56 protein-coding genes, 1 tRNA gene and 1 pseudogene (1 of these 58 cut by a window edge) are annotated in these 55,450 nt (G+C 63.1%); 22 read left to right on the forward strand and 36 right to left on the reverse strand.

The genetic code is table 11. The annotated features are described in order from the left end of the window. Positions 1-61: 61 nt before the first annotated feature. The 17 genes from trbK-alt to C0456_RS07980 all read right to left on the reverse strand — a co-directional run bounded on the left by trbK-alt (position 62) and on the right by C0456_RS07980 (position 13,547). The gene (gene trbK-alt / locus C0456_RS20905; protein ID WP_009802146.1) at positions 62-334 is read right to left on the reverse strand and encodes a putative entry exclusion protein TrbK-alt; all 273 of its coding nucleotides are present in this window, start codon (positions 332-334) and stop codon (positions 62-64) included. A gap of 5 nt (positions 335-339) precedes the next feature. After that, positions 340-1,080, reverse strand: a complete 741-nt coding sequence (gene trbJ, locus C0456_RS07910) for a P-type conjugative transfer protein TrbJ (RefSeq protein WP_009802147.1) — start codon at positions 1,078-1,080, stop codon at positions 340-342. Then, positions 1,073-3,532 (reverse strand): conjugal transfer protein TrbE, encoded by a 2,460-nt coding sequence (trbE, locus tag C0456_RS07915; protein WP_112062326.1) that lies wholly within the window; start codon positions 3,530-3,532, stop codon positions 1,073-1,075. Before trbE ends, trbJ begins: the two co-directional genes overlap by 8 nt. A gap of 3 nt (positions 3,533-3,535) precedes the next feature. Beyond that, on the reverse strand, positions 3,536-3,805 hold the full coding sequence (locus C0456_RS07920) for a VirB3 family type IV secretion system protein (RefSeq protein ID WP_009802149.1): 270 nt from the start codon (positions 3,803-3,805) through the stop codon (positions 3,536-3,538). Next, complete coding sequence (locus C0456_RS07925; RefSeq protein WP_009802150.1) at positions 3,805-4,134, reverse strand: TrbC/VirB2 family protein; 330 nt, start codon at positions 4,132-4,134, stop codon at positions 3,805-3,807. Before C0456_RS07925 ends, C0456_RS07920 begins: the two co-directional genes overlap by 1 nt. Beyond that, positions 4,131-5,114 carry a P-type conjugative transfer ATPase TrbB gene (trbB, locus tag C0456_RS07930; RefSeq protein WP_112062325.1) on the reverse strand — a complete coding sequence of 328 codons (984 nt, stop codon included), beginning with the start codon at positions 5,112-5,114 and terminating at the stop codon, positions 4,131-4,133. Before trbB ends, C0456_RS07925 begins: the two co-directional genes overlap by 4 nt. Before the next feature lie 162 nt (positions 5,115-5,276). Then, positions 5,277-5,690 carry a CopG family transcriptional regulator gene (locus tag C0456_RS07935; protein WP_009802152.1) on the reverse strand — a complete coding sequence of 138 codons (414 nt, stop codon included), beginning with the start codon at positions 5,688-5,690 and terminating at the stop codon, positions 5,277-5,279. Positions 5,691-5,698: 8 nt separating this feature from the next. Beyond that, a complete protein-coding gene (locus C0456_RS07940; protein ID WP_127566788.1) occupies positions 5,699-7,708 on the reverse strand; it encodes a conjugal transfer protein TraG in 2,010 nt (669 codons plus the stop codon). 23 nt (positions 7,709-7,731) lie between these two features. After that, positions 7,732-9,489 carry a DUF3363 domain-containing protein gene (locus C0456_RS07945; RefSeq protein WP_009802154.1) on the reverse strand — a complete coding sequence of 586 codons (1,758 nt, stop codon included), beginning with the start codon at positions 9,487-9,489 and terminating at the stop codon, positions 7,732-7,734. A gap of 247 nt (positions 9,490-9,736) precedes the next feature. Beyond that, complete coding sequence (locus C0456_RS07950) at positions 9,737-10,420, reverse strand: lytic transglycosylase domain-containing protein (RefSeq protein WP_112062388.1); 684 nt, start codon at positions 10,418-10,420, stop codon at positions 9,737-9,739. A gap of 22 nt (positions 10,421-10,442) precedes the next feature. Beyond that, a complete protein-coding gene (locus C0456_RS07955) occupies positions 10,443-10,790 on the reverse strand; it encodes a DUF736 domain-containing protein (protein WP_084399898.1) in 348 nt (115 codons plus the stop codon). Positions 10,791-10,803: 13 nt separating this feature from the next. Then, entirely contained in the window at positions 10,804-11,382 is a 579-nt protein-coding gene (locus tag C0456_RS07960) for a S26 family signal peptidase (protein ID WP_009802157.1), read from the reverse strand. Beyond that, positions 11,379-11,885: a DUF2840 domain-containing protein gene (locus C0456_RS07965; RefSeq protein ID WP_009802158.1), complete on the reverse strand. Its 507-nt coding sequence runs from the start codon at positions 11,883-11,885 to the stop codon at positions 11,379-11,381. Before C0456_RS07965 ends, C0456_RS07960 begins: the two co-directional genes overlap by 4 nt. Continuing rightward, a complete protein-coding gene (locus C0456_RS07970; RefSeq protein WP_009802159.1) occupies positions 11,882-12,166 on the reverse strand; it encodes a helix-turn-helix domain-containing protein in 285 nt (94 codons plus the stop codon). The genes C0456_RS07965 and C0456_RS07970 overlap by 4 nt, the downstream gene beginning before the upstream one ends. Positions 12,167-12,427: 261 nt before the next feature. Further along, positions 12,428-12,877, reverse strand: coding sequence for a DUF2285 domain-containing protein (locus tag C0456_RS07975; protein WP_158085768.1), 450 nt, complete (start codon positions 12,875-12,877; stop codon positions 12,428-12,430). Continuing rightward, positions 12,801-13,142, reverse strand: a complete 342-nt coding sequence (locus C0456_RS20910) for a DUF6499 domain-containing protein (RefSeq protein ID WP_366080137.1) — start codon at positions 13,140-13,142, stop codon at positions 12,801-12,803. Before C0456_RS20910 ends, C0456_RS07975 begins: the two co-directional genes overlap by 77 nt. Positions 13,143-13,271: 129 nt before the next feature. Then, positions 13,272-13,547, reverse strand: coding sequence for a DUF2285 domain-containing protein (locus C0456_RS07980; protein WP_009802160.1), 276 nt, complete (start codon positions 13,545-13,547; stop codon positions 13,272-13,274). Between the two features lie 170 nt (positions 13,548-13,717). On the opposite strand from C0456_RS07980, the gene C0456_RS07985 reads away from it, so the two are divergent. Beyond that, positions 13,718-13,945, forward strand: coding sequence for a helix-turn-helix transcriptional regulator (locus C0456_RS07985; protein WP_009802161.1), 228 nt, complete (start codon positions 13,718-13,720; stop codon positions 13,943-13,945). 42 nt (positions 13,946-13,987) lie between these two features. Here C0456_RS07985 and C0456_RS07990 read toward each other — a convergent pair whose 3' ends face one another. The 6 genes from C0456_RS07990 to C0456_RS08015 all read right to left on the reverse strand — a co-directional run bounded on the left by C0456_RS07990 (position 13,988) and on the right by C0456_RS08015 (position 21,215). After that, complete coding sequence (locus tag C0456_RS07990; RefSeq protein WP_009802162.1) at positions 13,988-14,320, reverse strand: DUF736 domain-containing protein; 333 nt, start codon at positions 14,318-14,320, stop codon at positions 13,988-13,990. 557 nt (positions 14,321-14,877) lie between these two features. Further along, the gene (locus tag C0456_RS07995) at positions 14,878-15,321 is read right to left on the reverse strand and encodes a hypothetical protein (RefSeq protein WP_009802164.1); all 444 of its coding nucleotides are present in this window, start codon (positions 15,319-15,321) and stop codon (positions 14,878-14,880) included. A gap of 121 nt (positions 15,322-15,442) precedes the next feature. Then, on the reverse strand, positions 15,443-16,381 hold the full coding sequence (locus tag C0456_RS08000) for a DUF2493 domain-containing protein (RefSeq protein WP_009802165.1): 939 nt from the start codon (positions 16,379-16,381) through the stop codon (positions 15,443-15,445). A 316-nt stretch (positions 16,382-16,697) separates the two neighbouring features. Continuing rightward, positions 16,698-17,738, reverse strand: coding sequence for a toprim domain-containing protein (locus tag C0456_RS08005; protein ID WP_040613343.1), 1,041 nt, complete (start codon positions 17,736-17,738; stop codon positions 16,698-16,700). Positions 17,739-17,834: 96 nt separating this feature from the next. Continuing rightward, a complete protein-coding gene (locus C0456_RS08010) occupies positions 17,835-19,892 on the reverse strand; it encodes a ParB/RepB/Spo0J family partition protein (RefSeq protein ID WP_112062389.1) in 2,058 nt (685 codons plus the stop codon). A gap of 126 nt (positions 19,893-20,018) precedes the next feature. After that, positions 20,019-21,215, reverse strand: coding sequence for a hypothetical protein (locus C0456_RS08015; protein WP_009802168.1), 1,197 nt, complete (start codon positions 21,213-21,215; stop codon positions 20,019-20,021). Positions 21,216-21,435: 220 nt separating this feature from the next. Between C0456_RS08015 and C0456_RS08020 the strand changes: the two genes are divergently transcribed. The 4 genes and pseudogenes from C0456_RS08020 to C0456_RS20915 form a co-directional block, all read left to right on the forward strand. Further along, positions 21,436-21,714, forward strand: a complete 279-nt coding sequence (locus tag C0456_RS08020) for a hypothetical protein (protein ID WP_206740500.1) — start codon at positions 21,436-21,438, stop codon at positions 21,712-21,714. Next, complete coding sequence (locus C0456_RS08025; protein WP_009802169.1) at positions 21,711-22,070, forward strand: DUF6516 family protein; 360 nt, start codon at positions 21,711-21,713, stop codon at positions 22,068-22,070. Before C0456_RS08020 ends, C0456_RS08025 begins: the two co-directional genes overlap by 4 nt. Continuing rightward, the gene (locus C0456_RS08030) at positions 22,067-22,459 is read left to right on the forward strand and encodes a helix-turn-helix domain-containing protein (protein WP_009802170.1); all 393 of its coding nucleotides are present in this window, start codon (positions 22,067-22,069) and stop codon (positions 22,457-22,459) included. The genes C0456_RS08025 and C0456_RS08030 overlap by 4 nt, the downstream gene beginning before the upstream one ends. Continuing rightward, a pseudogene (locus tag C0456_RS20915) lies at positions 22,456-24,102 on the forward strand (recombinase family protein); the annotation flags it as partial. The gene C0456_RS08030 and the pseudogene C0456_RS20915, both read left to right, overlap by 4 nt. On the opposite strand, the gene C0456_RS08040 reads toward C0456_RS20915, so the two are convergent. After that, a tRNA-Ser gene (locus C0456_RS08040) sits at positions 24,073-24,162 on the reverse strand. The pseudogene C0456_RS20915 and the gene C0456_RS08040 sit on opposite strands and share 30 nt — an antisense overlap. 210 nt (positions 24,163-24,372) lie before the next feature. On the opposite strand from C0456_RS08040, the gene C0456_RS08045 reads away from it, so the two are divergent. From C0456_RS08045 to C0456_RS08070, 6 genes are all read left to right on the forward strand, one after another. Continuing rightward, positions 24,373-25,623, forward strand: a complete 1,251-nt coding sequence (locus C0456_RS08045; RefSeq protein ID WP_291050348.1) for an SPOR domain-containing protein — start codon at positions 24,373-24,375, stop codon at positions 25,621-25,623. A gap of 117 nt (positions 25,624-25,740) precedes the next feature. Further along, positions 25,741-26,895 (forward strand): D-alanyl-D-alanine carboxypeptidase family protein, encoded by a 1,155-nt coding sequence (locus C0456_RS08050; RefSeq protein WP_291050350.1) that lies wholly within the window; start codon positions 25,741-25,743, stop codon positions 26,893-26,895. After that, positions 26,888-27,547 carry a dTMP kinase gene (gene tmk, locus C0456_RS08055; RefSeq protein WP_291050352.1) on the forward strand — a complete coding sequence of 220 codons (660 nt, stop codon included), beginning with the start codon at positions 26,888-26,890 and terminating at the stop codon, positions 27,545-27,547. Before C0456_RS08050 ends, tmk begins: the two co-directional genes overlap by 8 nt. Further along, entirely contained in the window at positions 27,544-28,479 is a 936-nt protein-coding gene (locus C0456_RS08060) for a hypothetical protein (RefSeq protein ID WP_291050354.1), read from the forward strand. The genes tmk and C0456_RS08060 overlap by 4 nt, the downstream gene beginning before the upstream one ends. An 11-nt stretch (positions 28,480-28,490) precedes the next feature. Then, positions 28,491-29,267 (forward strand): TatD family hydrolase, encoded by a 777-nt coding sequence (locus tag C0456_RS08065; protein WP_291050355.1) that lies wholly within the window; start codon positions 28,491-28,493, stop codon positions 29,265-29,267. After that, the gene (locus C0456_RS08070; RefSeq protein ID WP_291050357.1) at positions 29,264-30,067 is read left to right on the forward strand and encodes an MBL fold metallo-hydrolase; all 804 of its coding nucleotides are present in this window, start codon (positions 29,264-29,266) and stop codon (positions 30,065-30,067) included. Before C0456_RS08065 ends, C0456_RS08070 begins: the two co-directional genes overlap by 4 nt. 311 nt (positions 30,068-30,378) lie before the next feature. On the opposite strand, the gene C0456_RS08075 is transcribed toward C0456_RS08070, so the two are convergent. The 4 genes from C0456_RS08075 to C0456_RS08090 all read right to left on the reverse strand — a co-directional run bounded on the left by C0456_RS08075 (position 30,379) and on the right by C0456_RS08090 (position 35,052). After that, positions 30,379-31,473: a flavin reductase family protein gene (locus tag C0456_RS08075; protein ID WP_291050359.1), complete on the reverse strand. Its 1,095-nt coding sequence runs from the start codon at positions 31,471-31,473 to the stop codon at positions 30,379-30,381. Positions 31,474-31,626: 153 nt separating this feature from the next. Further along, the gene (gene rpiB, locus C0456_RS08080) at positions 31,627-32,076 is read right to left on the reverse strand and encodes a ribose 5-phosphate isomerase B (RefSeq protein ID WP_291050361.1); all 450 of its coding nucleotides are present in this window, start codon (positions 32,074-32,076) and stop codon (positions 31,627-31,629) included. An 11-nt stretch (positions 32,077-32,087) separates the two neighbouring features. Next, positions 32,088-33,668, reverse strand: coding sequence for a glutamine-hydrolyzing GMP synthase (gene guaA / locus C0456_RS08085; protein ID WP_291050363.1), 1,581 nt, complete (start codon positions 33,666-33,668; stop codon positions 32,088-32,090). 76 nt (positions 33,669-33,744) lie between these two features. Next, on the reverse strand, positions 33,745-35,052 hold the full coding sequence (locus tag C0456_RS08090) for an RsmB/NOP family class I SAM-dependent RNA methyltransferase (protein ID WP_291050365.1): 1,308 nt from the start codon (positions 35,050-35,052) through the stop codon (positions 33,745-33,747). Between the two features lie 74 nt (positions 35,053-35,126). Between C0456_RS08090 and C0456_RS08095 the strand changes: the two genes are divergently transcribed. Further along, positions 35,127-35,744, forward strand: coding sequence for an N-acetyltransferase (locus tag C0456_RS08095; RefSeq protein ID WP_291050367.1), 618 nt, complete (start codon positions 35,127-35,129; stop codon positions 35,742-35,744). On the opposite strand, the gene guaB is transcribed toward C0456_RS08095, so the two are convergent. Together guaB and C0456_RS08105 are read right to left on the reverse strand one after the other, a co-directional pair. Continuing rightward, positions 35,745-37,202 (reverse strand): IMP dehydrogenase, encoded by a 1,458-nt coding sequence (guaB, locus tag C0456_RS08100; protein WP_291050369.1) that lies wholly within the window; start codon positions 37,200-37,202, stop codon positions 35,745-35,747. It abuts the gene before it with no gap. A gap of 73 nt (positions 37,203-37,275) precedes the next feature. Beyond that, entirely contained in the window at positions 37,276-37,686 is a 411-nt protein-coding gene (locus C0456_RS08105) for a GFA family protein (protein ID WP_291050370.1), read from the reverse strand. Positions 37,687-37,824: 138 nt separating this feature from the next. Here C0456_RS08105 and C0456_RS08110 point away from each other — a divergent pair, with 138 nt between their 5' ends. Beyond that, the gene (locus tag C0456_RS08110; RefSeq protein ID WP_291050371.1) at positions 37,825-39,165 is read left to right on the forward strand and encodes a serine hydrolase; all 1,341 of its coding nucleotides are present in this window, start codon (positions 37,825-37,827) and stop codon (positions 39,163-39,165) included. Positions 39,166-39,179: 14 nt separating this feature from the next. On the opposite strand, the gene C0456_RS08115 is transcribed toward C0456_RS08110, so the two are convergent. Then, positions 39,180-39,884 carry an RlmE family RNA methyltransferase gene (locus C0456_RS08115; RefSeq protein ID WP_291050373.1) on the reverse strand — a complete coding sequence of 235 codons (705 nt, stop codon included), beginning with the start codon at positions 39,882-39,884 and terminating at the stop codon, positions 39,180-39,182. Beyond that, entirely contained in the window at positions 39,877-40,983 is a 1,107-nt protein-coding gene (locus C0456_RS08120; RefSeq protein ID WP_291050375.1) for a Ppx/GppA phosphatase family protein, read from the reverse strand. Before C0456_RS08120 ends, C0456_RS08115 begins: the two co-directional genes overlap by 8 nt. A 51-nt stretch (positions 40,984-41,034) precedes the next feature. Here C0456_RS08120 and hspQ point away from each other — a divergent pair, with 51 nt between their 5' ends. Beyond that, a complete protein-coding gene (gene hspQ, locus C0456_RS08125; protein ID WP_291050377.1) occupies positions 41,035-41,487 on the forward strand; it encodes a heat shock protein HspQ in 453 nt (150 codons plus the stop codon). A 14-nt stretch (positions 41,488-41,501) separates the two neighbouring features. Here hspQ and rfaE2 read toward each other — a convergent pair whose 3' ends face one another. Beyond that, positions 41,502-42,962, reverse strand: coding sequence for a D-glycero-beta-D-manno-heptose 1-phosphate adenylyltransferase (gene rfaE2, locus C0456_RS08130; protein ID WP_291050379.1), 1,461 nt, complete (start codon positions 42,960-42,962; stop codon positions 41,502-41,504). A gap of 155 nt (positions 42,963-43,117) precedes the next feature. Between rfaE2 and C0456_RS08135 the strand changes: the two genes are divergently transcribed. Genes C0456_RS08135 through C0456_RS08150 form a run of 4 tightly spaced genes read left to right on the forward strand, consistent with a single transcriptional unit; the run spans position 43,118 to position 47,920 of the window. Beyond that, the gene (locus C0456_RS08135) at positions 43,118-44,575 is read left to right on the forward strand and encodes a deoxyribodipyrimidine photo-lyase (RefSeq protein WP_291050381.1); all 1,458 of its coding nucleotides are present in this window, start codon (positions 43,118-43,120) and stop codon (positions 44,573-44,575) included. Continuing rightward, entirely contained in the window at positions 44,572-45,888 is a 1,317-nt protein-coding gene (locus C0456_RS08140; RefSeq protein ID WP_291050383.1) for an NAD(P)/FAD-dependent oxidoreductase, read from the forward strand. The genes C0456_RS08135 and C0456_RS08140 overlap by 4 nt, the downstream gene beginning before the upstream one ends. After that, positions 45,885-46,694 carry a DUF1365 domain-containing protein gene (locus tag C0456_RS08145; RefSeq protein WP_291050385.1) on the forward strand — a complete coding sequence of 270 codons (810 nt, stop codon included), beginning with the start codon at positions 45,885-45,887 and terminating at the stop codon, positions 46,692-46,694. Before C0456_RS08140 ends, C0456_RS08145 begins: the two co-directional genes overlap by 4 nt. Further along, the gene (locus tag C0456_RS08150; protein ID WP_291050387.1) at positions 46,691-47,920 is read left to right on the forward strand and encodes a cyclopropane-fatty-acyl-phospholipid synthase family protein; all 1,230 of its coding nucleotides are present in this window, start codon (positions 46,691-46,693) and stop codon (positions 47,918-47,920) included. The genes C0456_RS08145 and C0456_RS08150 overlap by 4 nt, the downstream gene beginning before the upstream one ends. Before the next feature lie 21 nt (positions 47,921-47,941). Here the strand turns inward: C0456_RS08150 and C0456_RS08155 are convergent, their stop codons facing one another. From C0456_RS08155 to tpiA, 3 genes are all read right to left on the reverse strand, one after another. Continuing rightward, entirely contained in the window at positions 47,942-49,576 is a 1,635-nt protein-coding gene (locus C0456_RS08155) for a CTP synthase (RefSeq protein ID WP_291050389.1), read from the reverse strand. A 63-nt stretch (positions 49,577-49,639) separates the two neighbouring features. Next, the gene (gene secG, locus C0456_RS08160; RefSeq protein ID WP_291050391.1) at positions 49,640-50,095 is read right to left on the reverse strand and encodes a preprotein translocase subunit SecG; all 456 of its coding nucleotides are present in this window, start codon (positions 50,093-50,095) and stop codon (positions 49,640-49,642) included. Between the two features lie 81 nt (positions 50,096-50,176). Further along, a complete protein-coding gene (gene tpiA / locus C0456_RS08165; RefSeq protein WP_291050393.1) occupies positions 50,177-50,926 on the reverse strand; it encodes a triose-phosphate isomerase in 750 nt (249 codons plus the stop codon). Between the two features lie 88 nt (positions 50,927-51,014). Between tpiA and C0456_RS08170 the strand changes: the two genes are divergently transcribed. The 4 genes in view from C0456_RS08170 to trpD are tightly spaced (each overlapping or abutting the next) and all read left to right on the forward strand, a layout consistent with a single transcriptional unit that may run on beyond the window. Then, a complete protein-coding gene (locus C0456_RS08170) occupies positions 51,015-52,928 on the forward strand; it encodes a peptidylprolyl isomerase (RefSeq protein ID WP_291050395.1) in 1,914 nt (637 codons plus the stop codon). Continuing rightward, complete coding sequence (trpE, locus tag C0456_RS08175) at positions 52,925-54,349, forward strand: anthranilate synthase component I (RefSeq protein ID WP_291050397.1); 1,425 nt, start codon at positions 52,925-52,927, stop codon at positions 54,347-54,349. Before C0456_RS08170 ends, trpE begins: the two co-directional genes overlap by 4 nt. Further along, positions 54,346-54,918, forward strand: coding sequence for an aminodeoxychorismate/anthranilate synthase component II (locus C0456_RS08180; protein WP_291050399.1), 573 nt, complete (start codon positions 54,346-54,348; stop codon positions 54,916-54,918). Before trpE ends, C0456_RS08180 begins: the two co-directional genes overlap by 4 nt. Then, positions 54,915-55,450: the 5' portion of an anthranilate phosphoribosyltransferase gene (trpD, locus tag C0456_RS08185; protein ID WP_291050401.1), read on the forward strand. It continues 490 nt past the right edge of the window; 536 of the gene's 1,026 nt are visible here — the first part of the coding sequence; its start codon is at positions 54,915-54,917; its stop codon lies off the right edge, out of view. The genes C0456_RS08180 and trpD overlap by 4 nt, the downstream gene beginning before the upstream one ends.

Here is a 55,450-nt window from a genome sequence, read left to right on the forward strand (position 1 = left end):
TGTCGATGTAGGAGGTGAAGACCTGCAGGAACCGGTCAATGACGCCAACACCGCCCATATCCTACTCCTTCTCGGGATCGTCGCCGGGAAGCCCGAGAAATCGGCGGCGTTGCTCTGCCCAGGCGGCGCGACACATCGTGTCGATTTCCAGCTCTTCCGGCGTCACCGTTCGGCAGCGAGAAAGTTCCGCCTGCAAAGGATTGTTGGTCACGGGAGGAACCGATGGCGTTTCCGGAGTGACCGTATTCGCCAGCTCAACCGCGGCGAAGAGCGCAGCGAGCCCGCCCAAGGCGATGGCGACGGGCCTGATGATTTGGTCGGGAGAATTGCGCACGGGTATTACCGGAACATGCTGACGGCGGTTGGCGTGTAGCCGGTCCCGTAGTCGAGGAAGCGATTGAGGTTCTCGCGCCCCTGCGCTTTAGCGGACGCGCGCCGAGCCGCGTCCAGCGCGTCCGCGCGGTTCTGCGCGGTGATGGCGGCGGTTAGGTCCGTCATCTGCTGGCTTTGCAGGGCGAGAAGTTGATTGCCGGCCTGCGCCGCCTGCAAGGTGCCGACCGCACCCTGGCTTTGCGAGACGAGAGTGCTCAATTCCGTGCGCGTCGCTTCAATATTGCCGACGACGCCGGCCTGGACCTTCAACGCGTCTTCATAGCCTGCAACCGAGGTCCGCCAGCGCGCCTCGGCATTGGCGTTCATGGCGGCGAAATCGCCGGTTGCTGCGGCGTCTCCATATTGTTCTGAGAAGACGCGTTCGATTTCGGAGACGACGTATCCAACGCGCTGCGCTTCGCCCAGCAGATCTTCCGTCTGCTGCATGATCGACCGCAGACGCGCCAGCGATGAGTGCGGCAGGTTTGCGAGGTTGCGTCCCTGGTTGATCAACATCTGCGCCTCGTTCTGAAGCTGCGTGATCTGATTGTTGATCATTTCGAGGGTGCGTGCGGCGGTGAGAATATTTTGCGCGAGGTTGGTCGGATCGATGACGACGTCGCCGACGCCGAATAGCGCATAGGCCGGTTGCATCGGCGCCAAAGCGATGGCTCCGGTCAGCATGAGGGCGGCGAGTTTCTTACGCATGAGTAGTCTCCGTGGTTTGAGGGGATGGGATCGGATCAGGTGTTTGGCCGAGCAGTTCGACGGCCCAATCGAGACCGCGACGGGCGAGCCAGGCTGCGGCGAAGCCGTCTCGTCCGTGTTCGGAGAGGATGTCGGTGATGGCGGCGTGATCGGTCTTCGACGATGCGGCCGTGAAGGCGAGCGCGACCTCGCCGAGACCGAGCGAGAAGAGCCGATTGCCGCGGCGCGACTGGCAGTAATAGTCCCGCTTCGGCATGGCCCGCGCGACGATCTCGATCTGGCGTTCATTGAGGCCGAAGCGGCGGTAGATGTCGGCGATCTGCGGCTCGAAGGCACGCTCGTTCGGCAGGAAGATGCGCGTTGGACAGCTCTCGATGATGGCGGGCGCAATCGCGGAATTGTCGATGTCGGCGAGCGATTGCGTGGCGAAGAGGACGGAGGCGTTCTTCTTCCTTAGAGTCTTAAGCCATTCGCGGAGCTGGCCGCCAAATGTCCCGTCATCGAGCGCGAGCCAGCCTTCATCGACGATGATGAGGCTCGGACGTCCATCGAGGCGATCCTCGATCCGGTGGAACAGATAGGCGAGCACGGCCGGCGTCGCGGCCGATCCGATCAGCCCTTCGGTCTCGAAGGCCTGGAAATCGGCTGTTCCGAGTTCTTCTGTTTCGGCGTCGAGCAAACGCCCGAAGGGGCCGCCAAGACAGAATGGCGTGAGCGCCTGTTTGAGTTCGGTCGACTGCAACAGGACGGATAGCCCCGTGAGCGTTCGTTCTGCGACAGGCGCCGAGGCGAGCGAGGTCAGCGCCGACCAGAGATGATCCCGCGCGACCGGATCGATGGTGACGCCTTCTCGCGCGATCAGGCCGGACAGCCAGTCCTGCGCCCAGGCGCGTTCGCCGATATCGTCGATGTTGCGCAGCGGCTGAAGCTGGACGGCGGCTTCGTCATCCGAAAGCGCGCCGGCGAGATCCTGCCAGTCGCCACCACAGGCGACGGTCGCACAGCGGATCGAGCCGCCGAAGTCGAAGGCGAAGATCTGCGCGCCCGCATAGCGACGAAATTGCAGCGCCATCAACGCCAGCAACACGGATTTGCCCGACCCGGTCGGACCGACGACCAGCGTGTGCCCGACATCGCCGACATGGGGTGAAAAGCGGAACGGAGTCGAGCCTTCCGTCTCCGCGTAAAAGAGTGGAGGTCCGTCCAGATGATCATTGCGCGCCGGTCCTGCCCAGACTGCCGATATCGGGATCATGTGGACGAGATTGAGCGTGGAGACCGGCGGTTGACGGACATTGGCGTAGAGATGGCCGGGCAACGAGCCGAGCCACGCCTCGATGGCGTTCAAAGTCTCGGGCATGCAGGTGAAGTCACGACCCTGAATGACTTTTTCCGCCGCCTTTAGCTTGGCGTCCGCGACGGCTTCGTCCTCATCCCAGACGGTCAGCGTAGCGGTGATGTAGGCGGCGCCCGCTATGTCGGCGCCGAGCTCTTGCAAGGCTTCATCGGCGTCGGCGGCCTTGTTCGCCGCGTCGCTATCGAGCAGCGTCGACGCCTCATTGGTCATCACCTCTTTCAGGATCGCGGCGATGGATTTGCGCTTGGCGAACCATTGCCGGCGGATGCGCGTCAGCAGTTTGGTCGCGTCGGTCTTGTCGAGGCAGATAGCGCGCGTGACCCAGCGATATTCGAAGGGTTGGCTATTGAGCTCATCCAGCAGTCCCGGCCATGTGGCCGTGGGGAATCCGATGATGGAGAGGCTGCGCAGATGCGCCCCGCCCAAACTCGGCGCCAACCCGCCGACAAGCGCGCTATCGGCCAGGAGCGCATCGAGATGCATCGGCGTTTCGGGCAAGCGCAGGCGTTGACGACGCGTCGACACGGTCGAATGCAGAAAGGTCAGTGTCTCTTCGTCTGAGAGCCAGGCGGCCTCCGGCATGAAGCCGTCGAGGAGATCGAGCAGGCGATCCGTTCGCGCCATAAAACTCTCGACATGCTCTCGCGGGTTGAGGCTGCTGTCGGGCGCGTCCTCATAGAGCCATCGTCCCGCGCGGCTCGTATCGTCGAGCGGCGGCATCCAGACGAAAGTCAGGAAGTAGCTGCTTTCGAAATGTCTGGACGCATCTTCAAACTGGGCGCGTCGTTCCGCGTCCACGAGGGCGGAAACGGCATCGGGAAAATGTGAGAGCGGATAGTCGCGCGCCGGCGCCCGCTGCGCTTCGACGAACACCGCCCAGCCCGATCCGAGCCGGCGAAGGGCGTTGTTGAGCCGGCTGGACACGGCGACGAGTTCTGACGGTGTCGCGGAGTCGAGGTCAGGCCCCCGAAACCGTGCGGTGCGTTGCAGACTGCCATCCTTGTTGAGGATGACGCCCTCCGCGACGAGCGCCGCCCACGGAAGAAAATCTGCCAATAGCGAGGCGGTCGAGCGATATTCGGCGAGGCGCATCATCGCTCAGACTCCGAACCAGGTTGGGAAACGAAGATGCCGGCGCGCAACATCGACGATCTGGGCATCACGTTTTGCGGCCCAGACCGCGAGGAGATGGCCGACAAGCCAGAGTGCGATCCCGACCACCCAGAGCCTAAGGCCAAGTCCGACGGCTGCTGCGAGCGTGCCGTTGGCGATGGCGACCGTGCGGGGCGCGCCGCCGAGCAGGATCGGTTCGACCAGGGCGCGGTGGACGGGCGCGTAAAAGCCCGGAATGTCGGCCAGCTCGCGCATCAGATCAGCGCTCCGCCGCCGAACGAGAAGAATGACAGGAAGAAGCTCGACGCCGCGAAGGCGATGGAGAGGCCGAAGACGATCTGCACGAGGCGGCGAAAACCGCCGGAGGTGTCGCCGAAGGCGAGCGTCAGTCCTGTGACGATGATGATGATCACCGCGACGATCTTGGCGACCGGCCCTTCAATGGATTCCAGGATTGACTGGAGCGGCGCCTCCCAGGGCATGCCCGAGCCCGCCGCATGGGCGGGCGCGACGAGCAAAAGGCTGAACGCGAGCGCCGTCGCGTAAAGCGGCCAGCGCGGATAGAGAATTGTGGTTTTGGTCATGGATGGTCTCCTGTCCTGGGGTGAAGAAGCGGTTGGATCTGGTAGTCCCCGGTCGCATCGAGGCCCTCGACGCGGGCGAGTTCGGAAAGTCGGCGCGCCGATCCGCGCCCCGAGAGGACGGCGATCAGGTCGATTGTCTCGGCGATCATCGCGCGGGGCACGGTGATGACGGCTTCCTGGATGAGCTGTTCGAGGCGGCGCAGCGCGCCGAGCGCTGAACCGGCATGGATGGTGCCGATGCCGCCGGGATGGCCGGTGCCCCAGGCTTTGAGGAGATCGAGCGCCTCAGCCCCGCGCACCTCGCCGATGGGGATGCGGTCAGGCCGCAGGCGCAGCGAGGAGCGAACGAGATCGGAAAGCGACGCGACGCCATCCTTGGTCCGCAGAGCGACAAGGTTCGGCGTCAGGCATTGGAGCTCGCGTGTGTCCTCGATCAGAACGACGCGGTCGGAGGATTTGGCGACTTCCGCCAGCAATGCATTGGTGAGCGTGGTCTTGCCGGTCGAGGTGCCGCCAGCGACAAGGATGTTGGCGCGGGATGTGATGGCGTCGCACAATGCCGCCGCCGCATCGTCTGGCATGATCTCGGCGCGGACATAGTCTTCGAGTGTGAAGACCGCGACGGCCGGCTTGCGGATCGCGAAGACCGGGGCGGCGACCACAGGCGGCAGAAGCCCCTCGAACCGCTCCCTTGTTCCCGGCAGCTCCGCGGACACACGCGGAGCGCCAGCATGAACCTCTGCGCCGACATGGTGCGCAACCAGACGGACGATGCGTTCGCCGTCAGCGACGGAAAGCTCTTCGCCGGTGTCGGCGAGGCCTTCGCTCAGGCGGTCGACCCAGAGGCGGCCATCCGGATTGAGCATCACCTCGACAACCGCAGGGTCTTCGAGCCATGCGGCGACGTCGGCCCCCAGAGCGGTTCTGAGCATGCGCGCGCCACGGGCGAGCGCTTCGGATTTGAATGTATGGACGGTCATTGGCGGCCCCGCATTGGATTACGGGGTCGATCAAGAAGACCTTTAAAGGCTGATCGGCAACAGCCTTGAAGGCGTAGTAGTACTACGGCGCGCAACGGCAGGAGAAAGCGAAAAACGGTCGAAACAGTTCACTTCAAAATACCTGGGAAACAGGCTGTAGATTTACTCTTTCGGTGTGAAATCTTGCGACACTTCTTTGGCGAAGGTGTTACCCTTTGCGAGCCGCCGACCGAGCGTTTCTACAAAGCCTTCATACCGCTCGCGGCCTTTCGCCTGCGCGGCATCGCGCATCGTATCTGGCAATGGCGGAGTCGTCGTGAGCCAGAACCGGATGAACAAGGCTATCGCATCGTTGCCGATCGTCACGTCGCGTTCGAGCCGTTCGACGGCGCGGGTCAGCCGGTCGAGACGTCGCGTAATCGCAGCCTCGCGCTGATCCGCAGCGTCGGGGGAAAGGTAGGAGGCAAGCGCCGCTTCCACGATCTGGGATTTCGAAACTTTGCGCCGCGCCGCCAGCGTGTCGAGCTCCGCTGATAAAGCTGGATCGAAATACACATTGAGCCGATCTTTCTTCATGGCGGGCCTCAAAGTTCGATGCCGTCATCGGGATCAAGCGAGGCCTGCCGGGCGATGCTGCGGAATCGGCCCTGCATCTGGCGAGCCCGCTGAGCGTCATCATCCGTTTCATCATCGAGACCCGCGAACTCTTCTCGCGCAGATGGTGCCGGCTCCGGCGCGATGTCTTCATGCTCGGGCAGTTCCGGCTCACGGCGAATGCCGCCGTCTGCATCTTCGCCCGCATCGCTGGAGGCCCTCTTCCTTGGCTTTGGCGCGGCGACGGGTGCGCGGTCACTCCAATCATCTGCCTGCAACTCTTTCGATACGGTCGGTTCGGCCATCAGTTTGGGCGGTGACAGGATGCGTGTCTTGAGCTGTGGGTCGGTATAGTAGCGCGCCTTTTTGCCCCGGACCGGCGGCGCGCCGGAGACGAGCACGATTTCATCATCCGGCGGTAATTGCATGATCTCGCCGGGAGTCAGCAAAGGCCGCGCGGTCTCCTGCCGGGAGACCATGAGATGGCCAAGCCAGGGCGACAATCTGTGCCCGGCATAGTTCTTCATTGCCCGCATCTCGGTCGCCGTGCCGAGGGCATCGGACACGCGCTTGGCAGTACGTTCGTCATTGGTCGCGAAGCTCACCCGGACATGGCAGTTGTCGAGGATGGCGTTGTTCTGGCCATAGGCTTTCTCGATCTGATTGAGGGACTGCGCGATGAGGAAGGCCTTCAATCCATAGCCCGCCATGAACGCGAGCTGGCTTTCGAAGAAGTCGAGCCGCCCGAGCGCCGGAAATTCGTCGAGCATCAGCAACAGGCGATGGCGCTTGCGATTGGCGTTCAACTCTTCTGTCAGCCTACGTCCGATCTGGTTCAGCACAAGCCGGACGAGCGGCTTTGTGCGGCTGATGTCGGAGGGCGGCACGACGAGATAGAGCGTGGTCGGCCGCGCGCCAGAGACCAGATCCTTGATCCGCCAGTCGCAGCGGCTCGTGACCCTGGCGACGACGGGATCGCGATAGAGGCCCAGAAAACTCATCGCCGTAGACAGAACACCGGAGCGTTCGTTTTCCGACTTGTTGAGGAGTTCGCGCGCCACCTGCGCCACGACCGGATGCGGCCGGTCGCCAAGATGCGGTGTGCGCATCATCGCCGCGAGCGTCGCCTCGATCGGCCGGCCCGGATCAGAGAGGAAGGCGGCGACGCCGGCGAGCGTCTTGTCCGCCTCGGCGTAGAGGACATGGAGGATCGCGCCGACGAGCAGCGAATGGCTAGTCTTCTCCCAATGGTTCCGGCGTTCGAGCAGACCTTCCGGATCGACGAGGATGTCGGCGACGTTCTGGACGTCGCGTACTTCGCTGTCGCCGCGCCGGACTTCGAGCAGTGGATTGTAGGCCGCGCTCTTCGCGTCGGTCGGATCGAACAGGATGGTGCGGGTGAACCGCGCCCGCCACCCGGCGGTGAGCAGCCAATTCTCTCCCTTGATGTCATGGACGATGGCCGAGCCCGGCCAGGTCAGGAGACTCGGGACGACGAGGCCGACGCCCTTGCCCGAGCGGGTTGGCGCGAAGCAGAGCACATGCTCCGGGCCGTCATGCCGGAGGTAGTGGTTCTCGAAGCGGCCAAGCACGACGCCGTCCGCGGCAAGCAACCCGGACGATTCAACGTCCTTCCGCTCCGCCCATCGGGCTGAGCCGTAGGTGGTTACGTCGCGCGCCTCGCGAGCCCGGAGGACGGAGAGGAAAATCGCGACACCGATCGCGGCGATCCCGCCGCTGCCGGCAATGATCGCGCCTTCGACGAACACACGCGGCGCATAGGCGTCGTAGAAATACCACCAGACGAAGAAGCTCCAGGGCGGATAGATCGGCCATCCGAGAATGTCCGTCGTCGGCGCGCCGAGCTGAGGCTGAAAGCCGAGCCGCCATGCGGTCCACTGTGTTGCGGTCCAGATGAAACCGACCACAACGAGCGAGACGATGATGATCTGGCCCCAGAGGATTTTGGTGGCCTGTGTTGGCTGTGTCTTGATCGGCATGTCTTTTCCTTCCGGGGTGATGCTCAGATGCCAAGCCCGCGCTTGCGGCCGAGGCTCCAGTCGATCCCACCACCCGGCGTCATCGTTCCCGTCACGGTCTGGCCGAGATGGCGTTCGAGCTGGGGTTTCCACGGGACGAGTTCGAAGCCGAGGCCGCTATCGACCATGGCGAAACGGCCTGAGGCGAGATCGAGACGCCGGCGATAGGTTCCCGAGATGCGATCGCCTTCTGCAGAATTTCTGCGAAGCAAGCCTGTCTCGGTTTCGACACGCGCCGCCGCAGCGTCGAGCTCTCGTTCGCGCAGCGTCTTCAGGAGGTCGCGGGCGAAGGTGACGCGCCGACCATTTCTGGTCGCGAGCCCCTCGGCGACGAGATGATCGGCGCGCCGGTCGAGCGCTTCGCGAACTTCGGCGCCGAAGCCGCCCATGCTGAGCGGCGCCTGGGTCTTGGCGAGTTGCAGCCGATCGAGCCAGGTCGCACCACTCGCGCCGATTTGGGTTTCGAGGTTGAGGTCGGAGCGGCCGACAAGGGCCATGCGCTGACGGCCGCCATTGTCCGAGCGCCAGACCCGCGTCTCGACAATCCCGCCTTCGGGCGTGTCGCCCGTGGCGTCGAGATCGTTGAAGCGCAGATGATGGACGCTGCCGTCCACGGCGTCGATCACGGCATAGGCCTCGCCGCGCAACTCGTCATGCAGCCCGCGCTCGACCAACCGTCCAAGTACTGGGGCAGTCGGTGTGTCCTCAATCGCGAAGTCCGTTTGTGCGCGCCCTGGTCCGCCGGACATGGCGCGGTGCATGGTCTTGATGATGTCGCCACGCTCGGCGAGATCGCGCAGCGTTTCCTGTGCGCCCGGTTTCAGAGACCAAACCGCCGGGGCGAGCCTGTCGGCGAGGCCGAGCCCTTCCAGCGTCTGGGCGCGACCAATAAGGAGTTTGCGCAGCTCCGGATCGCGCGGTTCCGGGGAGCCGGGACGCAGATCAGCAACCCCGGCACCGTCATCGGCGAGCCCCTGGAGCGCGCGGTCAAGACCCGTCCAGCGTTCGGCTTTCACCTCCGCCTGAAGTTCGGATGCGATCTCCTGCTCGGCGCGCGGCCCGAGCTCCAGTTCGACCAGTTGCTCGGCGCGGCTGCGGAACCCTCGGCTGATATAGTCGCGGGCGATGACGAGGTCCTTGCCGTTATCGGCTCGGCCCCGCACGAGAACATGGATGTGCGGATTGTCGGTGTTCCAATGATCGACGCCGATCCAGTCAAGCTTCGTGCCGAGATCGCGCTCGGCCTGGCTCATCAGGTCGCGTGTGTAGGCGCGCAGGTCTTCGAGGCGGTCGGCGTCTTCAGGCGAGACGATGAAGCGGAAATGATGCCGGTCCTCTTCGCATCGCTCTGCGAAAGCGCGATCATCGACGCTGTCTGCTTCGGCGTTGAACATGCCCGCATCACGCCCGTCACGGGTCACGCCTTCACGCTTCAGATAGGCGATGTGTTTGGCGAGCGGGGCGGAACGGAAACGTGCGCCACGATGACGGACGACGCGCGCTTTGATGACGACGCGCCGCTGGGTGCGTGACAGTCCGCGCGCTGCGCCGGCGAAACGGCCCCGGCCGAATTGCGATCCGCGCCCGCGTCCTTTCGAACCGTTCAGCTTGTATCCGGTGTGTCCGGCCTTGCGGGCGGCGCCCATTACCTGGCCGACAAAGCTTTGCGCCTTCCGGGCGCTTGTCCCCTTGTTGCGGATGCGGCCGGGCCGGATGCGCATGTCATTATCGCGGTCGCTCATGACAAAGCGCCCGCTTGAAAGCGCGCGGCACGGTGAAACCCGCATAAAAACAGTGGGTTGAGCCGTGGGGCGGCACTGTGCCCATGACCGCAGCGGGCGAAATACCCAACAACAACAACGACATAGCGCGTATCCGTGCCGCGCCTTTTATCTCGCCCTCCCGTTGTTGTTGCGCCTTCCGTCCCCGTCCTCCCTCCCGGAAACACGCCATCGCGCGACGGACCGCGCGAGAGTGCGATCAGCGGGATCATCGCCGATCCCCGTTTCCAGTTGGCGGGAACAGACCGTCCGATGCGCCGGATGTGTGTGAAGGAAAAGTGCCTGCGCCACTGCTCAGATGCGTTTCATCAGCAGGCGTTTGTCGGTCGGTACGAGCGGAAAAGAGCGGCGCCGCGCGCCAGTCCACGGTCAGAATTGCGCTCGGTTCTCGCCGTTCTGCTGCAACCGACGCGCCGAGGAGCGGCGCCAACGCCGCAACATAATCGCGGGTTTCTCGGGGCAACGGTCGGCCTGTAGCTAGATGCTCGGCATAGCGTGTCGGTCCCGCATTGTAGGCGGCGAGGAAGCCCGGCGATCCGAAGCGGTCATGCAGTTCACGGAGATAAGCGGCGCCCGCCAGAATGTTGTCGCGAGGATCGAACGGGTCGCGCCCCAGACCGTAACGCGCGCGCAGCTCATCCCAGGTATCGGGCATGATCTGCATCAGCCCCATCGCGCCTTTTTCGCTGACGGCGCGCACGTCGCCGGCGCTTTCCCTGCGCATGACAGCGAGGATCCAACGCGCCGGGAAGCCGAAGCGCTGCGCAGCTTCGGCGATATAGGCAGCATAGGAATTGCCGCCTTGTTCCGTCCTGGAGGACGCGGTCTCTGCTGATACGGCGTGAGAGACAACCACGCCGGAGAGCAGACCGCAGAGGAGGAACTTCGCCATAATAGCGCAGCGCCGAGACGGTCTAGCCGCGCTCATCGCGTTTCTCGGGGCGCTTTGCGGGGCGGTTCCAATAGAGCGCCCAATGTCCGTCCTCGGCGTCGGTCTTGAAGAGATTGGCGCGGATCGGAAATGCGAAGGTCGGGTCGTCGATCTGCAAAGAGATGTATTCACCAGCCTTCTCGCCGGTGCGTTTCCAGCCGGCGCCGATCTCCGGTCCGTCGTGATCGCCGTGATGGATGCGATAGTCGGGCGCGTTTTCGCTGTCCGACGATGTTGCCGGGACGAGGGTGAGTTCTCGGTAGAGAATGAGCGTGTGAAGGCGTCCGGTGAAGCCGGTTTCTGTGCGGGTGAATTGACCGATCTGAGCCATGGGGCAGTTCCTTTCATTTGCGGTCGGAAGAATTTTCGAGAGCGTCGGCGTCGTGATCGGCGCGCCAGACATAGTGGCCGTCGCCGTCTTCATCGGTGAGGATCGGAACGGCGCGCCCGATCACGGCGTCTGCCGGGAGTGCGCCGAAATAGCGACCGTCGAGACTGTCGGGATGGCTTGGATTCAGGAGGAAGAGTTCCGTCTTGGCGACGAAGTGGCAGCCCTGCCAAACGGGCAGGTCGCGTCCGAAGCGGTCGCTCGGCTGGGCCTGCGCCAGGGGGATGTCGTCGACAGCGACAGCGGCGCCATCGCGGCAGACACGTTGTCCGGGAAGCGCAGCGACGTGCTTGAGGAGCGGTACGCCCTCGGGCAGATAGCCGCGCTCGGCGAGATAGGTCGCAAGCGATTCCGGCGGATCGACGACGACCAGATCGCCTACGGCAAGATCGTCGTCCGACGCAACGGCGTATAGCCCGATGGGCGCGCTTGCGGACGCGTTCCAGATCAGCTTGGGGCTCACATGAACGAAGGCCAGTCCGCCGATCGCGAGCACCGAGAAATAGGTCGTCATGACGTATCCGAACCGGGTCATGACACGCTCCCCGCCGACGCGGCTCGCAATGTCAGTGGATCGGGTGGACAGGCTTGGCGCAGGAGCCAGGCGCGATGTTGAGCGGCTGTGTAGCCTCGCGGCTCCAGGCCTGCTGACAGCCTGTTGTGAACGTGGCGCCAATAGTCCGGCGCGGCGTCGGCCGGGTCGATGCCGAGCGCTTCGATCGCATCGGCGAACTGAAGAACCCGTTCGACCTTGAGCCAGCCGGACTGGCGCAGCAGGCTATCGCCGCCGGGTGTCACCTGCGGCACGGTCGCATAGGACTCACCCGGTCGGGGCGCACGCAGGATGTCGATCCGGCTTTCCGTAGTCCCGAAGTCGTTCGCCTGCCAGCGGACGAAGGCGAAGACGGCGCCGGGATCGAAAGCGACGGTGCTGCCACTGCGGCTCTGGATCGTTGTCCGCACGATCCGGCCGAAGCGAATCCAGTGCTCGATCTGCTTCTCGATCCAGACGAGTTCGACAGTGGCCCCGCCGCTCATGAGCGGGCCTTCCGTGCATAGGCGGGCGAGATCGCTGCATGCCGCTTGGCGGGCAACACCTCGTCGCCCGTGTCGTCCGAGGTCGAGTTCTTCTCTCCCCGGCTGACCCAGGCTTGCAGATCCTCGATCGCGTAGACGACGCGCCCGCCGATCTTCGAGTAGCGTGGCCCCGTGCCATAGGTCCGGTGTTTTTCGAGCGTCCGCCCCGAAAGGCCGAGAAAATGGGCCGCTTCCGGCGTTCTCAAATAGCGTGGGGGAAGTCCGGCATTGGGATCGGGCATGGGTCGCGTCTCCGGTTAGGCCATCCCGCTTCGGGAAGCGCGGGACTGTCGGAGACGAGAAAAGCGTAAGATGCGCGCCGGGAGGGATGACGATCAGCGCGCGGCGAAAACGTCACTCCCCTTTGGGGGGCATGAGAACGGAGTGTGAAGAGGTATCGTTTGGTGTTAGAAATCTTAAGGTGTAGGACACGGTAATAAGATCGCCCAGTAGGCGCGCATTATGGACGTGAGAAGCATATTTACTGATCAATTTTCCTGCCCCTACCGAGATTGCCCTTTCAGCAAATTCCTGTACCCATGATCGATCATCATTCGTCCGTAGGCAGCAAGGCGGGCGATTTGAGCCTTTAGCGAACTGGTCTTCCATGGCTCAGCGGACACGCGGGCGGCTCCAAAAAAGACTGTGGCGACGGCGCGATAACTGGCCCCGCGCTGGCGGCCGTCGATTGTTCGCAGGGCTCGTTTCAGGCGTTCGCGTCGCTGTCGCGTGATAGGCGGATGCAGGTCGCGCTCCACAAGTTGGTGATATAGGCGATCAGCGGCGGCTAGCCGAACTGCCCAGTCGTCATCTAGCGGAAGTAGCAGGCCAACGGGGCGATCACTGAGCAAATTACCAACGAGATTAACGCCGTTTTTAAGCCGAACCCAAGAAATCCCGTCGTCGTCGATCTTCTGATATGCGATGCGCGCGGCTGGATTGGCAGAGGTCAAGCCCACGTCCGGAAGAGCATCGATCAGTTGAACGACGGCGGGTGCTGCGGTTGGAAGCCAGAAAATCGGAGCGCTGAGTGCGTTGAGCTGTGGGTTTACAGCGAAATCGTAACCCCCAGTCTGCTGGAGCGCCGCCGCCCTCCCGCATTAGCTCGTAGTCATCACGATAGCGCGAGTTCCGACGAAGGCATTCCCAAGCGAGCCCGGAGACACCGAGATCATCGAAGTGATCATACTGCTTGTCGTCGCGCCAATCTGACGGCATTGCGAAATCCTCCCAATCGCAAACTGGCGCATGGAATTGCGTCAGTCAGTCGGGATATTACGCTTTATACCAGCGGTTGCGCTGTGTGGCCACTGGCGTCGTCTTTTACGCATGGTGCCCGCACGCCGATCAACCTGCGGGAAGACCATTCTTGAGAAGATCTCGGTAGCCTTGTTCGGTCATCCAACGAGCGCGGGATAGATGACTGTCGTGGACCTGGCGCGCACGTTCCGGCTCCTTGTTGGCGTCGATACCGAGCAAGAGCGACGCCACATCTTCAAGCGTTGCACCGGCCTCACTTGCATCGAGCAGGCGCATATAGAGCTTCAGGTGATTGCGATCATAGACCGTCACAGCCGCATCGTTCGGTGGCGCGTCGGCGATCCTGTGCTGTCTCGAGGGCATGCGAAATCCTTGCAAGTTGGCCCATATTATTAATGAACTGGAAACCATAACCTAGCAAGCGCAGGCGGCGCAAACGTCGCCGGGTTGGTTGCAGCTTCGTGGCGGCCGCGTCGTTCGCCGCGTATTATAGTGCGTCGCATTAAAATACGCGATCCGCATTTTACTGGCGGATGGATATTCGGGAAGTATTTGGCGCGAACCTTCAGTATTTTAGGGAAAAAGCCGGCCTCAGCCAGGCCGCTCTGGCGGATAGGATGGGCGTTGACCGCGCTCATATAAGCGCGATGGAACGCGGGCAGCAGAACGTCACTATCATCACCCTCTGGCACGTGGCCGAGGCACTTGACGTCAAACCGGCCGAACTCTTGGACGATCAGCGGAAAAGCCGAGAGGCATGATGGCAGCCCCGCCTGGGAAGACCGGGCGGGGCTGTCGGGGCGTCAATCGCCGCTCTGGCGGCGTGACCGCGACCAGATAAGGCTGTAGCTCTCTTCGCCTTCGATGACGGTGTCGTCGAAGAGGTTGGCGTAGATCGGAGCGGTGAAACTCGGATCGTCGAGCTTGAGGCTCAGATAGTCGCGGCCCTCATTCGAGCGCTTGGACCAGGCGGCGCCGATCTCGACTCGGCCGACGAAGACGCGGTGGCTGGGTGCGTTGTCGTTCGCGCGATCCTCTTCCGGGATGATCCTTACATTCTTCGCTTGAACGCTGAGGGTGACGATTTCGCCGACGTACTCGTTGGCGGACTTCTTGAAGGTTCCGATGGTGGCCATGTCAGTTCTCCTTTTGGCTTTCGAGCCCGCGCCCGTCGCGGCCTCGATGGAGATCGACAAGGCCGGGACGACCGCCGACGCAGTCCGGAGGACCCGGAGCGTATGCGGAGGACAGCGGAGACGGAGTTTCTTGTTTCGCGAGGAATGGGCGTAGCCCAGGGGAAGAAAGTTCGGCTCCGCCGTTGCGGCCAAGGCGGTCGAGGCGTCAGCCGATACCGGCCAGATCAGTCCATGAGAGGCCGTGTCGGGCGTGGGTGATGAGGCTCAGGAGAAGTTCGTCACCGGCCAGCGCGACAGTCGAAAAACGCCGGCAACGAGCGTAGGCGATGAGCGATCGACATCGTTTCAGAGAAAAAGTTAAAACCACGCCGGATAGATTTGAACGAGACCGCTCCATTCTGACCTTGCGCGCCAAGGGCCGGATTGGGCATGTTCCTTCAACGCACGAAAGTGGCTGCGGAACGTGTCAAGCACGATCCCGGTTTCCACTTATCTGAACCTTAACCGTGGAGTGAATCCCCATTGACGTGAGCGATTTAGCCGTCTGTGGCTGCGTATCAAGCATGATGCGAATTGACACCGCCGGACTGCGTCTCTGGTCCTGCAAGGGATGCGATGCGCACCCATGCTGTCGCGCCGACGATGATTGCACCGATGCTTGCGAAGATGAGGGTCCACGTCTCGCCCGCGCCGCCGGTCTCAGAGAGACCCTTGACCGCGTGAAAACCGGCCAACCCGGCCGGCAAGGCATAGAGCGCGCCGATCGCCAGGCGGATGGTCGGTGACCGTATCGTGGCGAACGCGACTTGCCCGAGGATAAGAGCGACTGCGCCGGCGAATAGTGCGACAGCGATGGCGCCGATCGGCCCCGCGCCGTTTTCAAACGCATAGTAGCCGACAGTAACGGCGACGAAGAACGGAAGCGCATAGACGGCCAGGCTGAATAACAGCCAGCAGAGAAAGCCGAGGCCGACAACGCTCAGCAATGCGGACAGAAACATGGGCGGTCTCCTTCATGGATGGAGCGCCTCCACCAACCGCCACGGCGCTTTTCGAAGTATAGCGCAAAGCAGCGCACGCCGAAACCTTCCGGCGCGCGCATCAGGTGATGCATCTCAGGCATCACGCTGCCTGCGCTTTGTTGTTCTTCGGCCTGAAATCGAAGAGCGGGACGCCGAGCTTTTTGGCCTTGTCTGCCAGATTGTCCGTAATTCCCGACCCCGGAAAGAGGATGAGGCCGATGGGCATCGCCTCAAGAAGCGCGTCGTTGCGCTTGAACGGCGCCGCCTTGCCGTGGCGCTTCCAGTCCGGCTTGAAGACGATTTGCTGGCATTTGCGGTTATCGGCCCAGCACGCGGCGATCTTCTCGGCGCCTTTGGGCGATCCGCCATGCAGGAGCACCATGTCGGCGTGCTTGGCCTTCACACGGTCCAGCGCATCCCAGATCGCCCGATGGTCGGTGACGTCCAGTCCGCCGGAGAACGCAACCCGTGGTCCGCTTGGCAGGAGGGGTTCGATCTCCGCGCGCCGCTTCGCCGAGAGATAGTCGCGGCTGTCGATCATGGCCGCCGTCAGCGTCCGGTGACTGATCCGTGATCCCGAGTGCGGTCGCCAGGTCTGACCGATATGGGTCTCGAAGTGGTCGGCGGCGATATCGCGCATGAGCTCGTAAGCGTTGCGCCGCTCGATCAGCGTGGTTCCTTGCGCCGTCAGGGCTTCAAGTTCGACCGAGCGAATTTCCGACCCGTCCTGTTCGCGCTGCGAGCGTTTCTGGGCCTGCTCATTGTCGTCCAGGTCGCGGTCGACGCGGGCCGCTGTGCGATGAAACAGGTTGGTCACGGACCAGAGCAGGTCTTCGAGATCCGGTTCGAGACGCGTGTCTTCCAGCGTGGCGGCGAGCGCGTCGAAGATGTCGGCTATCGCACCCTGGAGGGCGTCGGCTTCGGGCAAGGGTCTCGGGTCGGGTTCGTCGGCGAAAGGCCGATAGCCATAAAGCTGCAATTCTTCGAGTACGGCCGCGGTTGCGGAGCTGGCCATTGGTTCGGTGGTCTCGGCGGTCATGGGATCGTCTCCTGTTCGGCATGAGCCGCGCCTCTCGCGGCCTTCCCGAGCGACGGGAAAGCGGGGGCTGTCCGGGACTGCACCGCCACGGCGGCCGAAGCCAGAGGCGGAGGACGGCGAAGGCGGCGCTCTTTTGTTTCGCGATGCAAAGCCGGGCCATTACGCCCGGCGGCGGAAAAGAGTGTCGCCGTAGCCGTTGCCGGCCCGGCCAGTCTCCGCTCCGTCTCGCTCCTCTCGGAAGGCCGAAGGCGAGGCTCTCCAATTAGGAGGTGATCTGACGATAGCGACCAGACTAATGACGGGCCTGCTCAGCCGCTCAGTGTTCGTCGGAAAGCAGCCGTGAGAAATCGGCCGTGGCCAGTTGCTGACCCAGATGCGTCCTTAGGTCGTCCCGTCCGAGCTTGCGGAGGTCTTCGTTGAAGTCGCCGCCAAGAGAAATAAGCCGGATCGTTTCGATACCGACGGCTCCTGCGCGTTTGATCAGATTGGCGGTGGCCATGTCGCCTGCTTCGTCGGCGTCGGCAGCGATGTAGAGACGCTGAAGCCCGGTCGGCAGGATCAGCGCGGCGAGATGATTGGCCGATAACGCGGATATGACGGGCATGTTGGGCAACGCCATGCGCACGGAGAGCGTGCTTTCCAGCCCTTCGCCAGCAGCGAGGATGTCGCTCGCAGTTCCGATCCGCACGCCATGGCCGAGCAGGTTCCCCATCGCCTTGCGTGATGGATCGAGGGGCGCCTTGCGAGCCGTCGCCGGATCGAGCCATGTGCGGTGAACGCCGGTGAGATTGCCGTTCACGTCCGTGACCTTGGCGAGCAATGCAGGCCAGGTCTCCGGTGGGGTGTCCTTGGGCTGACCTTCTCGCCAATAGTAGCAGCACGGATGAAATCGCAGCGCTGGCGCGTCGCCAAGCCCGGAAAGACCGCGTCGACGAAGATAGCGCTCGGCGAGCGTTCCACCGACCGGTCTTCCCATGGCGAAGAGGCGCCGTGCAGCCTCCGGCGATCCGGTGGGCGCGGATTGACGCTCACGTTGTGGCGGTTCGGGGCGTGGCAAGCTCAGGAATCGTCGCGCCTCATCGAGCGTCTCGCCGAAGGATTGCAAATGATGCGCAGCGGCAATGAGGTCTAGCAGGTCGCCATGTTCGCCTGTGGCGGCGTCTGCCCATTTGCCGGCAGCGCCCGGACCGTGGGCTGGTCCCGTCAGGCGAACATAAAGACTGCGTCCGGGCGTGTTCTCGATGTCGCCGACGATCCAGTAGCGGCCCTGCTTGCGACCGTTGGAGAGGTAATGGCGGCAGACGGCCTCCGCCTCGCGGCCGAGCCGTCGTGCGATTTCGGATGCTGCGCTGTTCATTTGCGCCTCCATGGTGAGAGCAAAAAAGAAGGAGCCCGCCACATTGGGCGGGCTCCAGGGGCGGCTGCGGGAGCCGTTGGGGGGCTTGGCTCCCGGTCACTCGGCCGCAGTGGCGAAGGCGTTGCCGGTGACAGGTTCATCATCGGTGATGACGGCGTAATCGCCCATGGCCGGTTCGCCGCCGTTATCCGCCGATTGCGCTTCGCTGTCGGGAAGAGCCGGCATGCGCAGCACTTCGGGCAACCAACCGGTTCCTTCGAGAAGCTCTTCGGCAGCCGCGACCATGTCCGGTTTCTTGAGGCCGGCGATGCGGTCGGATGCATTCTCGCCCTTCGCTTCGCGCACGGCCTCCAGAATGCGGGCCTTGGTGACGCGAGCGAGATAGCTCTCGCCCGTCGGCGCCCAGCCCGTCGCCGCCATGTCGAGCCCGAGCGTCGCCGCCAGCACATCGGCATGGGCGAGCGCCCGCGGACGGCGGTTGTACGGTTCCTGGACGGCGTTGACGGTCATGGCGACGCAATGCGCGAACAGCGCCTCGCGGCTATCGTTGTCGAACCCGACCAGCGCCTCCCACAGATCCTCAGGCGCTTTCGGCAGCGCCCCTAGCCAGCTCGTCGTGCGATCGTCGATGCTGAGCGCGTAAGCCGTGTCGCCAAGGCCCGGCGCCTGGGCGCCGAAACCGGCGCTGTGCGGGGTGATCTCGACGCAGCTATCCAGCGGATAGTGGTAGAAGAGCCGCAGCGCCATCGCGTGCAAGGCGGCGAGGAACGCCGTCTGCGGATCGTTGGCAAGCGCGTCGCGCAGAGCGAGCGTGCGATGCGCCGTCAATTCCATGACGAGGCGGTCGGAGAGAGGCTTCAGGCCATCGTCTTCCTCTTCCGCCTCGTCGCTGGCATCAGGGGGCGTAGCGTCGTCGACGTCCTCCTCGTCAGACGCGTCGATCCCATCGACCTCGTCCTGTCCGTCGGATTCGACGGAAGGTTCATCCTCGGGGCGGACATAGCCGCGCTCGACACGCAGGCGGCCGTCATGGCCGATGCTGACGAAGACGCCGGCCACGGCGATTTCATCCGGCTCGAAGCGGACGGGACGCTCCTGCAAGGCTTCCATCGCCGTTTCGATCTCGCCGAGCCGGGTGTCGATATCTTCCGGGAACTCCTCGGCGTCGGCGTAATCGTCCTCAAGCTGATCGTATTCGGCTTTCAGTGCGTGGAAGTTCGCGATCTCGTCCTCGCTCATCGGCTCGGTCTCGCCGATGATCCGGCGCAGACCGTAGGTATGGCCGTAGGGAAAGTCCGTGCCGATCTCGATCCATTTCCAGCCCTCGGCGCGGATCGCTTCCGCATGGGTTTCGAGCTTTTCATCGACGAGTTTCGCAAGCAGGCCAGCGTCATGGAGCCATCCGCCGTCGTCGGATTGGAAGAGATCGCGAAGGATGGCGCCGCCGGCCACCTCATAGGCGTCGAGCCCGACGAACTGCGCCCGCCGGTCGGAGGCGCGCACGGCGCCTTCGGTCAGCATGCGGCGGATTTCATAGGGCTGTTTCGCATAAGTCCGTTTGATCGACTCCCAGACCTGTTCCTGGCGCTCATGGTCGGGATTGACCGTGAAGGCCATGAGTTGGTCGAGGGTCAGTTCCTCCTCGGCATAGGCGTGGAGAAGCGATGGCGCGATAGCGGCGAGCTTGAGCCGCTGCTTGACGACGTTCGCCGAGACGAAGAAGGCCGCCGCGATCTCTTCCTCGCTCTTGCCTTTCTCGCGCATCGCCTGGAAGGCGCGGAACTGGTCGAGCGGATGAAGCGGCGCACGCTGAACATTCTCGGCGAGACTGTCTTCTTCGGCGAGGCCGTCCGTGCGCACGATGCAGGGCACGGGCGCCGTGCGGTTCAGACGCTTCTGCTTGACCAGCAGTTCGAGCGCCCGGTAGCGGCGTCCGCCGGCCGGGATCTCGAACATGCCGGTTTCAGCGCCGTCCTCATCCAGCACCGGCCGGACGGTGATCGAGGACAGAAGCGTGCGCCGGGCGATGTCTTCGGCGAGCTCGTCGATCGAGACGCCGGCCTTGACGCGGCGGACATTGGACTGGCTGAGCACCAGCTTGTTGAAGGGGATGTCGCGCGAGGCGCTGAGGGTGATTTTCTGAGACTTGGTCATGTCAGTTCTCCGTGGGCGGGCTGGCCGAAAGCCTCTCTCTCGACCTCCAAACCCGTCACGGAGAACCCGGCCCGCCTCTTCCTCTTGAGGAAGCGACGGACCGGAAAGGCGGAGCGCCGGCCGCAGCTACGCCGCGCGCTCGAGGAGCTTCTTCGCCTTGCCCTCCATTTCGAGCCGGGTGTCCTGCTGCGGCTTCGACCGGGCGACGGCGGTGATGCCCTGCACGAAATCGAATACGGACTCCGGCGGCCGACCTTCTTCGGCGAGGACTGTCTCGACGATTCTGGCCGTCTCCGCCTTGGAGAAGCCCCGTTTGCGGAGGAAGTCGGTGCGGTCATCGTCGCTGTGGGCGACGATGCGCTCGCGCGCTGCTCGAATGCCTTCGACGAAGGGTCGCGGCGAGGAGTCAGCGAAGCGGGTCAGCGCCGGCGCCGCCTCGTGCGCGAAGCGATTGGCGGCGTATTTGGAATGTCGGATGCTAATTTCCTGGAAGTCCTCAACGCCCCAGAGATTGCGGTTCTGGCAGACGGCGCGCAGATAGAAACTGGCGATGCCGAGCGTCTTCGCGCCGACTTCAGAATTCCAGCAATAGAAGCCCCGGAAATAGAGATCGGGAGATCCGTCGGACAGCTTGCCCGCCTCGATCGGGTTCATGTCGTCGACCAGGAAGAGGAAGACGTCTCGGTCGGAGGCGTAGAGCGTGGTCGTGTCCTTGGTGATGTCGACCATCGGATTGTAGACGCCGCTCGACCAGTCGAGCGTGCCGGGCACTTTCCAGCGCGTATCGCCAGTTCCGTTCCCCGCGATCTTCTGCACGGCCGCCACGAGTTCGTGGTCGTAGATGCGGCCATAATCCGGGCCGGTGACGGCGCGCAGTTCCGTGCGCCCGTCTTCGGTTTCCAGCGTCTTGATCTGCTCGGCTCGGTGCGAGGTGAGCCCGTATTGCAGGTTGATGCCCGCAAGCGGCGCCGGGAGCTGGCGCAGATAGGCCGCCGGCGCGCTGACTAGGCTGGCGAGCTGGCCGAAGCTCCAATGGGTCGGCGCGACCGGCGCCTCGGCGTCGGGCAGGATGAGCGCCAGGTTTTCCGGATCGTCGCGATGGGCTTCAACGCGGATCGCCGCGCTCTCGACTGTCCGCGTGCGGCTGCGCTCGGCGCGGCCCTTCACCGACGCGTAGAGCTCCGACAGGGACAGATAGCGCTCGTCATTCGGCCGGGAAAACCATTCCGAGGAGACGCGGCCGATCCGCTCTCCGCGCGAGATATCGACTTTGTAGCCGCCGCTCGCGTCGCGCCGGCCGTCCAGGGTTTCAAGGTTGGTCATGGGTCAATCTCCGCGACAGGTCGGCCGAGAGCCTCTCTCTCGACCTCCAAACCCGTCACGGCGAAAGCCGCCGAACTCTTACTCTTTATCGGGGAACATGTTCGTCTTGATTGGCCAGGCATTTGGCGCAGCACCGCCGAACACCTGTCTTCGCCGCCATTGACGCTTCACCCGGATGCGGAGCATTTCTCCGCGTACTACGGGGCGGCACAGTCGCTTCATGTCCAATTCCGTACCCAAACGCCGGCAGCGTTCGCGCGCGGCAAAAATTGATCTTTACGACTACGCGCAGATTCCGGAACCGAAGCCGCGTGGACGTCCCGAACCAGAGTTGACCGACTGGCGCGTCACCGATGAGTGGCTGAAGCGCGTGCCGGTCACTTCGTCCGAAGTGGATGTGTTTGAGGCCTGGTTCGGTGATCTGTTCGACGATTTGTTCGGCCCCTTGGGTTCGGTTGGCTCCTTGACAAAGTTATCATCTAAAGATAACCTAATATGACAGAGGAGACATACGATCCGAGCCTTGACGCCTTGCTCGATCTCGATGGCCAGGTGCTCGTCATCGACCCTGCGGGCAGGCATTGGGTGAAGTTCGTCGTTACGCGCGTGCCCGTTAGCCCGGAGAAGCCCCATGGGCTCGACTATTCGCTGACGCTGCACGGACCTGACGGCGAGCGGCTTGTCGGCTTCGACAATGCTCATCCTGTCGGCCGCCGCAAACGCGGAGAACCGCAGGATCACCGCCACCGGCTCCGGACCGTGCGTCCCTATGACTATCAGGATGCCGCGAGCCTGATCGTCGATTTCTGGGAGACGGTGGATGCAGTGTTAAAGGAGCGAGGCGTACTGCAATGACGACGTTGAAGATCGGCATCGCCGATTATGAGGAGATGAAGGCCCGCACCATGCGGATCGCCCGCGGCGAGCAAAAGCCGGGGCCGGACGATCCGAAGGTATGGTTCACATCGACCGAGTCCTTTGCCCAGGTGCTGTCAGCCGGTAATCGCGAACTGTTGCGGACCATCGCCGAACGCGCACCGGCTTCGCTTGACGAGTTGGCGGAGATGACTGGGCGCGCCAAATCGAACTTGTCGCGAACGCTGAAGAAGATGGCCGAATACGGTTTGGTCGAGATGGAACCGGAAGGGCGCCGGCGGCGTCCGCGAGTCCTCTACGACCGTGTTTCGCTTGATCTGACGTTGACCGGCGAGGAATGGCGAAAGGCAGCGGGAGGCGCATCATGAACGCACCGCAAAACGCCGTGAAGCTCCGCGCCGCGCTTTACCTGCGCGTCTCGACGACGCGGCAGGCCGAGCATGACGTCTCGATCCCTGACCAGAAACGCCAGGGCGAAGCGTGGTGCGAGGCGCGCGGCTACGAACTCGTCGAGACCTATGTGGAGCCAGGAGCGTCAGCAACGAACGACAAGCGCCCCGAATTCCAGCGCATGATCGAGGCGGGTACGTCCAAGCCCTCAGCCTTCGACATCGTGGTCGTCCACTCATTCAGCCGTTTCTTCCGCGACCATTTCGAGCTGGAGTTCTACGTCCGGAAGCTCGCCAAGAACGGCGTCAAGCTCGTCTCCATCACCCAGGAGATGGGCGACGATCCCATGCACGTCATGATGCGCCAGATCATGGCGCTGTTCGATGAATATCAGTCCAAGGAGAACGCCAAGCACGTCCTGCGCGCGCTCAAGGAAAACGCCCGCCAGGGCTTCTGGAACGGCTCGCGCCCGCCCGTCGGCTATCGCGTGGTCGCGGCCGAACAGCGCGGCGCCAAGACCAAGAAGAAACTGGAGATCGATCCGCTGCACGCCGACACGATCCGGCTGATCTATCGCCTCGCCCTGGAAGGGGACGGAACGCGCGGGGCCATGGGCGTCAAAGCGATCGCCACGCATCTCAATGGCAGGGGCATCTTCACGCGAGACGGCGGCCGCTGGGGCATCGGACAGGTTCATCGCATCCTGACCCGGCGGACCTATATCGGCGAGCATCAATGGGGCAAGCATCGCAAGAACAAGGAGCCGACCAAGCCGGAAGACCTGGTGACGGTTCCGGTTCCGCCGATCATAGACCGCAAGACCTTCGACGCCGTGCAGAAGCTGATGCAGGCGCGCAATCCCAAGGTCGCGCCGCCACGCGTAGTGACAGGACCAACCTTGCTGACGGGGATCTGCTTTTGCGGCAAGTGCGGCGGCGCCATGACCATCCGCACTGGCAAGAGCGGGCGTTACCGCTACTACGCCTGCTCGATCAAGGCGCGTCAGGGCGAGACTGGCTGCAAGGGCCGGACAATCCCGATGGATAAGCTCGATACGCTGGTTGCTCAGCATCTGGAGGAGCGTCTGCTGACGTCTGATCGGCTGGAAGAGGTTCTCGTCGATGTGCTCGACCGACGGCAAGAGCGCGCTGAGCGCCGCCGTGAGCACATCGCCGAACTGAACCGGCGGGCAACGGAATCGGAGCTGCGGCTGAAACGCCTTTACGACGCCATCGAGATCGGCGTCGCCGACCTCGACGATCCGGCGCTGAAAGAGCGCATCGCCGGTCTGAAAGTCCTTCGTGATCAGGCGAAAACCGACGCGGAACGCGCCGAAGCCATGCTCGACAGCGCCACTCATCAGGCCGTCACGCCGGAAATGATCGAGAGATTCGCCGCAGCGGCCCGCGAGAAAATGCGGTTGGAGGGCGGCGGCTATCGGCGCGATCATCTGCGCGCGTTAGCTCAGCGCGTCGAGGTCGACGAGCGCGAAGTGCGCATCATGGGATCGAAGAACGAGCTTCTGAGAACCCTAGCCGCCGCAAATAGCGCAGAATCGGCGGCGAACGGCGTGCCCAGTTTTATACCGAAATGGCGGAGGAGGAGGGATTCGAACCCCCGGAGCCCGCGAAGGCTCAACGGTTTTCAAGACCGCCGCATTAAACCACTCTGCCACTCCTCCGGGCCGGTGCTGTTTCCCCGAAGCCTGCCGGGAAGGCAAGAGGGGAAGGGTGCCAAAACTGTTACTGCGCGCTTAATCCGGCGTGTTGGATTACCTGCCGGCGTTGACGGGGATTCCACCAACCCATGGTAAATACCATCCTGAAAGCGGCAGAAGCCGCCCGGACCACCGAATGTGATCCGGTACTCAGAATGAGGAGATTTGCGGCCCATGCCGTTCCAGCGTTCGACTTTTGTGAGCCGTTCCAAGGTTGCCCTTTCCGTTCTTGCCTTTGCCTGCGCTTTTGGCGCGACGGCAGAAGCAGGGCCGCGTGTCGCGCCTATCGTCTACAAGAACGATGCGATGAACGCGCCGGCGCCCGCCACCTATCGCGTTGCGCAGGCGCCGGCCGCTCCCGCGCCGCTGGCCCGCCCGCAAGCCAGCTCTGCCCCGATCGACAAGGCGACTGCCCGCATTGAGTTCCGCTATCCGGACTCCCAGCCTGCAGCACAGGTGCGTACCGCTTCGACCACCGTTGCGCCCCTGGCCGGGCCAACGCGTGAGAGCGCACTGACCGAGGCGCCGCAGATGCTTGTGCCGACCCGTCCGGTCGTTGAAAGCGCATCGCTTCAGGCGATGCCTGAGCCGGCCGGGCAGGGGATGGCTTACACCCAGCCTGCACCTGTCATTGCGCCACCCACTGCCCCTGCCGCCGCCAATGGCGAGTTCGTCGAAACCGGCCTAGCGATTGTGTATGGCGAAGAATTCGCGGGCCTGCCCACGGCCAATGGCGAACTTTTCAGCCAGGCTGAAATGACGGCGGCCCACCCCAGCCTGCCGCTGCCGAGCCTTGTGCATGTGACCAATCTGGATACCGGCCGCGAAGTTGTGGTGCGTGTGAATGATCGTGGGCCGTTTGAGGACGGCGCCAACCTGCAGCTGTCGCGCAAGGCCGCCGAAGCGCTCGGCATGAACGCAGCCGGGAAGGGCAATGTGCGTCTGCGTTATCTCAGCCCCGCGCCTGTGCTGGCGGCCCAGGCCGTTTCGCAGACTTTGGGCGCGCCTGCTCCCGTTCTGCCGCCGGTGAAGACGCCAGCTGCCCAGCCCGCCGCAACGAAAATGGCATCGGCCGCTCCGGTTGCTGCAGAAGACGAATTGCTCGGCGGCGGCCCGGCGGGACAAACCCCGCGCCTGATGTCGATGACGGTGGCCCCGCAACCGGTGGCCTACACGGCCCCTGCAGCGGCAACGGGCGGCGTGTTCGTGCAGCTCGCCTCCTTCTCGGACATCGGCAATGCTGAAACGATGCTGCGTCAGGTCGAATCGCGGCTTCCGGTCGAGATTGTGCCCGCCCGTGTCAACGGCGCCGACTTTTTCCGGGTCCGCGTTGGTCCCTTCCAGGATCAGGCCGCCGCCGAACAGGTGCGCGCACGCCTCTATGCCGAGGGCACTGCGGACGGCCGGATCGTCACCGGATACTGAGGAACCGTCAGCCACCCCATTGACGCTGACCACAAACCGGCCCTTTTTCCTGCCTATGCAGTGCAGAAGGCCGCTGAATATCCTGCGGCCGCCAGAACGGCACAGGAGAAAGATATCGTGGTTCCCTTTCGCAAGGTGTTTGCGGCTTTACTGACCCTCGGGGCGCTCAGCAGCGCCAGTGTTTCGGCTCAGATGATCGACACGCCGGCGAGCCATGCGGTGATCATGGATCACGCAACCGGCAAGATCCTCTATTCCAAGAACGGCGACGAGCCGATGACGCCCGCGTCGATGACCAAGATGATGACGGCGTATGTCGTCTTCAAACTGATCGAACGGGGCGAGCTGTCGCTGACGGACAAGTTCACGGTGAGCGAGGATGCCTGGCGCCGGGGCGGCTTCCCTTCCGGCACGTCCACGATGGGCCTGGTGCCCAAGGATACCCCCACCGTCGAGGAGTTGCTGCATGGCGTAATCACCATGTCGGGCAATGATGCCTGCATCGTGCTGGCCGAGGGCATTTCCGGGTCTGAAGAGGCCTTCTCCCGCCGGATGACCGAGATCGCGCATGAGCTGGGGCTCAAATCGGTGAACTTCGTCAATGCGACGGGCCTTGAAGGCGAAGGCCATGTGGTTTCGGCCGAAGACCTTGCCCGCCTGGCGAAGATGACGATTGATGAATATCCCCAGTATTACGAGTGGTATTCGCTGCCCTCCTACACCTGGCGCCAGTACACGCAGGCCAACCGCAATCCGCTGCTTGAAGTTGCCGGGGCTGACGGCCTGAAAACCGGGCATCTTGCCTCTTCCGGCTATGGCCTGACGGCCTCGGCGGTGCGCGATGGCGTGCGCCGCACGATTGTCGTCAACGGCCTGCCCACGATGGCGGCGCGGGCGCGGGAAAGCGAACGCCTGATGCGGGTTGCCTTCCAGAGCTTCGAACTGAAAACGATCGGGCCGGAAACACTGGCGCTGCCGGATGTTGACATCTGGCTGGGCGATAGCCGCACGGTGCCCGTCTCGCTGGCCGAGCCGATCGAAGTGGCCGGCCACAAGGCCGCCTTCTCCAAGGCCAAGGTGGAGATCGTGCTCGACGGCCCGGTCAAGGCGCCGGTGAAGAAGGGCGATCAGATCGGTAAACTGGTAATCACCATGGAGGGCTCCGAGCCCACCGAAGCCCCCATCATCGCTGAGGCGGATGTGAAGAAGCTCGGCTTCGTCGGCATGGCGCTCGAAGGCGTGCGCACGTTCATTTCCAGCGGCGATGAGTGAGCGGCCAGCCGGACATTTCATCACGCTGGAGGGCGGTGAAGGCACCGGAAAGTCAACGCTGGCCAAGGCGCTAGCCCGGAAGCTGGAGGCGGCCGGTATCCAGGCGGTGCTGACCCGTGAACCGGGCGGCACACCGCTGGCGGAAGCCGCGCGCCATCTCCTGCTGCATCCGCCGGAAGGGGAGGCGTGGTCGCCCCTGTCTGAAGCACTGCTGGTCAATGCGGCGCGCCGGGATCATCTGGAAAAGCTGATCCGGCCGGCGCTGGCACGTGGAGACTGGGTGATCTGTGACCGGTTCGCCGATTCCACGCGCGTCTATCAGTCTATCGATGGCGGCGTGGCGCTAAACACCCTGCTCTCGATTGAACGCGAAGTTCTGGGCGATACGATACCCTCGATGACGCTGGTTCTGGATGTATCACTGGACGTTGCGCGTGAGCGGCGGGCTGTGCGCGCCGGGGCGCTCGACGCGTTCGAGCGCAGGCCGGACGCGTTCCATGAGGCGGTTCAGGCGGCCTTCCTGGCAATTGCAAAGGCAGAGCCCGGGCGATGCCGGCTAATTGATGCCGGGCAGACAGCTGAGGAAGTCGCAGAAGCGTCGTGGGCGCATATCCGTTCGCTGATGGATGACCAAGGCAAGGTGTTGCCGTGAGCGCTGCGCTTCCTCTCTTTGGCCATGAAGCGGCGGAGGCGTCCTTTCTCTCCGCCTATCGCAGCGGGCGGCTGCATCATGCCTGGCTTATCGAGGGCCCGTCCGGAATTGGCAAGGCGCGCCTGGCCGAGCGCATCGGCGCTTATCTCCTGGGCGCGCGCGGGCCCGCCTCGGCGCCCTTTGACGCGCCGGCCGATGACGGCGTGATGCGCGCCATTCTTGCTGGCAGCCATCCGGACATGAGCGTCCAGCGGCGCGAACTCAATGACAAGGGCAAGCTGGCGCAGGACATCACGGTGGATCAGATCCGCCAGATGACCCACCATTTCGAGATGAAGCCGGCCATGGGCGGATGGCGCGTCGGCATCGTGGACGCGATTGACGAGGCCAACCGGAACTCCGCCAATGCGCTGCTCAAGACGCTGGAGGAGCCACCGCCGCAGAGCATCCTGCTGCTGGTCAATCACCGGTCCAGACCGATCCTCCCGACGATCCGCTCAAGGTGCCGCGTGTTGCAGCTGTCCATCTTGTCTGAAGAGGACTGCGCGCGGGCGCTGGACGCCGCCGGGGCGCCGGCAGCCGCCCATGGGCTTGCGCGTGGCCGGCCGGGGCTCGGCCTGCGGCTGTCTTCGCCTGCTGCCATCAATGCCGCCAGCGCCGCGCGGGCCTTGATCAAGGGCATGCCGAAGCCATCTGACAAGCTCGTGTCAGCTGCGCTCAGCGCCGCCAGTGACGGGCCGGAAGCGGAGCTGGCTTTCCGCGATGAGGTGCTCGAATGGGTCGCACAGCGCGCCGAGAACGAGCCGCGCGCTGCCAAGGCCTGGCTCGGTCTTGCGCGGCTTTCGGGCGACGCTGAAACCCTGAACATGGACGCGGCGCAGGTCGCCTCCAAGATCATCGCGGCGATGCACGAAGCGGCCGCGGCCAAGTGAATGATGGATTGATGTTTGATACCCATGTGAACCTTCACGGCGAAGCCTTTGCCGAGGATATTGAAGACGTTCTGGCGCGCGCGCGGGGCGCTGGCGTGCGGCGTTTCCTGGCGATCTGCGACCGGTTTGATAATTTTCCGTCCGTTCACGCCATTGCCAGCGCAAATGCCGATATGTGGTGCTCGGTCGGCACGCATCCGCATCATGCGAAGGATTTTACGCATGTGACCGCGCAGATGCTGATCGACGCGGCGCAAGACCCGAAGGTGGTGGCGATCGGCGAGACTGGCCTTGATTTCCATTATGGGTACAGCCCTGAGAAAGAGCAGGTGGCGAGCCTTCTGGAACACATTTCGGCGGCGCGCGAGACGGGGCTGCCGCTGATCCTTCATACGCGGGAAGCGGACGATCTGATGGCGGATATTCTTGAGGCGGAAATGGCCAAGGGCGCTATCCGGCCGCTGCTGCATTGCTATACGGGCGGCGAAGGCTTGGCGCAGCGGGCGCTGAAGCTGGGCGCTTATTTTTCCGTCTCCGGAATACTCTCTTTCAAGAGCGCGAAGGATGTGCGCGCCGTGATGGGGGATGTACCGATCGAACGGATCATTTTGGAAACGGATTGTCCTTATCTGGCGCCCGTTCCGATGCGCGGGCGGCGCAACGAGCCTTCCTATCTGATCCACGTGGCCGAGGCGCTGGCGGCGCTCAAGGGAATGCCTGTGGATGAAGTGAAAGCGATCACAGAGGCGAACGCCCTGGCACTGTTCGACAAGGTGGGCGCGGCGTGAGCGGTTCCCGGATCATCCTGCTCGGTACCGGGTCCTCCGGCGGCGTTCCACGCGTCGGCGGTGACTGGGGCGCGTGCGATCCGGCAGAGCCCAGGAACCGGCGCCGGCGCTGCGGCGCGCTGGTACAGAAAGAAGGCGCAGGCGGCGCGCTTACCAATATCCTGATCGACACGTCACCAGACCTGCGCGAGCAGCTTCTGGACGCCAGCGTGACGCATCTGGACGGCGTGATCTACACGCACGATCATGCCGATCAGTCCCACGGCATTGACGATGTGCGCGCCCTGGCCATCCGCCAGCGCAGCGCCATTCCGGTCTATTTTGATCCGTATGCGCGCGGCAGTCTGATGACGCGCTTTGAGTACTGCTTTGTCGGCGGGAAGGGTTATCCGGCCATCCTGTCGCCGCACACCATTGTGAATGACGGGCACGCATTCTCGGTCAGCGGGCCGGGCGGGGCTGTGGAATTCTTGCCTGTGGCCATGGTGCATGGCGCCATCCCGTGCATGGGTTACCGGATTGGCGGTGTCGCTTATTGCAACGATGTTAACGCGTTGCCGGCATCCACAATGAGACGTCTTGGCGGCCTGGATGTGCTGATCATCGATGCATTGCGGTATGCGCCGCATCCGTCCCACGCGCATCTCGACCAGGCGCTGGAGTGGATCGAGGCGCTGAAGCCGGCGAGGGCGGTGCTCACCAATCTGCATGTCGACATGGATTACCGGACCTTGCTGGAAACGCTGCCGCCGAATGTCGAGCCAGGCTTTGACGGCATGGAAATCAAGATCAGCGGCTGAGGCGGCCGAGCGGGCCGTGACGTGAGCTGCCCGCCCGCATCCGATTGCGCCATGTGCAGAATCAATTGTGAATTCAGGTGCTTACGCGTCGCCAAGCCCAAATAACAAAATTGCCCATAATATAGATTATGCGACTCGTGGCATAAGGCGCGCGGCTGCGGCGTGGCATCTGGAGCTTCTGGTTTGGGATTGGGCCAGCTTGCGGCGCGGCGACTCTATCGGCGCCGGAGCGGCCGGCACCTACCCCCTTCCCCTCTTTGGGAGACCTGCCTTACGGGCTGATCAGGGTTCGTTAAGACTTTCCGGGCCTGTCAGGTGAAATGCAGGCGGCGGTATTTGCCACGGAAATATAGCAGCGGGTCGCGGCGCGGTTCAAACCGGGCGCGCTCCACCTGGCCGATGAGGATGATGTGATCGCCGCCTTCATGGACAGCATGGCGCGCGCATTCAAATGTGGCCAGAGACCCCGTCAGAACCGGCGTGCCGTTAAGCCCCGGCTCCCAGGGCGTGGCGCCGAACCGGTCCTCGTCCCGGCGGGAAAAGCGGATCGAGGCGGGCTGCTGCCCGATGTGAAGCACGTTTACCGCAAAGCGCTCCGATGCCTGGAAGACTTCCGAGCTCGCCGAGGATTTGGCTATGCACGCCAGCAGGAGCGGCGGATCGAGTGAGACAGAAGTGAAGGAATTGGCGGTTAGGCCGACGGGCTGGCCGGCGCTGTCCCGCGCTGTCAGAATGGTAACGCCGGTGGCGAAACAGCCGAGGGCATCGCGCAGCGTGCGTGCGTCCGAGCCGAGCCGGTATTCGGGCGTTGAGCGCGGCAGGCGGCGCTCGAGAAAATCGATCAGCACGGCGCTGAAGGCATCGAGGCATTCGGCGGCAGACAAAGGCACGCCTGCCCCGATTTCCACAGCCTCGGCATGCGCGATACCCTTGGCAATATGCGCGATCCCGTCGGGTGATCCGCCTCGGGCGGTGGTGATAATCAGGGCCGGAAGGCTTTCCAGAATGACGGCGATCTCAGTAGCCGGATGAATATCCGGCGTGATGAGAACGAGGCCCGTTGCGAGCAAGGCGCCATCCTGGCTGACGGCGCTGATGGCGGCGGCGGCATGATCGCCCGCGGCGAGCAGCACGGGCCGCATCGGAAGCTGACTGAGAACAGCGCGCAGGGTTTCGGTTGTGTACGTGTCCGTGTCACGCCGCTTGGGAGACGGCGGGGCTTCCAGGTGGGCGATGCGGACGACCTGCCTGCCCGCCTTTACGAGGGCGACGGACAGATCCCTCCAGAAACCGGGGCTCTGCTGCGGATGTTCGAGCAGGACAATTGCCGGATCGTCCGGGTGTCCCATGAACTCGCCCTGAAGGGCCAGCCCTCCGATCCCCCTGAATTCCGTTGTCCTGCTCAAATCTTACTGCCTTTGAAGCCATTCCGCAGCCCGTCGTCCCGGCCCGGTTGCGGAAGATATACAGCGGCGCCCCGTTCTGGCCAGTCCGGGCGCGGAATTGGCCATAGCCCCACTTGGCGCAAGTTTCGTGCCATCTGGTCCTTCTGGCCGCCGCTAGGCTTCCAACGCCCCGATCATATCCACGCGCGTGGCATGGCGGCCGCCTTCAAACTGGGCAGAAAGAAACGCATCGACGATATCCAGCGCGAGGCCTTCGCCAATCACCCGAACGCCGAGGGACAGCATGTTTGCATCATTGTGCTGGCGGATCATGCGGGCCGAGAATGTATCGCTGCACACGCCGCAGCGGATACCTTTCACCTTGTTGGCGGCCATCATGATGCCCTGACCCGTGCCGCAGAGAATGATGCCGAAGCGGCAATCCCCAGAGGCGACAAGCCGGGCGGCCGCTTCGCCATGCTTGGGGTAATGCGTGCTTTCCGGCGTCACCGGGCCGATATCGACCGGCTCCCATCCTTGCGCGGCTACATGCGCGGCGATCATCTGGCGAAGGTTGATGGCGGCGTGGTCGCTGGAGAGAACAATACGTTTGTTGTCTGACATAATTTCTGCCCCTATTCCCATTCGATTGTGCCGGGCGGTTTGGAGGTGACATCATACACAACCCGGTTCACGCCCTTCACCTCGTTGATGATCCGTGTCGCGACCTTTCCAAGGAAGGCATGATCGAATGGATAATAGTCCGCCGTCATACCATCCGTGGACGTGACCGCGCGGAGGGCGAGGACGGCTTCATAGGTGCGCTCGTCCCCCATGACGCCGACTGTGTTGACGGGAAGCAGGACGCTGAACGCCTGCCAGATTTCATCATAGAGGCCAGCCTTGCGGATTTCCTCAATGTAGATGGCATCGGCCTTGCGCAGCGTATCGGCTTTCTCGCGCGTGATGGCGCCGGGAATGCGGATGGCCAGGCCTGGGCCGGGGAAAGGATGGCGGCCGACGAAAGCTTCCGGCAGGCCAAGCTCCCGGCCCAGGGCGCGCACTTCATCCTTGAAGAGTTCGCGCAGCGGTTCGACCAGCTTCATCTTCATCCGTGCCGGGAGGCCGCCGACATTATGGTGGCTCTTGATGGTGACGGAGGGGCCGCCGATGGCAGAGACGCTTTCGATCACATCCGGGTACAGAGTGCCTTGCGCAAGGAAATCGGCGCCGCCGATCTTACTGGCTTCGGCATCGAACACATCAATGAACAGGCCGCCGATGATCTTGCGCTTTTTCTCCGGGTCCGTAACGCCGTCGAGCTGGCCGAGGAAGAGGTCCGATGCGTCTACGTGCATGAGCGGAATATTGTAATGTTCGCGGAAGAGGCTGACGACCTGTTCGCTTTCGCCGGCCCGCATCAATCCGTGGTCGACGTAAACGCAGGTCAGCTGGTCGCCAATGGCTTCATGGATAAGAACGGCGGCCACCGAGGAATCGACGCCGCCGGACAGGCCGCAGATCACCCTGCCCTTACCGACCTGGGCGCGGATTTTCTCGATGGCTTCGGCCCGGTAGGCCGCCATCGTCCAGTCGCCCTTGAGACCCGCGACGCCGTGCGTGAAGTTGCGCAAAAGGCGCGCGCCATGGGTGGTGTGGACGACTTCAGGATGGAACTGCGTGCCGTAGAATTTCCGTTCCGGGTCGGCGATCACGGCGTAAGGCGCGCCGGGGGATCTTGCGATAACGCCAAAGCCGGGGGCCATGTCTGCCACATGGTCACCATGGCTCATCCAGACCTGCTCGGAGTTGCCGCCCTCGAACAGGCCCTCCAGGATCGGGTCCGCCTGAACCGGCTCAATGAAGGCGCGGCCGAATTCGCGGCTGGTGCCGCTTTCCACACGCCCGCCCAGCTGGTGCATCATCACCTGCTGGCCATAGCAGATACCCAAGATGGGCAGGCCGCTATCGAATATCGCCTGATCGGCGAGCGGCGCATCTTGCCAGGTCACGCTGGCCGGGCCGCCCGAGAGGATGATCGCCTGCGGGTGATAGGCTTTCAGGAAAGCGCCATCGACCTTGTTGAAGGGGTGGATTTCGCAATAGACGCCGCTTTCACGCAGGCGCCGGGCGATCAGCTGGGTCACCTGGCTGCCGAAATCGACAATCAGGACGCGTTCATGGGAGTTGAGGGCGGAATCGGCTTGCTGTGTCATGGCCCCTATTAGCGGGGGTTTCGCTGACGCGAAAGGCTGTGAAGCGCGCAACCGGCCAATTTGGGCAGCCGAAGGATCACGCTTCCCGGCGCAATATGGAGAAGAAGAACCCATCGGTGCCTGCCCGGCGGGGCGTGAGGCGGACGCTGCCGGTGGGGCCGCGGAATTTGCGGACGATGGCGGCGCCGTGATCGGTCAGAAGACCCGAAGCAATTGCGGCCTCGGCAGCGTCTTCCTCACGGAAGCGCGTATCTGCGGCAAGGAATTCGGCAACGCGGTCCTCGTCTTCCTCGATCAGGAAGGAGCAGGTTGCATAGAGCAGGCGCCCGCCGGGTTTCACATAGTTGGCCGCTTCGGCAAGGATCTGGCGCTGGTCGTCCATTCGCTTGGCGAGCTGGGCAGGTTTTACGCGCCATTTGGAATCCGGCTTGCGGCGCCAGGTTCCGGTGCCAGTACAGGGCGCGTCGACGAACACAAGGTCCATCTGGCCGGCCAGCGGCTCAAGGCTTGTGCCTTCGCTGGGGTGGACGAGTTGAACATTGTGCGCCCCGGAGCGCTTGAGGCGCGGAACGAGCGCGGAGAGGCGTTTTCCGTCGATATCATAGGCATAGATCTGGCCGGTGCCCTGCATCTGGGCCGCCAGGGCGAGCGTCTTGCCCCCGCCCCCGGCGCAATAATCAAGCACCTGCTCGCCCGGCTTTGCATTTGCGGCGGCTGCAGCGATCTGGCTACCGGCATCCTGCACCTCCACCCAACCCTTCGAGAAGGCCGGAATGCCTTCGATGGAGTCTTCCCGTTCCGTCGGATCGCGGGCGGGAATGTTGTAGGCGTTGGTAAGGAGCCTTGAAGGCACCGCGCGGACGGATTTGAGCGGCAATGCGGCTTTCTCGGCATCCGATTTCAGCGTGTTGACGCGCAGGTCCACATCCGCCCGCACGGCCATGGCTTGCGCCTCGATCACGGCATCGGGCCCGAACACACGCTCCATATGCGGCGTCATCCATTCGGGAAAGTCGCCTTGAACATGGATCGGCGCGGTTGGATCGGGCGCCATGATGAGGGCATCGCGCTCTGCATTCGTCAGGGGCGTGGGGCCGTGATCGTCATAGCAGGCCTGTTCGATATCGCGGGCGGGCCAATCCCAGGCAAAGCGAAGCGTGCCGAACACCAGCGCGCGCGGATCGTCATGACCCATATGATGGGCCGTGGAATTGCGGCGGCGGAGCGCGTCCAGAACCAGGCCCGACACCCAGGCGCGGTCCTTGGAGCCGGCATAGCGAGCCCGTTTGCCCCAGTCGCGCACGGCAATCTTCACCGGTTGATGGCGTTGCAGCACGTCCGTCAGGACTGAAATCGCTGCGCTGATGCGTCCGCCATTGCGCATGTGTCGGCTCTCCGGTTGCGAAAGCGAGGGTGTTAGCGTCCTATAGGGCTGCTGAAAACAACAAAGGGCTGAACATGCTTGAGATTCACCTGCCGGAAGGTATGCAGGCTGCAGGCGCTGCGGATTGGCGGCGGCTGGGCGAGATCACCGGCGAGGCGTTTGCCGAAGACCCGGTGAACCTGTGGGTATTTGGCAGGACGGAAGCGCTGACCCCGGTTTTCTCGCAACTGGCGCGGCATCTCTATATCCCCAACGGAATCTGCCATCTGGCCGGGGATCGCGGGGCAACGATGTGGTGCCTGTCGGACCAGCGCCGGGAGCTTGGCGCGCTGGCCACGCTCGGCCTTGTCTGGACGTTGATGCAAAAGGGCTCAAAGGGCGCCGCCAAGCGCGCGCTGACGGCGGGCGAAACCATGGCGCGGGAACATCCCAAGGACCGCCACCTTTACCTCTTCACCATCGGCACGCGAAAGGCCGAGCGCGGCAAGGGGCTGGGCAAGCAGCTGATCAACCCTGCCCTGGCAGCCGCTGACAAGGCGGGCCTGCCCTGCTATCTGGAAAACTCCAATCCGGCGAATACGGGCTTCTATATGAGCCATGGCTTCGAGCGGATGAAGCTGTTCGAACCCGGTCCCGGCGCCCCGCCGCTCGAAGCGATGTGGCGGGAGCCGAGACCTCAGGATGGGATCTGATCAGCCGCGCGACAGCGAATAGTTCGGCGCTTCGCGCGTCATCATCACGTCGTGGACGTGGCTTTCGTTGAGGCCAGCGCCGGTGATCTGGACGAACTCGGCCTTCTGGTGGAGTTCGGCAATATCCTTGGCGCCGACATAGCCCATCGCTGCGCGCAGGCCGCCGACCATCTGGTGGATGATGGCGCCGACCGGTCCCTTGAAGGGCACCTGTCCTTCGATGCCTTCCGGCACGAGTTTTTCGGCGGCGGCGTCCTTCTGGAAGTAACGGTCGGCTGAGCCGCGGGCCATGGCGCCGAGGCTGCCCATGCCGCGATAGGCTTTGTAGCTGCGGCCCTGATAGAGGAAGACCTCGCCAGGCGCTTCTTCAGTTCCGGCAAACATGGAGCCCATCATGGCGGTCGAGGCGCCGGCAGCAAGCGCCTTGGCGAAGTCGCCGGAGAACTTGATGCCGCCATCGGCGATGATCGGAATGCCGGACGCCAGCGCAGCGGTGGCGCACTGTTCGATCGCGGTGAGCTGCGGCACGCCGACGCCCGCGACGATGCGCGTGGTGCAGATAGAGCCAGGACCGATGCCGACCTTCACGGCGTCTGCGCCCGCATCGATGAGGGCCCTGGTGGCCTCAGCCGTAGCGACGTTACCGGCGATGATCTGGACGGAGTTGGAGATCTTCTTGGCGCGGGTGACCGCTTCTGCCACGGAAATCGAATGGCCGTGGGCGGTATCGATGACCACCGCGTCTGCGCCCGCCTCGATCAGGGCGAGGGTTCGCTCGAAGCCTGCATCGCCCACGGTGGAAGCGGCCGCAACGCGCAGGCGCCCTGCCCCGTCCTTGGCGGCGTTGGGGTGAACGGCGGCCTTGTCCATGTCCTTGACGGTCAGCAGGCCAAGGCAGCGGCCCTCATGATCGACGATCACCAAACGCTCGATCCGGTGCTTGTGCAGCAGGCGGCGCGCATCACTGGGCGCCATGTCCATCTGGGCCGTGACCACTTCGCGGGTCATCAGGCTTGCGACCTTTTCGTTCGGGTCATCGGCGAAGCGGGTGTCCCGGTTGGTGACGATGCCCACTACCTTGCCGTTCCTCTCCACGACGGGGATGCCGGAGAAGCCCGTGCGTTTCTTGAGTTCCTGAAGCTCTCCGAGCGTGGCCTCGGGGCTGATGGTGACGGGGTTCATCACCACGCCGCTCTCATACTTCTTAACCATCGCCACTTCACCGGCCTGCTGCTCGATCGTCAGGTTGCGGTGAATGACGCCGATGCCGCCAGCCTGGGCCATCGCAATGGCGAGGCGCGCTTCGGTAACCGTATCCATGGCCGCCGAGAGTAGCGGGATATTGAGGGGGATGGACTTGGTCAGCAGGGTCGAAACATCGACATCTGCGGGTAACACCTCACTCGCGCCGGGCTGGAGCAGCACGTCGTCAAAGGTGATTGCTTGTCGGATTTTCATGTGGGGAGCTCCCTTTTTGGCCTCCTAAGGGAGTCGTGAAGGCTTGTGAAGTCCCCTCATGCTGCGTTTTCGATCACATTCCCGGAAAGCGCGGAAAAGCCCGCACACCTTCGGGTATATGATGAAAGGCCTGCGCATCGGCGGTCTGCAGGATGACCTGCGGCCCTTCGAAAGCCGCCGGATTGTCGAGCGCGCCCACCTTGAGGATCAGCGCGCCCGGTAGCGCCGGCGACCGTGTCAGCAAGGGCGTTCCGCAATCCGGGCAGAACTCGCGGGTGGCGGCGCCGGGAAAATCCGGACGGGTGTATCCCTTGGGCGCCCCCTGGGTGAAGCGGAAGCCCGCTGCGGGCATGGCGATGAAATCATTCCCCTCCCCGCCGGTGAAGTATTGGCATTCGCGGCAATGACACCGCGCGCGCATGAGCGGCTCGCCCTCCGCCTCATACCGGACGTTTCCGCAATAACAGCCGCCTGACAGGTGCATTTCCTATTCCCCGTATCGATGTTGATCACCGGCAGCTAAACATGAGCGGCCCCGTGAATTCAATCGTCCGACCTTGAAGCGAAGGTGAAATCGACCTACGACCGCCAGCGGTACAGCACAAAGCGGGATTTGAGACAGATGCAGAGACCACTCTCCTGGGCGAAACATGCTGTTTTCAGCGCCCTGTTCCTCGCTGCAGCCTGTGGACAGCCCGCCCAAAAGGGAGCGGGCGCTCCGGAAGTTGTCGCCGCTGAGACCGAAACCCAGGCCTCCGACCCGGCCAAGAGTTTCATGCCCTCCATCCTGGCGATGCTGGACCAGGAAATGGCCGCTGTTGTCCGCGACAAGAAAGTCGCCAGCCTGTCCTATGTCCTGATAAAAGATGGTCAGCGTGTGGCCAGCGGCTTTCACGGCACGCGCACATTGGACGGCGCAGATGCGGTGGACGACCGGACGATTTATCGCATCTACTCTATGACGAAGCCCGTGACGGCGGTTGGCCTTCTGATGCTGTATGAAGAGGGCAAGTTCGAACTCGACGACCCGATCTCCGAATTCCTGCCAGAAATGAGCAAGCTCGTAGTGTTTGACGGACAGTCTGCTGGGGCCGTCCGTACACGGCCGGCAAACCGGGTCCCGACCATACGTGAACTGCTGCTGCACACCGCTGGCTTTGGCTATGGCGATGGCCGGCAGGATTATGTTTCGCAGCAGTTCCTGGCCCGCCAAATCGACAACGCCGCCTCCTCCGACGACCTGGTGAAAAAGGTCGCCGGCATACCCCTCAAATACCAGCCAGGCGAAGCCTGGTCCTATTCCATCGCATCTGATCTTCAGGGAGCTATCATCGAGCGGATTACGGGGCAATCGCTCGATCAGTATCTGCAGGAACGGATATTCGCCCCTCTCGGCATGGCGGATACGGGATTTACCGTTGATGAAGCGGACAGTTCGAGACTGGCAGTACTCACGGGCTGGACACCAGAGGCTGGCATGCAACTCGTGCCGGGCCCGATACAGACACTGGGCGCCTCAGATGTTCCACGTTATTCAGGTGGACACGGACTTGTTTCGACCATCGCCGACTATGAACGTTTTGCAGCGATGCTGCTGAATGGGGGCACTCTCGGTGAGGTTTCATTGCTGAAACCCGAAACGGTTTCCATGATGGTGACGAATGGGCTTACATTCGTGGATCCCGCCACCGGTCTCCCCCTCCATCGGCCGGGCCGAGGAGTTGGCTTCGGTTTTGGCGTGGGTGTGATTGACGACACCATTGCCTCTGGGCTTGGCGCGCCGGAAGGCAGCTTTTACTGGGATGGGGCCGCAGGAACATGGTTCTGGGTAGATCCAAGGCATGATCTGATATTCATCGGCATGCTGCAGAATATGTCCAGTTCACCGATTACCATGAGACGGTCAGCCATGCAGCGGGTTTACCATGCGCTGATCACGGATTATTTTCCGACTTCGAAGTGACGGGCAGTGCGCAGCTATTTGCGGAAACCCTTGGCAACGACATAGATCTCGGGGCTCCCGGCGCGGCTGGCGGCTGGCTTGATGTGCTTCACAGTACGGAAATGCTGTTTCAGCTGGTCGAGCACGTCCTTGGTCGTGCCGCCCTGAAACACCTTGGCACAGAATGCGCCGCCCTCGGCGAGATGCTGGATGGCAAACGCCACGGCCATTTCCACGAGCGCAACGGTGCGCAAATGGTCGGTCTGTTTGTGGCCCGTCGTGTTGGCGGCCATGTCTGACAGCACAAGATCCGGCGGGCCGGAGAGGCCGGCGAGCATTTTCGCTACATCCTCCGGATTGTTGACGTCCCCCTCGATGATCAGTGCACCCTCAATCGGAACGAGCGGCAAAAGGTCGATCCCCACCACCTCTGCCGCGCCCTTCTGCAGCGCCACCTGAAGCCAGCCGCCGGGCGCGCAGCCAAGATCGACAACGCGCTGTCCCTTGCGCAGGAGCTTGGCCGTCTCATCGATTTCCAGGAGCTTGTAAGCCGCGCGCGAGCGATAGCCCTCGTCCTTTGCCTTGCGGACATACGGATCCTGAAGCTGGCGTTCGATCCAGCGCTTGGAACTTTCCGTGCGGGCGTTGCGGGCGATTACCTTGCGTTCGGTCGTGCGGCGGCCGGAATCCTGTTTCTCCGGCCCCGGACCTTTCCACCGCCGCCTGTCGTCATCACTCATCTGAAGCCTCCTGAGGGCTGGGGCGGCCACCGCGGCCTTTCCGGCGGCGGTTGCGGTTTCTGGGTTGACCATACATCATCGACAGCAAAAGTCCCTCCCGCAGGCCACGGTCGGCCACGCGCAGGCGGGTGCCTTCAAAGGATTCCCACACAGCTTGCATGATCGAGCAGCCCGCAAGCATCAGCGGCGCGCGCTCTTCCCCGATGGTTGGCAGCCTGGCGCGGCCGGTGACACCAAGGTCTCGCAGCATATCAATCGTTGCGCTGCCTTCATCGCGGCTCATCCAGGCGCCGTCCACCTTGTCCCGGCGGTAGCGATCCAGCTTCAGATGCACGCCGGCAAGACAGGTCACCGTTCCCGACGTACCGATAAGGTATCCTTCGTCTGCGGCCAGCCTTTCCTGAACGGCTGCCAGCCCTGGCCATGAGGCGACAATCTCCCGCGCGCGTGCCAGCATCAGCGGCCAGGCTTCCGCCTCCTCGTGCTCACGGAAAGCGTCGCTCATCGTGACCACGCCCATCTTCAGGCTCGTCCAGTCGATGATGGGCGCGCGGTTCAGCATTCCCTTCAGGCCCTGGCCCCGCGTGGTTTCCGCATCAAGGAGCGAGAGTTCGGTGGAGCCTCCGCCGATATCGACCACCAGCACGGATTTGGCTGGGGCAACCAACAGGTCATGGCAGCCGATCGTGGCCAGCCGGGCTTCTTCCTTGGCGCCGATTACCTTGAAGGTAAGCCCCGTTTCGGAATGCACCCTCTGGATGAATTCGGCGCCGTTCTCGGCCTTGCGGCAGGCTTCGGTAGCGATGCACCGGACGCGGCCGACGCCATGATGGCGCAATTTGCGCCGGATCACATGCAGGGCGTCCAGCGCGCGTTCGATCGCGGCCTCGGAGAGCCGCCCGGTATCGTGAAGCCCTTCCCCAAGCCGCGCGATCTGGGAATGGGAATCCACCACGCGGAAAGTCTGCCCGCGCGGCTCTGCCACCAGCAGGCGGCAATTATTGGTGCCCAGGTCGACCGCAGCATAAAGCGGCCGGCTGGTGGTGGGGCGGGCCTGCGCGCGTTTGGGCGGCCCTCCCCTGTCTTTTTTGTCAGCCATGGTGTGGCCCGAATGGAAAACTTGAGGCAATGTCTACCACAGGAGCTGAAAATGACCAGTAGACGCGGCCGAACCGCATGGTTGAAAAACATCTTCCGTAAACGGGGGCGCCCGGCGGAGGCCGAACCGCTTTTGCTGACGGATCCCGTCGATACCAACTACTTCTATAACGCCATTTCCCGCCATGAAGCCCGTTTCCAGATCGGACAGGTGGTGCGCCACAAGCTGTTTCCGTTCAGGGGCGTGATTTTCGACGTCGATCCGCAGTTTGCAAATACCGATGAATGGTATGACTCGATCCCGGAGGAAGTGCGCCCGCGCAAGGACCAGCCTTTCTACCACCTCTTTGCGGAGAACGACCGGACCCATTACATTGCCTATGTCTCCGAACAGAACCTGATCCCCGACGATTCCGATGTTCCGCTGAGCCATCCCGACATTCCGGAATGGTTCACGATGACTGGAACGGGCACTTATGAGCTCAAGAAACACGCGACCAACTGAGGGTCTTCGAGCGGCTAGTTTCCTGAATTGCTTCGGGCGATTGTGGCCGTTGTCGAATGGCCCGGAACCAGCGGCACGATGATCACTTCGCCGCCGCGGGCTTCGACGATATCGGCGCCCACGATGGTCTCTTTAGTATAGTCCCCGCCCTTGACCAGCACATCCGGCTTCAGCGCCGTGATGACTTCCAGAGGCGTGTCCGTGTCGAAGATGGTGACCCCATCCACAGCGCTGAGGGCGGCAAGAACGTCCGCGCGGGTCTGTTCGGAGTTGATCGGGCGCTGGGGCCCCTTGAGGCGTTTCACCGAAGCGTCCGAGTTCAGGCCGATGATCAGCCGGTCACAATGGGAACGGGCCTGTTCTATGACGCGGATATGGCCAGGATGCAGGATGTCGAAACACCCATTGGTGAAGCCGACCCGAAGGCCCGAGGCGCGCCAGCGTTCTGCCTGACCGATCATGGCGTCTATCGGCAGGATCCCGGCCCGGCCGGCGGGGCCGAAATCCGTCAGGGCCGATTTGACCTCTTCTGCAGTGACGGTTGCAGTTCCAGCCTTTCCAACCGCGATGCCGGACGCCGCGATGGCCATGCTGACAGCTTCCTCCAGCGTGCCCCCACCCGCGATCGCGGCGGCCAGCGCCGCCAGGCTGGTATCGCCGGCTCCGGAGACATCGAACACTTCCCGCGCGCGGCCGGCTTCATGGTGAACCTTGCGGTCAGAGCCGATGAAGGAAATGCCTCTGGCGGCGCGGGTGACGACGACGGCCTTTGCCGGGAGGGTGTCCAGAGCGCTGCGCAGCGCCCAGCTGGCTTCTTCGTCGGTGCCGACGCTGAGGCCGGTGGCGGCGGCGAGTTCGGATGCGTTTGGCTTGAGGATGTCGACGGCGCCGTAGCGGGCAAAGTCCCGGCCCTTGGGATCTGCGATGACGGGTATCTGGTGGTCTGCCGCGATCTGCAGGATTGCCTGCAGAAGGCGGTTGGTGAGTAGGCCCTTGGCATAGTCGGAGATGAGGATGACGGCCGCGCCTTCGGCCTCCGCAGCGACGATGCCGATCAGGTCGTTTTCAATGGGTTCGCTGATGGGGGCGGCATTTTCCGTATCGACGCGCAAAAGCTGGTGACCGCCTGCCACAAAGCGGCTTTTGAGGGTTGTGGGGCGGCCTTCCAGGGTCACCAGATGGACAGAAATGGACACATCCTGGACAAATCTGGACACCAGCTCCCTACCCGCGTCATCATCCCCGCGCGCACCGACCAGAACGGGACGCAGGCCCAGGGATGCCAGATTGCGCGCAACGTTGGCCGCTCCGCCCGGCATGGCCGCGTCGCGGCTGTAACGAAGCACCGGAACGGGCGCTTCCGGAGAGATGCGGTCGACGGCCCCATAGATGAACCGGTCGAGCATGACGTCGCCAATGCAGAGGACGCGTTTTCCGGCAGCCTGGTCCAGAAGCCCTGAGAGTCGGGATGACATGAAGCGTGGGCCTCCGGTGAAAACAAACTGCCTCTGCAGCAGGCTATAACGGGGCGTCCGGGGGAACGAAAGCGCTGGCCGTCATCTGGTGATCCAATCGGCGATTCAAGGCGTAAGACCGATGTTACCAGATATATCCTCAAACCGGTCAGTTCATGCCTTCTCCCGCACCCGCAATTCTATGGTTCAGGGAAGACCTGAGACTGGCGGACAACCCGGCCCTGGATATGGCGGCAAGCAGCGGCCGGCCCCTGATCTGCCTCTATATCCGGGAGACTGGCGACAGCGCGCCGCGTCCGCTTGGGGGCGCCAGCCGGTGGTGGCTGAACCGGAGCCTTGCCGAACTCGCCGCGTCCCTGGAGGCGATCGGGGGAACCCTCGTTTTGCGCACCGGGCCAGCCGAGAGCGTGCTTGCCGCGCTGGTGCAGGAGACGGGCGCAGAGGCTGTATTCTGGAACCGCCGCTATGGCCTGCCGGAACGGGAGACTGACGCGGCAATCAAGAAGGCGCTTAAGGACAAGGGCGTAAATTGCCAGAGCTTCAATGGCCGCCTGCTGGTGGAGCCCTGGGAGCTGAAAACCGGCAGTGGCGGCTGGTACAAGGTGTTCACGCCTTTCTGGCGCGCGCTGCAGGCGAGTTACAAAGCCCCTGCCCCATTGCCGGCGCCCAGACAGATCAAGGCTGCCTTTGCCGATAGCGAAGCCCTTTCCTCCTGGAAGCTGCACCCGGAAAAGCCGGACTGGTCTGGCGGTCTCGCGGAGGCCTGGCAGCCTGGAGAGAATGGCGCAATGGCGCGGCTTGAGGCGTTTCTCGACGGGCCGGTCAGCCGGTATGCCGAGACGCGCAATCTGCCCGGAGAACTGGACGGCACGTCCCAGCTTTCCCCGCATCTGAGATTTGGCGAGATTGGCCCGGCGCAGGTCTGGCGGGCGGTTCAGGCGCGGCTTGCGGCGCAGAAGGCGGATGAGAACTCCGCCCGCGTCTTCCTGTCAGAGATTGCGTGGCGGGAGTTTTCCTACACCCTGCTCTATTACAATCCGGATCTCGCCACCGCCAATTACAACGCCGCCTTCAACCGTATGGGCTGGCGGCGCAGCGATGCCGATTACACTGCCTGGTGCCGGGGCCAGACGGGCTATCCCATTGTAGACGCGGGAATGCGGGAACTGTGGCATACTGGCTGGATGCATAACCGTGTGCGGATGATTGTTGCCTCGATGCTGACCAAGCACCTGCTGCTGCCCTGGCAGGGTGGCGAAGAGTGGTTCTGGGATACGCTGGTGGATGCAGACCCGGCCTCCAACCCGGCAAGCTGGCAATGGACAGCCGGCAGCGGCGCTGACGCAGCGCCCTATTTCCGGGTATTCAACCCGATCAGCCAGGGGCAGAAGTTTGACGGCGCCGGTGACTATGTGCGCCGCTGGTGCCCGGAACTGGCGCGCCTGCCCGACAAGTATCTGCACGCGCCCTTTGAGGCCGATGCGCAGACGCTGGCGAAAGCCGGCGTAAAGCTTGGCACGACCTATCCCAAACCCATCATCGACCATGCCATGGGCCGCCAGCGCGCGCTGGACGCGTACAAGGCCCTCAAAGAGGATCAGACCGCAGAATGAAGAAGATAGCGATCATCGGGGCCGGCATTTCCGGCCTGGGGGCAGCATGGGCGCTTAAGGACGTGGCGGATGTGACCGTGTTCGAGAAGGACGCGCGCGCAGGCGGCCATGCCAGCACGCATGTGTTCGACTATGACGGTCATCAGACGGCGGTCGATCTGGGTTTCATCGTCTATAATGCGCTGAACTATCCAAACCTCATTGCCTTCTTCGAGGAGCTGGGCGTCCAGACGCAGGCATCGGACATGAGCTTTGCGGTGTCTGATCCTGCCGGCTGGGAATGGGCCTCCACCCTGCCCGGCCTGTTTGCGCAGAAGCGCAATATCCTCAATCCGGACTTTCATCGTTTCTGGCAGACCATCCTGAAATTCAACGATACCGCACGGGCAGAACTGGCAGCGGGCAAAGTGCTCGAAACCTCGCTGGGCGCGTGGCTTGACCGCCACAACTATGACGAAACGTTCCGCCGCAACTACATCCTGCCCATGGGCGCAGCGATCTGGTCCACGCCGGAACGCGAGATGCTGAACTATCCGGCGCAGAGCTTTTTTCAGTTCTTTGACAATCACCGGCTGATGCACAAGGAGCGCCCGAAATGGCGCACGGTGACCGGTGGCAGCCAGACCTATGTTCGAAATGCCGTGGACGGATTGGGATCGCGCGTGCGGACCGGCGTTGGCGTTAGCCGGATATCGCCCTTCGGGAGCCGGACAGCCGTTGTTCTGGAAACCGGGCATACTGAAGTTTTTGATGACGTGATCCTCGCGGCGCACTCCGATCAATCGCTGCGGATGATCGAGGAGCATTATGAGGATCAGGCGTTCCCGCTCCGCTCCATCCGGTATCGCCCCAACAGTATCTGGCTGCACCGGGATCCTTCGCTGATGCCGAAACGGCGCAGTGCCTGGGCGAGCTGGAATGTTCTCAAGCAGGAAGGCGACGACATCTGCCTCACCTACTGGATGAACCGCCTTCAGGGGCTCGATCCCTCGCGGCCATTGTTCATTACTCTCAATCCCGTCACGCCGCCGAAGGAGGAGCTGACCTTCCTTCACTATACCGCCGATCATCCCCAGTTCGATGCGGCCGCAGAAGCGGCGGTGCGCAGCCTGAAGCGCATTCAGGGCAAGGACAATCTCTGGTTTGCCGGCGCCTGGATGGGGCGCGGATTTCACGAGGATGGGCTGAAATCCGGCCTTTCTGCCGCGCTGTCTCTGGGGGGGTGTGTTTCCTGGAATGCGGACGGCCTTGAAACCTGGACTCCTCCCCACAGCCCGTCTGTGGTACAGATTGCGGCGGAGGTATCTGCTTGACCGCGCCTGCTCTCAGGCTCTGGACCGGCAAGACGGTTCATCAACGTTACGCCCCTTTCGAGCGGCGCTTCACGTATGATATTGCTCTGATTGATCTCGACATTGACAGGCTGGCGGAAGCTGGCGCGCAATCGCGCCTGTTTTCCGTGGGGCGGCCGGGCGTGTTTTCCTTCCGCCCGGAGGATCATGGAGAGAAGGCGAAAGGCGCGCCGCTGCGGCCCTGGGCCGAAGGGATGTTCCGCAAGGCCGGCGTGGAGCTGGCGGGCGGCGCCATCCGGCTGGTGACCTTCCCACGGCATCTTTTCTACAAGTTCGCGCCGCTGTCGCTCTGGTATGGATATGGGCCGGACGGCGCCCTGCGCGGCATCATCTATGAAGTGAACAATACATTCGGCGAGCGTCATTGTTATGTGGCCGCAACCGGCCCTGACCGGTCCGAGCATGAGGCCGCAAAGACTTTTCATGTGTCGCCCTTCATGGACGTTTCCGGCCGGTATCGCTTCACGCTGCGCGCCCCGGACGGAAAGCTGCGCGTGATCGTGGAGAACTGGAACGAAGGCGCGCGCAGCCATATGGCGAATATCAACGCGGTGGAGAGGACGGCAACAACGGCGAACCTGTTGCGGCTGGCGCTGATGCAACCCTTTTCGTCCTTCGGCGTTATAGTTGGGATTCACTGGCAGGCACTCAAGATCTGGATCAAGGGGGCCGGCTACCGCAGGAAACCCGAGGCGCCCGGAAGGGCAGAAACGATCGCCACGAGCGTGCCCGTTAAAGCATCCCTCCGCAGCGGAGAGCCAGTATGAGCCAGACCATCATCGCATCCCCCAATACCCTCCGCACGCTGAGCGGCGTTCCGGCCTCCTTCAGGATCGGGGCACTGCTGCTGCTCCGGACCGAGCGTGGAGAGTTGCGCTTCCTGCTTCCCGATGGCCGCATCCTGGTTTTCCAGAACGCGGAAGACGGCCCTTCGGCGGTTATCGAGGTGCATGACTTTGACTTCATCAAGCAGGCGATGGCGGGCGGCGATGTCGGATTTGCGGATGCCTATATCGATGGGCTCTGGTCGACGCCGGATCTGACAGCAGTGCTGCGTTTCTTCTCGGCCAACTTTGAAGCCGCCGGGAAGCTGGCGCGGGGCGGATGGATCGTCCGTTCCATGAACATGATCCGGCATGCCTTCACGCGCCGCAACTCACGCGAAGGCGCGCGCAAGAACATCATTGCCCATTATGATCTGGGGAATGAATTTTACGAGCGCTGGCTGGACCCGAGCATGACCTATTCCTCGGCCCTTTTCGAGAACCCGAACCAGTCTCTGCAGCAAGGGCAGATGAACAAGTATCGCGAGATATGCGATCGCATCCAGGCGGGCCCGTCGAGCGAAATTCTGGAGATAGGCTGTGGATGGGGCGGCTTTGCCGAATACGCGGCCAAGCAGCGGGGCGCGAAGGTGACGTGCCTGACGATCTCGCCCTCCCAGCGGGACTACGCAGCCGCACGGATGCAACGTGAGGGGCTGAGCGACCGGGTGGATATCCGCCTTGAAGACTACCGCGATCACAAGGGGACCTATGACGGCATCGCCTCCATCGAGATGTTTGAGGCGGTGGGAGAAGCCTATTGGCCGAGCTACTTCGCCAAGGTCTCTTCGTCCCTGAAGACGGGCGGGCGGGCCGCGCTGCAGATCATCACCATCGATGACGCTCTGTTTGACCGGTATCGTCAGCGTGTGGACTTTATCCAGCAGCATATCTTTCCGGGCGGCATGCTGATCAGCGAGGAAGTGCTCAAGCAGCAGTTTGCGAAAGCCGGGCTGCGCCATGATGGCGTGAAGTATTTCGGCCAGGACTATGCGCGCACCTGCCGGGAGTGGGCGCGCGCCTTCAATGACAGCTGGGATGATATCCGCACGCTTGGCTTTGACGAGCCGTTCCGCCGCCTGTGGAACTTCTATCTCAGCTATTGCGAAGCCGGGTTCAGCGACGGCCGGATCAATGTCGGCCACTTCCAGGTGACCCGGCCAGCCTGATGCCCCCTGCCCGGCTTGTCCTCAGACGAGCCGGGATTGCTTGACGGCGGCGGCGATGAAGCTGGCGAACAGCGGATGGGGCTCGAACGGGCGCGACTTCAGTTCCGGGTGGAACTGCACGCCGATGAACCAGGGATGGTCCTTCAGCTCCACGATCTCCGGCAGGCGGCCATCGGGCGACATGCCCGAGAAGATCATGCCGGATTTTTCCAGCGCCGGGATGTAATCGGTGTTGACCTCATACCGGTGGCGGTGGCGTTCGGAGATGTCGAGCGTGCCATAGACCTGCGCAACGAGGCTGCCTTCCCTAAGGCGCGCCGGATACGCGCCGAGGCGCATGGTGCCGCCGAGATCGGTGTTGGCGTCGCGCGTGACCTTTTCGTTGCCCTTGGTCCATTCGCCCATCAGGCCAACGACAGGCTCGCTGGTGGGACCGAACTCGCTGGTGGAGGCGTCCTTGATGCCGGCGAGGGTGCGGGCAGCCTCCACGACCGAAAGCTGCATCCCGTAGCAGATGCCGAAACAGGGCAGCTTGTGTTCGCGGGCATAGCGGGCAACGCGCATCTTGCCGTGCGCGCCCCGCTCTCCGAACCCGCCGGGCAGAAGAATGCCGTGGACGCCTTCAAGATCGTCGAGAGTGGCTTTCGGATCGTCGAACTTTTCAGAATCGACGAAGCGGATATCCACCTTCACCTTGTTGGCGAGACCGCCATGTCCCAGCGCCTCGGACACCGATTTGTAAGCGTCGGGCACATCGGTGTATTTGCCGACGAGGGCTATCGTCACATGGCCATCAGGATGGCGGATGGTCTGGGCGATCTTCTCCCAGGATGAAAGGTCCGGCTTGGGCGCGTCCATGATCCCGAAATGGGAAAGCACCTCAGAATCGAGACCTTCCGCATGATACGCCATCGGCACATCGTAGATGTGGCCAACGTCCCGCGCCTCGATCACGCTGGTCAGGCGGACGTTGCAGAAGCTGGCAATCTTGCCCTTCTCATTGACGGGGATTGGCCGATCGCAGCGGCACAGCAGAATTTGAGGCTGGATACCGATCGAACGCAGTTCCTTGACGGAGTGCTGCGTCGGCTTGGTCTTCATTTCGCCGGCGGCCGGAATGTAGGGCAGCAGCGTCAGATGGATGAAACAGGCGCGCTGGGGGCCGAGTTCCTGGCCAAGCTGGCGGATGGCCTCGAAGAATGGCAGGCCTTCAATGTCGCCGACCGTGCCGCCGATTTCGCAGAGAACGAAGTCGACGCCCTCCCCCGGATCGGAGAGGACGAATTCCTTGATGTCGTTGGTGACGTGCGGAATGACCTGAATGGTGGCGCCGAGATAGTCGCCGCGGCGCTCTTTCTCGATGATGCGCTGATAGATCCGGCCGGTTGTGATGTTGTCGGACTGGCGGGCCGAGACACCGGTGAAGCGTTCATAGTGCCCGAGATCGAGGTCCGTCTCCGCGCCGTCATCGGTGACATAGACCTCGCCATGCTGGCGGGGGCTCATCGTGCCGGGATCGACATTGAGGTAGGGATCAAGCTTGCGCAGGCGCACGCGATAGCCGCGCGACTGCAACAGCGCGCCGAGGGAGGCGGAGGCAATGCCTTTTCCGAGCGAAGACACCACGCCGCCAGTGATGAAGATATAGCGGATCATGGGGTTATACTCATGAAATGATTCGCGCCTTGCGGGCGACCTCCACCAGCCGTTAGCGGAAAATTACTGGGGATTGGCGCTTTCCGGAACAGATTCCGTAGCCGGGGCTGCCTCTTCGGTGGGTTCTGCCGGCGCCGGCTGGGGCGCAGGTGCGATTCCAACGTCTGGCGAAGCCGGTGCGGTATCGTTCAGCAGCGGAGCGGTCGGATCGAAGAGATCCACCGGGCCCTGCTGCGGCGCCGTTTGCGGGCTCGACTCATCGAGAATGCGCTCGATGCCCGAGCGGTTGTCAGCCTGACGGTTGGCAAGCGAGGTGAGGATCAGGCTCGTGGCAAAGAAAATCGCCCCGAAGATCATGGTGGTACGCACCAGAGCGCCGGCAGCGCCGCGGCCCGACATCAGCGCATTTCCAGCGCCGCCACCGATCCCAAGGCCGCCGCCTTCAGATTTCTGGACCAGAACCAGACCAATCATCGCCAGACAGGCGAGAATGTGGATAACAAGAATGACGTTCTGCATGGGCCCGACCAGCTTTCCTGAATTTAAGGCGCCGGCATAACCCCGATCAGGCCGTTCGCCAAGTCAGCGGTTCCACACGACTTATTGCGCCGCCAGCCGGTAGATGGCGAGGAAATCGTCTGCCTTCAAGCTTGCGCCGCCTATAAGGCCGCCATTTACCTCAGCCACACCGAGGATTTCCTCAGCATTTCCGGGGTTCATGCTTCCGCCATAAAGGATACGGGTGCCCCTGCCCGCTTCACCGAACCGCTGTGTCAGCAGCGTGCGAATGAAGCCGTGAACTTCTGCAATCTGGTCCGAATTTGCCACCCGCCCGGTTCCGATGGCCCATACGGGCTCATACGCCACAACAATCGTCTCCGCTGCGGCGTCAGAGGGAAACGATCCGGCCATCTGTTCGGAAATGACCTTGAGAACCTCCCCGGCATCTCGCTGCGCCAGAGTTTCGCCAACGCAGATGATCGGCGTGATACCGGCACGAAGGGCGGCGGAGGCCTGGGATGCGACGGCCGCGTCTGTCTCCCCATGGTCTGCCCGCCGCTCCGAATGGCCCACAATGACATAGGCCGCGCCCGCATCCATGAGCATTTCGGCGGAAATATCGCCGGTATGGGCGCCCTTTTCCTTGGGATGGCAGGTTTCTCCCCCAATTTTGAGGGCGGAGCCTGCAGCTTTTGCCGCAGCGGGGTGAATCAGTGTGGCCGGTAGGCACAGCAGGATTTCAGGCCCGGCCTGGGACGGCGCAACAGCGGCAGCCACCCGTTCGATCTCGGTGAGGCTCCCCACCAGGCCGTTCATTTTCCAGTTTCCGGCGATCAGCGTGCGCGTCATGCGGCCTTCCCTCTCTTGCAAGTCATAAACCGGTCGCCTAGCAAGCTGTGAGCCACCCGGCAAACCCCAGAAATAAGAGAAGCGCCGTATGCTCGCACTTATGAAGAAGCTGACCCGTTCCCCGTTGGGGAAGCTGGTTCTGATGATCGTCGTTGTCGGCATGGCGCTCTGGGGTGTGGATCAGATCTTCAGCCAGGTGCGCAGCGGCCTTGGCGCGAACATCGTCAGCGCCGGCACACGCGGCCTTGATCCGGCAGACCTGGATTTCCGCGTCGAAACGGTCCTGCGGAACATCAACGCCACGGCCGAGCGCCCGATGAGCAAGTCAGAGGCCCTGGAAGAAGGGCTCATCGACCAGATCGTGGAAGTCGAGAAAGCCCGCATCACGCGCCTGGGTTATGGTGAAAGCATCGGCATTTCCCCCTCGCCCAAGGCGGTGGTGGAAGAGATGAACAACATTCCGGCGTTCCAGAACCCGCTTACCGGCGAACTGGACGCGGCCATCTTCCGGGATCGCATCGCCCAGCTGGGCATGACGCCTGCCCAGTTCGAGCGCCAGCTGCAGGACGATATTCTCATTCGCGCGCTCAGCCGGGCTGCGGGTTCGGCGGTGTATGCGCCCGACATCCTGTCAAACATTCAGGCCAATTACCTCGGCGAAACGCGCGAGGTGGCCTGGTTCCTTTATGATGCCTCGAAAGCGCCTGCCCCCGCCGCCCCCACGGATGCGGATATCAAGGCATATTATGACGAGCATATCGAACGCCTGAAACACCCTGAGCGGCGCGCGCTGGATGTACTGCGCATGTCGACCGATGACTTCACCGGCAAGGTCGAGGTCACGGATCAGGAAGTGGCCACGGTATATGAGGCGACCAAGTCGGAACGCTTCGCCGCGCCAGACCAGCGCACCTATGCCGAGTTGATGTTCCCCAGCCGCGATGCGGCGCGCACAGCTTTCGGCCTTCTGGCCGGCGGCGCCGATCCCAACAGCGTGACCGGCGCCAACTCAATTCAGATGCGCACGGCGAGAGCTGAAGAACTGTCCGACACCACGCTGCGGGACGCGATGTTCGGCCCCGGCAAGCAGAGCGGCGCCATGTTTGGGCCGCGCGAAGTGAACGGTCAGTGGATGGTGGCGCGGCTGATCTCTGTCCAACCCGGCGCTGTCAAACCGCTGGAAGAGGTCGGCGAGGAAATTCGCCTTGGTCTCGCCCGGGAACGCGCCCAGCTTCTGTTCTCGGCGGCTCTGGATACGCTGGATGAAGCGCTGTCTGCCGGGCATGATCTCCATCAGATCGCCGAGGATATCGGCGTTCCGGTGTTCAGCCTGGCCCCGATCGATCAGAATGGCATGACGGCGGACGGCCAGCGCATTTCGATGCTGGCAGACGTTCCCGAAGCGCTCCCCCAGGCTTTCCGCCTGCCGCAGAATGAAATCAGCAGCCGGTTCGATGTATCGAGTTCGGTGGTGCTTGTCTCTCCGCGCCGCATCGTTCCGGCCGCGACGCCGGAGCTTGAGGTGATCAAGGAGCGCGTTCGAGCGATGATTGTCGCCGAGCGGGCGGCCAATGCGGCGCAAGCTGCTGTCGATGCCCTCACGGACCGGATCCGCAGCGGCGCGCTGACACTGGAAGCAGCGGCGGCGCAGGCGGGAACGGAAGTTGACCGTCTGCCGGAACCTGTCTCCCGCGCCAACGCCCAGGCCATGGGCATTCCCGGACCGCTGATGCAGGCGACCTTCAACAACCCGGCCGGCAGCGTGATCAGCCTGCCGACAGGCAACGGTTCGATGTTTGCCATTCTCAAGGTGTTGACCGTCACGCCGCCCAGCGCAGACGTGCTGGCCAGCATGAGCGCGGCCTCTTCGGCAGATGTGACCAATTCGCTGGTATCCGATCTCGAAACGGCGGTGGATGACGAGATCCGCCGCGCCGTGAAGGTTCGGGAAAATGCGGCAGCGGTTGCGGCCTACAAGCGAACGATCACGGCGGCCCAATGACAGCGCGCCTGATCGTAAGGCGGCGCATCGGCGATATCGAAACGCCGGTTGGCGCCATGATGAAGCTTGGATCGGATGATCCGGGCAGCTTTCTGTTCGAGTCCATCGCCGGGGGCGAGCGGCTTGGGCGGTATTCCTTCATCGGTCTGAAGCCGGAGGTGTGGTTCCGTATCAAGAACGGCGTGGCCCAGACCAGCCGCTCGGCAGATTTTGCGGAGGCGCGCACGCTTGCAGAAGCTCCGGTAGATGCCCTGCGGAAGTTTGCGGAGACTGCGCGGGCGGAAACCTCAGAGGCCCTGCCCCCCATGGCATCGGGCGCATTCGGATATGTTGGTTACGACATGATCCAGCACGTCGAACCTGTCTCGATCACAAAGCCCGATCAGCTGGATGTGCCCGAGGCGCTGCTCGTTATTCCGCAGGTGATGGTGATCTTCGATCACATCTATCAGGAGCTGCTGCTGATCGGCCGCATTGGCGGAAGCGATGAAGCGGCCGTGAATGCCCTGCTGGACGAGGTTGAGAAGCGGCTGGAAAGCCTGCCGTCACTGCCCCCGAAGGACGGCGTGGCGCAGCAGGTGTCGCTGGTGTCTGATACGCCGAAGGAGCGCTATTTCGAAATCGTCGAGACCTGCCGGGACTATATCAAGGCGGGCGACATCTTCCAGGTGGTGCCGAGCCAGCGTTTCTCGGCGCCGTTCCGGCAGAAATCGATCAGCCTTTACCGCGCCCTGCGGCGGCTGAATCCCTCTGCCTTCATGTTCCATATCAATCTGGGCGATGTTCGCCTGGTTGGGTCAAGCCCCGAAATCCTCGTGCGGCTGCGCGAGGGGCGTGTCGCGATCCGCCCCATTGCCGGCACGCGTCCGCGCAGCGGCAATCCGGCGGAAGATGCCCTGCGCGCTGAAGACCTGCTGAATGATCCCAAGGAACGCGCCGAACACCTGATGCTGCTGGACCTTGGCCGGAATGATGTGGGCCGGGTGGCAGCCTATGGTTCTGTGGAAGTGACAGAGCAGTTCATCGTCGAGCGCTACAGCCATGTGATGCACATCGTCAGCCATGTGGAAGGCAATCTGCGCCCCGGCCTGGATGCGGTTGATGCCCTGTTCGCCGGGTTCCCGGCTGGCACCGTCTCCGGCGCGCCCAAGATCCGTGCCATGCAGATCATCAATGAGGTGGAAACCCACCGCCGCGGAATTTATGGCGGCGCGGTTGGCTATTTCGGCTGGAATGGCGATCTCGACACCTGCATTGCGCTGCGCACGGCGGTGCTCAAGGATGGCATGCTGCACATCCAGGCGGGTGGCGGCGTGGTGCTGGATTCCGACGCGCAGTATGAGTTTGACGAGACCGTCCACAAGTCCGGCGCCCTGAAGCGCGCCGCCGAACTCGCCGCAGCCTATGAGCACGATCAATGATCCTCGTCATCGACAATTATGACAGCTTCACCTGGAACCTCGTTCATTATCTTGAGGAACTCGGCGCCCATACACATGTCGTACGCAATGATCAGCTGACGGTGGAAGAAGCGCTCGCGCTGAAGCCGGATGCCGTCCTGCTCTCCCCCGGCCCCTGCACGCCGAATGAGGCCGGCATCTGCCTCGACCTCTTGAAGGCGGCGCCCGAGAGCCTACCCATTCTGGGCGTCTGCCTTGGCCACCAGGCCATTGGCCAAGCCTTTGGCGGCGCCGTGGTCAGCGCGCGCGAGATACGCCATGGCAAGATTTCCGAAATCTCGACCAATCAGACCGGCCTCTTCGAAGGATTGCCGGAGCGGTATCGGGTCGTGCGGTATCATTCCCTCGCAATCCGCACGGATGACCTTCCAGACAGCCTCCTCGCCGACGCCTATACCGACGACGGAGAGATCATGGCCGTCCATCACAAGACCCGCCCCATCTACGGGGTCCAGTTCCATCCGGAGAGCATCCTGACTGAGCATGGCCATGCCCTCCTCAAGAACTTTCTCAAGCAGGTGAAGCAGTGAGCGAAAGCGCTCTCAATTCGGCCATCCAGGCAATCGCGCGCGGTCTTCCGCTTGAGGAGGGCATGCTGGAGGGCGCGTTCGATACGCTGCTTTCCGGTGAGGCCGCGCCGGAAGAAGTCGGCGCGTTCCTGGCTGGCCTCACGGTGCGCGGCGAGACGGCAAATGAACTCACCGCTGGCGCCCGCATCATGCGGCGCCATGCCCGCCGCGTCAGTGTCGATGGCCCGCTGCTCGACACCTGCGGCACCGGCGGCCTGCCCTGGAAATCGCTCAACACCTCCACCGCCAGCGCTATCGTGATTGCCGCTTCCGGCGGCCGGGTCGCCAAGCATGGTAACCGCTCCGTGCCGCCCAAGACAGGCTCGGCGGACGTGCTCGAAGCCCTCGGCCTTCAGCTAGAGCTCAGCGACACAGCCTTCCGGGCGTGTCTTGATCAGGCGGGTGTCGGCTTCCTCTTTGCCCGCAGCTATCATTCCGCCATGCGGCATGTGGCGCCAATCCGCCAGAAGCTTGGTATCCGCACGATTTTCAA

Origin of the sequence: Hyphomonas sp. (genome assembly GCF_013823385.1) — a bacterium.
Classification (GTDB): domain Bacteria; phylum Pseudomonadota; class Alphaproteobacteria; order Caulobacterales; family Hyphomonadaceae; genus Hyphomonas.

Bases quoted from the DNA above. Each gene is read 5' to 3' on its own strand.
- trbJ (WP_009802147.1), bottom strand. From the start codon at position 1,080: ATGCGTAAGAAACTCGCCGCCCTCATGCTGACCGGAGCCATCGCTTTG.
- trbE (WP_112062326.1), bottom strand. From the start codon at position 3,532: ATGATGCGCCTCGCCGAATATCGCTCGACCGCCTCGCTATTGGCAGAT.
- C0456_RS07920 (WP_009802149.1), bottom strand. From the start codon at position 3,805: ATGCGCGAGCTGGCCGACATTCCGGGCTTTTACGCGCCCGTCCACCGC.
- C0456_RS07925 (WP_009802150.1), bottom strand. From the start codon at position 4,134: ATGACCAAAACCACAATTCTCTATCCGCGCTGGCCGCTTTACGCGACG.
- trbB (WP_112062325.1), bottom strand. From the start codon at position 5,114: ATGACCGTCCATACATTCAAATCCGAAGCGCTCGCCCGTGGCGCGCGC.
- C0456_RS07935 (WP_009802152.1), bottom strand. From the start codon at position 5,690: ATGAAGAAAGATCGGCTCAATGTGTATTTCGATCCAGCTTTATCAGCG.
- C0456_RS07940 (WP_127566788.1), bottom strand. From the start codon at position 7,708: ATGCCGATCAAGACACAGCCAACACAGGCCACCAAAATCCTCTGGGGC.
- C0456_RS07945 (WP_009802154.1), bottom strand. From the start codon at position 9,489: ATGAGCGACCGCGATAATGACATGCGCATCCGGCCCGGCCGCATCCGC.
- C0456_RS07950 (WP_112062388.1), bottom strand. From the start codon at position 10,420: ATGGCGAAGTTCCTCCTCTGCGGTCTGCTCTCCGGCGTGGTTGTCTCT.
- C0456_RS07955 (WP_084399898.1), bottom strand. From the start codon at position 10,790: ATGGCTCAGATCGGTCAATTCACCCGCACAGAAACCGGCTTCACCGGA.
- C0456_RS07960 (WP_009802157.1), bottom strand. From the start codon at position 11,382: ATGACCCGGTTCGGATACGTCATGACGACCTATTTCTCGGTGCTCGCG.
- C0456_RS07965 (WP_009802158.1), bottom strand. From the start codon at position 11,885: ATGAGCGGCGGGGCCACTGTCGAACTCGTCTGGATCGAGAAGCAGATC.
- C0456_RS07970 (WP_009802159.1), bottom strand. From the start codon at position 12,166: ATGCCCGATCCCAATGCCGGACTTCCCCCACGCTATTTGAGAACGCCG.
- C0456_RS20910 (WP_366080137.1), bottom strand. From the start codon at position 13,142: ATGCCGTCAGATTGGCGCGACGACAAGCAGTATGATCACTTCGATGAT.
- C0456_RS07980 (WP_009802160.1), bottom strand. From the start codon at position 13,547: ATGCCCTCGAGACAGCACAGGATCGCCGACGCGCCACCGAACGATGCG.
- C0456_RS07985 (WP_009802161.1), top strand. From the start codon at position 13,718: ATGGATATTCGGGAAGTATTTGGCGCGAACCTTCAGTATTTTAGGGAA.
- C0456_RS07990 (WP_009802162.1), bottom strand. From the start codon at position 14,320: ATGGCCACCATCGGAACCTTCAAGAAGTCCGCCAACGAGTACGTCGGC.
- C0456_RS07995 (WP_009802164.1), bottom strand. From the start codon at position 15,321: ATGTTTCTGTCCGCATTGCTGAGCGTTGTCGGCCTCGGCTTTCTCTGC.
- C0456_RS08000 (WP_009802165.1), bottom strand. From the start codon at position 16,381: ATGACCGCCGAGACCACCGAACCAATGGCCAGCTCCGCAACCGCGGCC.
- C0456_RS08005 (WP_040613343.1), bottom strand. From the start codon at position 17,738: ATGAACAGCGCAGCATCCGAAATCGCACGACGGCTCGGCCGCGAGGCG.
- C0456_RS08010 (WP_112062389.1), bottom strand. From the start codon at position 19,892: ATGACCAAGTCTCAGAAAATCACCCTCAGCGCCTCGCGCGACATCCCC.
- C0456_RS08015 (WP_009802168.1), bottom strand. From the start codon at position 21,215: ATGACCAACCTTGAAACCCTGGACGGCCGGCGCGACGCGAGCGGCGGC.
- C0456_RS08020 (WP_206740500.1), top strand. From the start codon at position 21,436: ATGTCCAATTCCGTACCCAAACGCCGGCAGCGTTCGCGCGCGGCAAAA.
- C0456_RS08025 (WP_009802169.1), top strand. From the start codon at position 21,711: ATGACAGAGGAGACATACGATCCGAGCCTTGACGCCTTGCTCGATCTC.
- C0456_RS08030 (WP_009802170.1), top strand. From the start codon at position 22,067: ATGACGACGTTGAAGATCGGCATCGCCGATTATGAGGAGATGAAGGCC.
- C0456_RS08045 (WP_291050348.1), top strand. From the start codon at position 24,373: ATGCCGTTCCAGCGTTCGACTTTTGTGAGCCGTTCCAAGGTTGCCCTT.
- tmk (WP_291050352.1), top strand. From the start codon at position 26,888: ATGAGTGAGCGGCCAGCCGGACATTTCATCACGCTGGAGGGCGGTGAA.
- C0456_RS08065 (WP_291050355.1), top strand. From the start codon at position 28,491: ATGTTTGATACCCATGTGAACCTTCACGGCGAAGCCTTTGCCGAGGAT.
- rpiB (WP_291050361.1), bottom strand. From the start codon at position 32,076: ATGTCAGACAACAAACGTATTGTTCTCTCCAGCGACCACGCCGCCATC.
- guaA (WP_291050363.1), bottom strand. From the start codon at position 33,668: ATGACACAGCAAGCCGATTCCGCCCTCAACTCCCATGAACGCGTCCTG.
- C0456_RS08090 (WP_291050365.1), bottom strand. From the start codon at position 35,052: ATGCGCAATGGCGGACGCATCAGCGCAGCGATTTCAGTCCTGACGGAC.
- C0456_RS08095 (WP_291050367.1), top strand. From the start codon at position 35,127: ATGCTTGAGATTCACCTGCCGGAAGGTATGCAGGCTGCAGGCGCTGCG.
- guaB (WP_291050369.1), bottom strand. From the start codon at position 37,202: ATGAAAATCCGACAAGCAATCACCTTTGACGACGTGCTGCTCCAGCCC.
- C0456_RS08105 (WP_291050370.1), bottom strand. From the start codon at position 37,686: ATGCACCTGTCAGGCGGCTGTTATTGCGGAAACGTCCGGTATGAGGCG.
- C0456_RS08110 (WP_291050371.1), top strand. From the start codon at position 37,825: ATGCAGAGACCACTCTCCTGGGCGAAACATGCTGTTTTCAGCGCCCTG.
- C0456_RS08115 (WP_291050373.1), bottom strand. From the start codon at position 39,884: ATGAGTGATGACGACAGGCGGCGGTGGAAAGGTCCGGGGCCGGAGAAA.
- C0456_RS08120 (WP_291050375.1), bottom strand. From the start codon at position 40,983: ATGGCTGACAAAAAAGACAGGGGAGGGCCGCCCAAACGCGCGCAGGCC.
- hspQ (WP_291050377.1), top strand. From the start codon at position 41,035: ATGACCAGTAGACGCGGCCGAACCGCATGGTTGAAAAACATCTTCCGT.
- rfaE2 (WP_291050379.1), bottom strand. From the start codon at position 42,962: ATGTCATCCCGACTCTCAGGGCTTCTGGACCAGGCTGCCGGAAAACGC.
- C0456_RS08135 (WP_291050381.1), top strand. From the start codon at position 43,118: ATGCCTTCTCCCGCACCCGCAATTCTATGGTTCAGGGAAGACCTGAGA.
- C0456_RS08140 (WP_291050383.1), top strand. From the start codon at position 44,572: ATGAAGAAGATAGCGATCATCGGGGCCGGCATTTCCGGCCTGGGGGCA.
- C0456_RS08150 (WP_291050387.1), top strand. From the start codon at position 46,691: ATGAGCCAGACCATCATCGCATCCCCCAATACCCTCCGCACGCTGAGC.
- C0456_RS08155 (WP_291050389.1), bottom strand. From the start codon at position 49,576: ATGATCCGCTATATCTTCATCACTGGCGGCGTGGTGTCTTCGCTCGGA.
- secG (WP_291050391.1), bottom strand. From the start codon at position 50,095: ATGCAGAACGTCATTCTTGTTATCCACATTCTCGCCTGTCTGGCGATG.
- tpiA (WP_291050393.1), bottom strand. From the start codon at position 50,926: ATGACGCGCACGCTGATCGCCGGAAACTGGAAAATGAACGGCCTGGTG.
- C0456_RS08170 (WP_291050395.1), top strand. From the start codon at position 51,015: ATGCTCGCACTTATGAAGAAGCTGACCCGTTCCCCGTTGGGGAAGCTG.
- trpE (WP_291050397.1), top strand. From the start codon at position 52,925: ATGACAGCGCGCCTGATCGTAAGGCGGCGCATCGGCGATATCGAAACG.
- C0456_RS08180 (WP_291050399.1), top strand. From the start codon at position 54,346: ATGATCCTCGTCATCGACAATTATGACAGCTTCACCTGGAACCTCGTT.